The organism is Streptomyces sp. T39 (genome assembly GCF_008042045.1).
GTDB lineage: Bacteria > Actinomycetota > Actinomycetes > Streptomycetales > Streptomycetaceae > Streptomyces.
On the sequence record NZ_RDBP01000033.1, the window covers coordinates 1 to 42,818 of the forward strand.

The 42,818-nt window shown below is 74.5% G+C and carries 45 protein-coding genes and 1 pseudogene; 19 read left to right on the plus strand and 27 right to left on the minus strand.

The window, feature by feature from the left end; genetic code table 11:
- Nucleotides 1-151: 151 nt before the first annotated feature.
- Nucleotides 152-517: a winged helix-turn-helix transcriptional regulator gene (locus tag EAO77_RS21720; RefSeq protein ID WP_261994093.1), complete on the minus strand. Its 366-nt coding sequence runs from the start codon at nt 515-517 to the stop codon at nt 152-154.
- 179 nt (nt 518-696) lie between these two features.
- On the opposite strand from EAO77_RS21720, the gene EAO77_RS21725 reads away from it, so the two are divergent.
- From EAO77_RS21725 to EAO77_RS21740, 4 genes are all read left to right on the plus strand, one after another.
- Nucleotides 697-1,647: an NADP-dependent oxidoreductase gene (locus EAO77_RS21725; RefSeq protein ID WP_147990037.1), complete on the plus strand. Its 951-nt coding sequence runs from the start codon at nt 697-699 to the stop codon at nt 1,645-1,647.
- Between the two features lie 98 nt (nt 1,648-1,745).
- Nucleotides 1,746-2,414: a helix-turn-helix transcriptional regulator gene (locus EAO77_RS21730; RefSeq protein WP_147989973.1), complete on the plus strand. Its 669-nt coding sequence runs from the start codon at nt 1,746-1,748 to the stop codon at nt 2,412-2,414.
- 32 nt (nt 2,415-2,446) lie between these two features.
- Nucleotides 2,447-2,959, plus strand: coding sequence for a DUF3291 domain-containing protein (locus EAO77_RS21735; RefSeq protein WP_147989974.1), 513 nt, complete (start codon nt 2,447-2,449; stop codon nt 2,957-2,959).
- Nucleotides 2,960-3,036: 77 nt separating this feature from the next.
- A complete protein-coding gene (locus EAO77_RS21740; RefSeq protein WP_147989975.1) occupies nt 3,037-4,047 on the plus strand; it encodes a glutathione S-transferase family protein in 1,011 nt (336 codons plus the stop codon).
- A gap of 105 nt (nt 4,048-4,152) precedes the next feature.
- On the opposite strand, the gene EAO77_RS21745 is transcribed toward EAO77_RS21740, so the two are convergent.
- On the minus strand, nt 4,153-4,893 hold the full coding sequence (locus EAO77_RS21745) for a class I SAM-dependent DNA methyltransferase (RefSeq protein ID WP_147989976.1): 741 nt from the start codon (nt 4,891-4,893) through the stop codon (nt 4,153-4,155).
- A gap of 171 nt (nt 4,894-5,064) precedes the next feature.
- Here EAO77_RS21745 and EAO77_RS21750 point away from each other — a divergent pair, with 171 nt between their 5' ends.
- Nucleotides 5,065-5,667: a TetR/AcrR family transcriptional regulator gene (locus tag EAO77_RS21750; protein ID WP_147989977.1), complete on the plus strand. Its 603-nt coding sequence runs from the start codon at nt 5,065-5,067 to the stop codon at nt 5,665-5,667.
- Nucleotides 5,668-5,810: 143 nt separating this feature from the next.
- Here EAO77_RS21750 and EAO77_RS21755 read toward each other — a convergent pair whose 3' ends face one another.
- Nucleotides 5,811-6,836: an SMP-30/gluconolactonase/LRE family protein gene (locus tag EAO77_RS21755; RefSeq protein ID WP_147989978.1), complete on the minus strand. Its 1,026-nt coding sequence runs from the start codon at nt 6,834-6,836 to the stop codon at nt 5,811-5,813.
- Between the two features lie 171 nt (nt 6,837-7,007).
- Between EAO77_RS21755 and EAO77_RS21760 the strand changes: the two genes are divergently transcribed.
- Nucleotides 7,008-8,819: a flavin-containing monooxygenase gene (locus EAO77_RS21760; protein ID WP_147989979.1), complete on the plus strand. Its 1,812-nt coding sequence runs from the start codon at nt 7,008-7,010 to the stop codon at nt 8,817-8,819.
- Between the two features lie 361 nt (nt 8,820-9,180).
- On the opposite strand, the gene EAO77_RS21765 is transcribed toward EAO77_RS21760, so the two are convergent.
- The gene (locus EAO77_RS21765) at nt 9,181-9,942 is read right to left on the minus strand and encodes an SDR family NAD(P)-dependent oxidoreductase (RefSeq protein ID WP_147989980.1); all 762 of its coding nucleotides are present in this window, start codon (nt 9,940-9,942) and stop codon (nt 9,181-9,183) included.
- 139 nt (nt 9,943-10,081) lie between these two features.
- On the opposite strand from EAO77_RS21765, the gene EAO77_RS21770 reads away from it, so the two are divergent.
- Nucleotides 10,082-10,699: a TetR/AcrR family transcriptional regulator gene (locus tag EAO77_RS21770; RefSeq protein WP_147989981.1), complete on the plus strand. Its 618-nt coding sequence runs from the start codon at nt 10,082-10,084 to the stop codon at nt 10,697-10,699.
- Between the two features lie 271 nt (nt 10,700-10,970).
- Here the strand turns inward: EAO77_RS21770 and EAO77_RS21775 are convergent, their stop codons facing one another.
- From EAO77_RS21775 to EAO77_RS21820, 10 genes are all read right to left on the minus strand, one after another.
- Complete coding sequence (locus EAO77_RS21775) at nt 10,971-12,494, minus strand: ABC transporter ATP-binding protein (RefSeq protein WP_147989982.1); 1,524 nt, start codon at nt 12,492-12,494, stop codon at nt 10,971-10,973.
- Nucleotides 12,491-13,276 carry an ABC transporter permease gene (locus EAO77_RS21780; RefSeq protein ID WP_147989983.1) on the minus strand — a complete coding sequence of 262 codons (786 nt, stop codon included), beginning with the start codon at nt 13,274-13,276 and terminating at the stop codon, nt 12,491-12,493. Before EAO77_RS21780 ends, EAO77_RS21775 begins: the two co-directional genes overlap by 4 nt.
- Nucleotides 13,273-14,226 carry an ABC transporter permease gene (locus tag EAO77_RS21785; RefSeq protein WP_147989984.1) on the minus strand — a complete coding sequence of 318 codons (954 nt, stop codon included), beginning with the start codon at nt 14,224-14,226 and terminating at the stop codon, nt 13,273-13,275. Before EAO77_RS21785 ends, EAO77_RS21780 begins: the two co-directional genes overlap by 4 nt.
- Complete coding sequence (locus EAO77_RS21790) at nt 14,223-15,821, minus strand: ABC transporter substrate-binding protein (protein ID WP_147989985.1); 1,599 nt, start codon at nt 15,819-15,821, stop codon at nt 14,223-14,225. Before EAO77_RS21790 ends, EAO77_RS21785 begins: the two co-directional genes overlap by 4 nt.
- Nucleotides 15,822-15,996: 175 nt before the next feature.
- Nucleotides 15,997-16,800, minus strand: coding sequence for a class I SAM-dependent DNA methyltransferase (locus EAO77_RS21795; protein WP_147989986.1), 804 nt, complete (start codon nt 16,798-16,800; stop codon nt 15,997-15,999).
- A gap of 76 nt (nt 16,801-16,876) precedes the next feature.
- Nucleotides 16,877-18,133 (minus strand): MFS transporter, encoded by a 1,257-nt coding sequence (locus EAO77_RS21800; RefSeq protein WP_147989987.1) that lies wholly within the window; start codon nt 18,131-18,133, stop codon nt 16,877-16,879.
- Nucleotides 18,130-19,212: a mandelate racemase/muconate lactonizing enzyme family protein gene (locus EAO77_RS21805; RefSeq protein WP_147989988.1), complete on the minus strand. Its 1,083-nt coding sequence runs from the start codon at nt 19,210-19,212 to the stop codon at nt 18,130-18,132. The genes EAO77_RS21800 and EAO77_RS21805 overlap by 4 nt, the downstream gene beginning before the upstream one ends.
- Nucleotides 19,209-20,306, minus strand: a complete 1,098-nt coding sequence (locus EAO77_RS21810; RefSeq protein ID WP_147989989.1) for a PLP-dependent cysteine synthase family protein — start codon at nt 20,304-20,306, stop codon at nt 19,209-19,211. Before EAO77_RS21810 ends, EAO77_RS21805 begins: the two co-directional genes overlap by 4 nt.
- A complete protein-coding gene (locus EAO77_RS21815) occupies nt 20,303-21,142 on the minus strand; it encodes a Rossmann-like domain-containing protein (RefSeq protein ID WP_147989990.1) in 840 nt (279 codons plus the stop codon). The genes EAO77_RS21810 and EAO77_RS21815 overlap by 4 nt, the downstream gene beginning before the upstream one ends.
- Nucleotides 21,139-22,395 carry an ATP-grasp domain-containing protein gene (locus tag EAO77_RS21820; protein WP_147989991.1) on the minus strand — a complete coding sequence of 419 codons (1,257 nt, stop codon included), beginning with the start codon at nt 22,393-22,395 and terminating at the stop codon, nt 21,139-21,141. Before EAO77_RS21820 ends, EAO77_RS21815 begins: the two co-directional genes overlap by 4 nt.
- Before the next feature lie 192 nt (nt 22,396-22,587).
- Here EAO77_RS21820 and EAO77_RS21825 point away from each other — a divergent pair, with 192 nt between their 5' ends.
- On the plus strand, nt 22,588-23,142 hold the full coding sequence (locus EAO77_RS21825; RefSeq protein ID WP_147989992.1) for a GNAT family N-acetyltransferase: 555 nt from the start codon (nt 22,588-22,590) through the stop codon (nt 23,140-23,142).
- Between the two features lie 133 nt (nt 23,143-23,275).
- Here the strand turns inward: EAO77_RS21825 and EAO77_RS21830 are convergent, their stop codons facing one another.
- On the minus strand, nt 23,276-24,022 hold the full coding sequence (locus EAO77_RS21830; RefSeq protein WP_147989993.1) for a TioE family transcriptional regulator: 747 nt from the start codon (nt 24,020-24,022) through the stop codon (nt 23,276-23,278).
- A gap of 58 nt (nt 24,023-24,080) precedes the next feature.
- Here EAO77_RS21830 and EAO77_RS21835 point away from each other — a divergent pair, with 58 nt between their 5' ends.
- A complete protein-coding gene (locus tag EAO77_RS21835) occupies nt 24,081-25,283 on the plus strand; it encodes an erythromycin esterase family protein (RefSeq protein WP_147989994.1) in 1,203 nt (400 codons plus the stop codon).
- 119 nt (nt 25,284-25,402) lie between these two features.
- Here EAO77_RS21835 and EAO77_RS21840 read toward each other — a convergent pair whose 3' ends face one another.
- The 5 genes and pseudogenes from EAO77_RS21840 to EAO77_RS21860 all read right to left on the minus strand — a co-directional run bounded on the left by EAO77_RS21840 (nt 25,403) and on the right by EAO77_RS21860 (nt 28,066).
- Nucleotides 25,403-25,753, minus strand: coding sequence for a PRC-barrel domain containing protein (locus EAO77_RS21840; RefSeq protein ID WP_147989995.1), 351 nt, complete (start codon nt 25,751-25,753; stop codon nt 25,403-25,405).
- A gap of 124 nt (nt 25,754-25,877) precedes the next feature.
- Nucleotides 25,878-26,258 (minus strand): annotated as a pseudogene (locus EAO77_RS21845) (VOC family protein); the annotation flags it as partial.
- Between the two features lie 54 nt (nt 26,259-26,312).
- Entirely contained in the window at nt 26,313-26,531 is a 219-nt protein-coding gene (locus EAO77_RS21850) for a hypothetical protein (protein ID WP_147989996.1), read from the minus strand.
- Nucleotides 26,532-26,567: 36 nt separating this feature from the next.
- A complete protein-coding gene (locus EAO77_RS21855; protein WP_147989997.1) occupies nt 26,568-27,419 on the minus strand; it encodes a hypothetical protein in 852 nt (283 codons plus the stop codon).
- 137 nt (nt 27,420-27,556) lie between these two features.
- A complete protein-coding gene (locus EAO77_RS21860) occupies nt 27,557-28,066 on the minus strand; it encodes a GNAT family N-acetyltransferase (RefSeq protein WP_147989998.1) in 510 nt (169 codons plus the stop codon).
- A gap of 71 nt (nt 28,067-28,137) precedes the next feature.
- Between EAO77_RS21860 and EAO77_RS21865 the strand changes: the two genes are divergently transcribed.
- The gene (locus EAO77_RS21865; protein ID WP_147989999.1) at nt 28,138-28,734 is read left to right on the plus strand and encodes a TetR/AcrR family transcriptional regulator; all 597 of its coding nucleotides are present in this window, start codon (nt 28,138-28,140) and stop codon (nt 28,732-28,734) included.
- Between the two features lie 99 nt (nt 28,735-28,833).
- Here the strand turns inward: EAO77_RS21865 and EAO77_RS21870 are convergent, their stop codons facing one another.
- Entirely contained in the window at nt 28,834-30,141 is a 1,308-nt protein-coding gene (locus EAO77_RS21870) for an MFS transporter (RefSeq protein ID WP_261994094.1), read from the minus strand.
- Nucleotides 30,142-30,213: 72 nt separating this feature from the next.
- Between EAO77_RS21870 and EAO77_RS21875 the strand changes: the two genes are divergently transcribed.
- Nucleotides 30,214-31,293 carry a GlxA family transcriptional regulator gene (locus EAO77_RS21875; protein ID WP_147990001.1) on the plus strand — a complete coding sequence of 360 codons (1,080 nt, stop codon included), beginning with the start codon at nt 30,214-30,216 and terminating at the stop codon, nt 31,291-31,293.
- A gap of 107 nt (nt 31,294-31,400) precedes the next feature.
- Nucleotides 31,401-32,036, plus strand: a complete 636-nt coding sequence (locus EAO77_RS21880) for a hypothetical protein (RefSeq protein ID WP_147990002.1) — start codon at nt 31,401-31,403, stop codon at nt 32,034-32,036.
- Between the two features lie 12 nt (nt 32,037-32,048).
- On the opposite strand, the gene EAO77_RS21885 is transcribed toward EAO77_RS21880, so the two are convergent.
- The 3 genes from EAO77_RS21885 to EAO77_RS21895 form a co-directional block, all read right to left on the minus strand.
- Entirely contained in the window at nt 32,049-32,888 is an 840-nt protein-coding gene (locus EAO77_RS21885; RefSeq protein ID WP_147990038.1) for an endonuclease/exonuclease/phosphatase family protein, read from the minus strand.
- Between the two features lie 211 nt (nt 32,889-33,099).
- A complete protein-coding gene (locus EAO77_RS21890; RefSeq protein ID WP_147990003.1) occupies nt 33,100-33,375 on the minus strand; it encodes a GlsB/YeaQ/YmgE family stress response membrane protein in 276 nt (91 codons plus the stop codon).
- A 102-nt stretch (nt 33,376-33,477) separates the two neighbouring features.
- Nucleotides 33,478-34,266 (minus strand): GbsR/MarR family transcriptional regulator, encoded by a 789-nt coding sequence (locus tag EAO77_RS21895; RefSeq protein WP_147990004.1) that lies wholly within the window; start codon nt 34,264-34,266, stop codon nt 33,478-33,480.
- Between the two features lie 224 nt (nt 34,267-34,490).
- Between EAO77_RS21895 and EAO77_RS21900 the strand changes: the two genes are divergently transcribed.
- The gene (locus tag EAO77_RS21900) at nt 34,491-35,153 is read left to right on the plus strand and encodes a DUF4097 family beta strand repeat-containing protein (protein ID WP_147990005.1); all 663 of its coding nucleotides are present in this window, start codon (nt 34,491-34,493) and stop codon (nt 35,151-35,153) included.
- Nucleotides 35,154-35,274: 121 nt separating this feature from the next.
- Complete coding sequence (locus EAO77_RS21905; protein WP_147990006.1) at nt 35,275-35,568, plus strand: hypothetical protein; 294 nt, start codon at nt 35,275-35,277, stop codon at nt 35,566-35,568.
- A 204-nt stretch (nt 35,569-35,772) separates the two neighbouring features.
- On the opposite strand, the gene EAO77_RS21910 is transcribed toward EAO77_RS21905, so the two are convergent.
- The gene (locus EAO77_RS21910) at nt 35,773-36,702 is read right to left on the minus strand and encodes a MerR family transcriptional regulator (protein ID WP_147990007.1); all 930 of its coding nucleotides are present in this window, start codon (nt 36,700-36,702) and stop codon (nt 35,773-35,775) included.
- A gap of 102 nt (nt 36,703-36,804) precedes the next feature.
- Between EAO77_RS21910 and EAO77_RS21915 the strand changes: the two genes are divergently transcribed.
- Both EAO77_RS21915 and EAO77_RS21920 read left to right on the plus strand, forming a co-directional pair.
- Nucleotides 36,805-38,325: an alpha/beta hydrolase gene (locus EAO77_RS21915; protein WP_147990008.1), complete on the plus strand. Its 1,521-nt coding sequence runs from the start codon at nt 36,805-36,807 to the stop codon at nt 38,323-38,325.
- A 78-nt stretch (nt 38,326-38,403) separates the two neighbouring features.
- Nucleotides 38,404-38,583: a hypothetical protein gene (locus EAO77_RS21920; RefSeq protein WP_147990009.1), complete on the plus strand. Its 180-nt coding sequence runs from the start codon at nt 38,404-38,406 to the stop codon at nt 38,581-38,583.
- A 22-nt stretch (nt 38,584-38,605) separates the two neighbouring features.
- Here the strand turns inward: EAO77_RS21920 and EAO77_RS21925 are convergent, their stop codons facing one another.
- Nucleotides 38,606-39,952, minus strand: coding sequence for an aspartate aminotransferase family protein (locus EAO77_RS21925; protein WP_147990010.1), 1,347 nt, complete (start codon nt 39,950-39,952; stop codon nt 38,606-38,608).
- Between the two features lie 89 nt (nt 39,953-40,041).
- On the opposite strand from EAO77_RS21925, the gene EAO77_RS21930 reads away from it, so the two are divergent.
- From EAO77_RS21930 to EAO77_RS21940, 3 genes are all read left to right on the plus strand, one after another.
- The gene (locus EAO77_RS21930) at nt 40,042-40,947 is read left to right on the plus strand and encodes a LysR family transcriptional regulator (RefSeq protein WP_222723688.1); all 906 of its coding nucleotides are present in this window, start codon (nt 40,042-40,044) and stop codon (nt 40,945-40,947) included.
- Nucleotides 40,948-41,124: 177 nt separating this feature from the next.
- On the plus strand, nt 41,125-41,670 hold the full coding sequence (locus EAO77_RS21935; protein ID WP_147990012.1) for an EF-hand domain-containing protein: 546 nt from the start codon (nt 41,125-41,127) through the stop codon (nt 41,668-41,670).
- A gap of 69 nt (nt 41,671-41,739) precedes the next feature.
- The gene (locus tag EAO77_RS21940) at nt 41,740-42,390 is read left to right on the plus strand and encodes a LysE family translocator (RefSeq protein ID WP_410088635.1); all 651 of its coding nucleotides are present in this window, start codon (nt 41,740-41,742) and stop codon (nt 42,388-42,390) included.
- Nucleotides 42,391-42,614: 224 nt separating this feature from the next.
- On the opposite strand, the gene EAO77_RS38770 is transcribed toward EAO77_RS21940, so the two are convergent.
- Nucleotides 42,615-42,776 (minus strand): hypothetical protein, encoded by a 162-nt coding sequence (locus tag EAO77_RS38770; RefSeq protein WP_187283355.1) that lies wholly within the window; start codon nt 42,774-42,776, stop codon nt 42,615-42,617.
- Between the last annotated feature and the right edge of the window lie 42 nt (nt 42,777-42,818).

Below are 42,818 nucleotides of genomic sequence, written 5' to 3' on the forward strand. Positions count from 1 at the left end.
AGCCGGGGCGCCCGCCCACCCGCCGGCCGGGCGCCCCGGCTGCCCCGTGCCGCCCGTCGCGCGCCCGCGCCTCGGGCGGCACCCACCGTGGCGGACACGCCGTACCCCGTCGCGGGGTACCGGGCCCCCCGCTTCGGGCGGGCCCTCACGGTCAGGCGGTGGCGGGGGAGCGGTCGAGGTTCTCCTCGACCCACGCGCGGAGGGCGCCGAGCGGGACGGCCGCGCCGTGCCCGAGCGCGGTCAGCTCGTACTCGACGTGCAGCGGCACCGCCGGGTAGACCGTGCGCTCGACCAGACCCGCGTCCTCCAGCCGGCGCAGGGTCTGCGTCAGGACCTTGGGGCTGACCCCCTTCAGCCGGCGCTGGACCGCGCCGAAACGCTGCGGGCCGCCCTCCAGCGCGCCGATCGCCAGCGCGGCCCACTTGTTGGCGAGCAGGTCGAGCATCGCCCGGCAGGGGCACTGCGCCTCGTACACGTCGTGCGGGTCGTGCGCGCCGTTCGTGCACCGCGTGGTCACGGGACCACCCCCTTCGGAACTCTGCATACGTCACTCTTCATACTTCCCGAAAGATAGCAGTGTCCCTTGCGGGTAACTACACCCCGTTGGTTAGCGTGCGGGAGACGCGCCGGACAGCGGCAGCGTGACGGCGGGAGCCGTGCACCCACGATCAGGAGTCAGACGTGACCAGTCCCATGATGCGCGCCGTGCTGCAGGACACCTTCGGAGGTCCCGAGGTGCTGCGGGTCGCGGAGGTGCCGCGGCCCGCGCCCCTGCCCACGGAGGTCCTGGTGCGGGTGCACGCGGCGGGGGTCAACCCCGTCGACTGGAAGACCCGCGCCGGCGGCGGCATGGCCGGTGTCCTCGGCGACCCGCCGTTCGTCCTCGGCTGGGACGTCTCCGGAGTGGTGGAGGAGGTCGGGTTCGGCGTGACCACGCTCGCCCCGGGCGACGAGGTGTACGGGATGCCCTGGTTCCCGCGCCGGGCGGGCGCCTACGCGGAGTACGTCACCGCCCCCGCCCGCCAGTTCGCCCGCAAGCCCGCCTCGCTGAGCCACGCCGCGGCGGCGGCCGCACCGCTGGCCGCCCTCACCGCCTGGCAGATCCTCACCGACACGGCGCACGTCGCTCCGGGACAGCGGGTCCTCGTGCATGCCGCCGCGGGCGGGGTCGGGCACTTCGCCGTCCAGTTCGCGCGGCACCTGGGCGCCGAGGTCGTCGGCACGGCGCGCACGGCCCGGCACGAGTGGCTGGCCGGGCTCGGAGCGGCCCGTGCCGTGGACTACACCCGTGAGCGGTTCGAGGAGGCCGTCGACGGTGTCGACGTCGTGATCGACCTGATCGGCGACCACGACGACACGAGCCGCCGGTCGCTGCGGACGCTGAAGAAGGGCGGGCTGCTCGTCGCCGTGCCCGCCGGAGTGAGCGAGGAACTGCGCGGTGCGGCGGAGGAGGCGGGGGTGCGCACCAGCCCGTTCCTCGTCGAGCCGGACGGGCACGCCCTCGCCGAGATCGCGCGCCTGATCGACACGCAGGGCGTGGAGGTGGCCGTCGAGGAGACTTTCCCGCTCGCCGGCGCCGCCCGCGCCCACACCCAGGGCGAGCAGGGCCGCACCCGGGGCAAGCTGGTCCTGGACGTGCGGAGCTGACCCCCGTCCGCGGCCGTCCGCCGCGGCCCGATCCGGGCGGGAGCGGCGGCCCCGCGGCCCCTTCTCGCGCCGCCCCGCACCGTTCCTACTATGGCGGCGTGGACGACATCGACGCGATCGCGGTGCTGCAGGATCCGGTGCGGCGCAGGCTGTACGAGTACGTGGCGGCCCAGGGCCGTGAGGTGGGCCGCAACGAGGCGGCCGAGGCGGCGGGCGTGACCCGTACGCTCGCCGCCCATCATCTCGACAGGCTGACCGAGGCCGGACTGCTGGACAGCGGCAGCCGCCGCCTGACCGGCCGCACGGGCCCCGGAGCCGGGCGGCCCGCGAAGGTGTACACGCGGGCGCGCACCGAGCGGTCCGTGTCGCTGCCCGCCCGCGACTACCGCACCGCCGCCGAACTGCTGGCCGAGGCCGCCGAGCAGGCCGGCCTGGACGTCCCTCTGCGCGAGGCCGCGCGCCGCCGGGGGGAGAGCCTGCGCGGCTCGGCGGCGCCCTGCGGAAGCCTGGACGAGGCGAAGGAGATGCTGGCCGCCCGCGGCTACGAGCCCCATGAGGAGGAGGCCGAGGGTGCGCCGCGGGTCGTCCGGATGCGCAACTGCCCCTTCCACGACGTCGCCGAACGCTTCCCGCCGCTCGTCTGCGGCATGAACCTCGCGCTGCTGGAAGGGCTGTTCGGTGCGGACGGGCCTGTCGCGGCCCGGATGGACGCGCGGCCGGGGGAGTGCTGCGTCGTGGTCGAGGATTCTAAAAACAAAGATGATTGACATAGAAAAGCGGCCCGTGCTGGGATGAGGACATGACCGCAGCCGCGCACGGCGCCCACCTCGCCCAGCTCAACGTCGCCACCCTCCGTCACCCCCTCGACGACCCGCGCATCGCCCCCTTCGTCGACCTGCTCGACCCCATCAACGCCGCCGCCGACGGCACGCCCGGCTTCGTGTGGCGGCTCGTGGGCGAGGGGAGCGACGACGCCACCGCCCTCCGCCCCGCGGGCGAGAACGTCATCGTCAACCTCACGGTGTGGGAGTCCCAGGAGGCCCTGTGGGACTTCACCTACCGCAGCGGCCACCTGGAGGCCGTGCGCCGCCGTCGCGACTGGTTCGCACGGCATGTCGAGGCACACCTCGTCCTCTGGTGGATCCCGGTGGGACACATCCCGTCCGTCGCCGAGGCCCTGGAGCGCCTCGCCGGCCTCCGGACCCACGGCCCCACCCCGCACGCCTTCACCTTCACCTCCTCGTACACCCCCGCCGAGGCAGCCGCCCACGGGTCCGTCCCCCTGCCGGCCGGTGACACGGCGGCGCCGTAGCCGCGCCGGCGGGCGGCGGAGCCGGCCCGCCCGCTCCCCCGCGTTCCGGGGATCGGATTCCGGGTACTCGCGCGCACATGACGTACGTGACCGCAGGCCAGGAGTACACACGCGACAGCCGCTACCTCGCCACCCGGATCACCGCCGACGGGCGCGAGGGGTACCCGGTGGAAGCCGGCCGGTACCGCCTGGTCGTCAGCCGCGCGTGTCCATGGGCGAGCCGGGCGGTGATCGTACGGCGGCTGCTCGGACTGGAGAAGGCCCTGCCGATGGCGATCGCGGGACCCACCCACGACGAGCGCAGCTGGACGTTCGACCTCGATCCCGGCGGCCGCGATCCGGTGCTCGGCATCGAGCGGCTGCGCGACGCGTACCTGGCCAGGGACCCGGGTTACGACCGGGGCGTCACGGTGCCCGCCGTCGTCGACGTGCCCACCGGCGCGGTGGTGACCAACGACGTCTCGCGGATCACCCTCGACATGTCCCTGGAGTGGACCGCGCACTGGCGGGAAGGGGCGCCGCTGCTCTACCCGCCGGCGCTCCGTTCGGAGATCGACGCGGTGAACGACGTGGTCTACCGCGAGGTGAACAACGGCGTGTACCGGGCCGGATTCGCCGGGTCGCAGGAGAAGTACACCGAGGCGTACCAGCGGCTCTTCGCCCGGCTCGACCGGCTCTCGGAGCGGCTGGAACGCAGCCGTTACCTCGTCGGCGACACCCTCACCGAGGCCGACGTCCGGCTGTTCACCACCCTGGTGCGCTTCGACGCCGTCTACCACGGGCACTTCAAGTGCAACCGGCAGAAGCTGTCGGAGATGCCGGTGCTCTGGGCCTACGCCAGGGACCTGTTCCAGACGCCCGGTTTCGGTGACACCGTCGACTTCGACCACATCAAGCGGCACTACTACGTGGTCCACGACGACATCAACCCGACGGGGATCGTGCCCGAGGGCCCCGACCTGGCGGGCTGGCTCGCACCGCACGGACGCGAGGAGCTGGGCGGACGGCCGTTCGGCGACGGCACCCCGCCCGGGCCGCCGCCGCCCGCGGAGGTGGTCCCGGCCGAGCACGCTCCGCGCGCCTCCTGAGCCCGGCCCGCACCGGCGCCGCGCGCACCCCACGGTGTTCGTCATTCCTGACGAAGGGGGTTCCGGGGACGCGCGCGGCTCACGTCGGCAGCTCGTGGCCCGACCTCAGGTCGGCTTGCGCCACACGGAGATGTGCTTCGCCGAGTCCTGGGTGAACGGCGCCCCGTCCCAGTCCGCGACGCGACGTTCCAGCTCCAGCCCGGCGATCCGTGCCATCAGATCGAGCTCCGCCGGCCAGGCGTACCGGTGCCGGGAGGTGCCGCGACGGTAGCGGCCGTCGTTTCCGTCGCGGGTGAAGTGGTGCGATACGAGAATCTGCTCGACCAGGTCGAGGGTGTCGAAGCCGAGATGCAGCTCGGAGACGTCGAACGGCACCGCGACCTGGCCGGGCGGCAGGAACCGCAGCGGCGGCACGCCCAGCTCGACCACGAACCGGCCGCCGGGCTCCAGATGACGTGCGGCGTTGCGGAAGCACTCGACCTGCTCGTCCTGGGTGAGCAGGTTCGTGATGGTGTTGTAGACGAGATAGACCAGCGTGAACTCGCCGGCGACGACGGTGGTGGCCATGTCCCCGATGGTCACCGGGAGCGTGCCCTCGTCGATCTTGCGCCGCAGTACCGCTGCCATGTGCTCGGACAGTTCGATGCCCACCACCGGCACGCCGCGTTCCCGGAGCGGGACGCCCACGCGTCCGGTCCCGATGGCGAACTCCAGCGCCCGGCCGTCACCGGCGAGGTCGGTGAGGAAGGCGAGAGTCGGTCCGAGAACGGCAGCCGAGGACATGCCGGTCTCCTCGGCGTCGTAGCGGTCGGCGGTCGCACGGGTCCACAGCTCACTGCTCGTCACGGGCGGCCACTGTGCCGGGTGCCGAGGGGCGCTGTCGACGCATTTACCGTCCACCGGCCCCGGTCCCACGGTGCGGGGCGAGCCGGTACGGACCGTCCGGGGCATCCTCCGGCCCGGAAGCGCGCCGTGCCTGCGAGGGGGCCGGCGCCGGCGTCCCGTTACCCTCTCGGGGTGACCCAGCACCCCGTACGCGACGAGCGGCGTCCCGCCAACGAAGGACGCCGGGCCGCCGCCCGCAACCGGGCCGCCCTGGTCGCCGCCGCGCGGGAGATCTACGCCGAGGACGGCCTGGACGCTCCGCTGTCCGCCGTCGCACGCCGCGCCGGGGTGGGGCAGGGCGTCCTCTACCGGCATTTCCCCGACCGGGCGGCGATCGCCACGGCCGTGCTGGAGGAGAACGTCCGGCAGATCGAGCAGGCGGCGGCCTCGCACGGGACGGATCTCGCCGGGACCCTTGGTGTCCTGACGTGGCATCAGGCGGAATCGGCGGCGTTCGTCGGCATCCTGCACGCCGTGGGCGCGGCCGCCGGATCCGTCGTCCCCCCGTACGCCGCCGCGCTGTCCGTGCGGGTCGAGCGTGCGCTGCGGGCACTGCTGCCGCAAGGGCACCGGCTGGCGGCGGAGGAGGACGATCTCATGATCGCCGTAGCCATGGTCTCCGGCGCCGTCACCGGCCCCACCCGCGAGCAGCGCACGCGGCGTGCCCTGGCGGCGTGGCGGCTGCTCGGTGTCGAGGTGGGACCGGTGCGGCCCTTCGAGGACCGTGACGGCTGACGGCTCCTTCCTGCCGGCGGGCGACGGGCGACGGCCCTCCTCCGGCCGGTGGGGCACCGGCCGATGCCCCTTCCCGGCCTGCCGCGCGACAGCAGGCACCCGACGCCACGCATCGGCGGGCATCGGCGCGGATCGGGGCGGCGTCAGCCGCCGTTGGACTGGCGGACGCCCTTCCCCGGTGCGTCGAAGGCGTAGAGAAAGCCCCCGGCGGGTCCGCTGACGGTCAGGTAGGCCCTGGTCCCGCCGGGCGTGATGGCCACGTTGGTGGCCGATTCGAGCCCTTCGGCCTCGCGGCCCCGGACTTCGACGGTGGCCAGGCGGTCGCCGTGCTTGTCGTACACCGCCATCGCCGGCCGGCCGTGCAGGGCCTGGTACACGTTGCCGTCCGCGTCCACGGCGATCGAGTCGGTCCGGGCGATGCCGCCGTCGACCCGGATGGCGGTGTGCCGGGAGGCCACCGTGTCCTTCCCGTCGAGGAGCAGGTAGGAGACACGGTTCTCGGTCAGCTCGCCGACCCACAGACCGCGGTACCTCCCGTCGAACGAGATGCCGTTCGGCGCCGCCAGTCCACCGGCCAGGACGGTGGCGCTCCGCCCCTCGCGGTCGATCCGCACCACGCGTCCGATCGGCTTCCCCTCGGACATGCCGCGTGAGTCGCTGATGTACAGATCGCCGTCCCGGTCGAAGGCGAGGTCGTCGGGGTTCATCGGCGCCCCGTCGACCGGGCCCGAGAAGAAGGTGCGCCGGTCGGTGCCGTCGGGGGAGAGGCTCACGATGTCGCCGTGGACGAAGTCGGTCAGGTACAGACGCCCGTCGTACGGGCTGAACTGGGCCGAGGTGTAGGCGCCGCGATCGTCGGTGTGCACCGGGCGCGACGTCTTCCGGCCGACGTCGACACGCAGCACCTTCGGTGCGCCGGCGGGGGCCGTGACGTCGACGACGAGCAGGTCGCCGTTCTCGTCGAACACCGGTCCTTCGAGCAGCGTCATGCCGGTCCCTTCGTGCACCTCCGTCAGCTGCATGACCTTCTGCGCGCGGATGCTCCGGTCCCCGCCGTGGCCGGCCGGTGCGGAGGCGCCCGGTCCGGCCGTCTGCGTCCCGCACCCGGTGAGGGCCGCCAGGCAGACGGCCGTGAGGGCGGCGAGGGATCGGATCGGGAGTCGTTGCATGGGTCGCTCTTCCTGTCCGAGGGTGCGCGGAAGCGGTCTCCGCCTCAACCGGACAGTGTTGTCCGGTACTTGCTACGGTAGAGCATGCCCGCTCAAGTCCCCTGTCTGCGGGCCTACTTGCCGGACGGCGTGCCGTTCCGGCGCGACCCGGAAGGAACGAGGTCCCCCCACATGACCCATGCTGACGCACTGTCACCCGAGGCGCTCGCCGCTCTGCGGCGGCGCTACGGCCTGGAACGGGAGCGGCGCGTGCGGCCCGACGGCGTGCGGCAGTACCTCGCCGCCGACGCCGGCTTCGGCTACTACGCCGACGACCCTTGCGCGGCGGCGGACACCACCGGCCGCGAGCCGTTGCGCGACACGGTGGACGTCGCGGTCGTCGGAGGCGGCTTCGGCGGCATCCTCGCGGGCGCGCGGCTGCGTCAGCGGGGCGTCGCGCGCATCCGGGTCGTCGAGAAGGGCGGCGACTTCGGGGGGACCTGGTACTGGAACCGCTACCCGGGCGTCCACTGCGACGTCGAGTCGCACGTGTACCTGCCGATGCTCGACGAGACCGGGTACGTGCCGGAGTGGAAGTACGCCCCCGGCGAGGAGATCCGGCGGCACGCGGTGCGGATCGCGGAGATGTCCGGACTTCGCGAGGACGCCCTGTTCTCCACCTCCGTCACCTCCCTGAGCTGGGACGAGGCGACCGAGGAGTGGATCGTCGCCACGGACCGGGGCGACGAGTTCCGGGCCGCGTACGTGATCACGGCCACCGGCACCATGTCCGAGCTGAAACTCCCCGGCATCCCCGGCATCGAGGACTTCGAGGGCCACACCTTCCACACCTCCCGCTGGGACTACGCCTACACCGGGGGCGGCCCCGACGGCGGCCTGACCGGACTGGCGGGCAAGCGGGTGGGGGTCGTCGGCACCGGCGCCACCGGAGTCCAGGTCGTGCCCCTGCTGGCCGAGGACGCCGGACATCTCCATGTCTTCCAGCGCACCCCCTCCAGCGTGGACGTGCGCGCGAACCGCCGGACCGACGCCGCCCATGTCGGCGCCGGCCGCCACGGCTGGGCGCGCGAGCGCCGGGACAACTTCCTGCGCATCGTCTCCGGCGAGAGCGTCGAGACGGATCTCGTGGCCGACGGGTGGACCGCTTCGGCCGTCCTGCTGGAGAAACTTCTGCCCGGCTTCCGACGCCCCGGCGGGCGAGAGGGCTTCGAGGCGGCCTACGAGATGGCGGACGCGGTCAAGATGGAGGAGATCCGCGCCCGCGTCGACTCGATCGTCACCGACCCGGACACGGCGGAGAAGCTCAAGCCCTGGTACCGCTACGCCTGCAAGCGCCCCACGTTCTCCGACGCCTACCTCCAGGCGTTCAACCGGGACAACGTCACCCTGGTCGACACGGCGGACACGCACGGCATCGAGAGGATGACCCGGCGCGGTGTCGTGGTCGGCGGCACCGAGTACGCACTCGACTGCCTGATCTTCGCCACCGGCTTCTCCGTCGGCGTCTCCGGCGTGCACTCCGGCAGGCTGCCCGTGTACGGCCGCGACGGCGTCCGGCTCCAGCACGCCTGGCGGCAGCGGGGGCCGCGGACACTGCACGGATTCACCGGCCACGGCTTCCCGAACCTGATCCACCTGGGCGGTGTCCAGGGAGCGAGCAGCGTCAACTTCACCCATGTGCTCGACGAACAGGCCGAGCACGCCGCGGCGCTCGTCGCCGCCGCCGAAGCCGGGGGCGCCGTCGTCGAGCCGTCCCCCGAGGCCGAGGACGCCTGGCTCGCGGTGCTGGCGGCGGACGGTCCCGACCACGAGTGGTTCCATGCGGAGTGCACGCCCGGCTACTACAACGCCGAGGGCCGCGGCCGGCCGAACGGGCCGATCGCCTACCCCCATGGCGCGGTCGCCTTCCACGAACTGCTGCGGCGGTGGCGCGAGGAGTCCGTCGGCGAGGTCCTCCGGCCCCGCCGGTCCCCCCGGCGGTAGGGGGCGGCCGCGTCGGCGTGCGAGCCCGGCCGCCGCCCGGCCGGGCTCCGCCGCGAGCCGCGGCGAAGGCGTCCGGCCGCCCGTGCCGTCCGGTGGGGAAGCGTCCGGCGGTGCGGCGTCCGGCGGGGAAGCGTCCGGCTGTTCGTGCCGTACGGCGGTGCGGCGTCCGGCTGTTCGGGGGGAGGCGCTCGTCGTCCGCGCCCGTCCGTCGCGCCACCCGTGCCCGGCCGCCCGTGCTGCCCGGCCGCGAGGCCCTTGCCGTCCGGGGCGAGGTGCCCGGCCGCCCGCTCCGGCGCCCCCCGTCGCCGCCGGACGGCACGGACGGCCCGGCAGTCCCCCGCCGGCCGGGGACGATGCCTCGTCACACGGCGGACCAGCCGTCGTCCACGGGCAGGATCGCGCCGTTGACGTTGCTCGCGGCGTCCGAGGCGAGGAACACGATCGCCGCGGCCTGCTCCTCGGGCCGCGACACCCGTCCGAGGTTGACGAAGTGCGGGCCGAGCGTCGACGGTCCGTGGGCGGCCGGGTCCGCGGACACCGTGATGCCGGTCGCGGTGCCGCCCGGGCATATGGCGTTCGCGCGGATGCCGCTGCCGCGGTACATCACCGCCAGCGACTTCGTCAGGCCCACCACCCCGTGCTTCGACGCCGTGTACGCGGCACCCGCCGCGCTGCCCCGCAGGGCGGCCTCCGACGCGGTGTTCACGATGGCGCCGCGGCCCGCGGCCAGCATGTGCGGGAGGACGGCGCGGGCGAGGAGGAAGGGCGCGGTCAGGTTGACCCGGATGACCCGCTCCCATTCCGCGTCGCTCACATCGGCCGGTGCCGACATGCTGTCCATGATCCCGGCGTTGTTCACCAGGACGTCCACCCCGCCGTACCGCTCCACCGCGGTCCTCGTCACCCGGTCCACCACGGTCTGCTCGCTCAGGTCGCCCGGCACGGCCACGGCGACGCCCTGCGTCTCCCGGATCTCCGCGACGACCGCGGCGGCCCGCTCGGGATCGAGGTCCGCCACCACGACGCGGTCGCCCCGGGCCGCGAAGGCCAGGGCGGCCGCCCGCCCGATACCCGATCCCGCGCCGGTGACGATCACGCTGCGTCCGTCCACACCGCCGTCCATGGGGTGCTCCCTTCACGAAGGTGCCTGCCCGGTGCGCCGGTGCGCACCGCTGCGGCAGCCTAGCAACTTTATGTCTCTGTGTGACATAAAGTCCTGGTGGAGAATGCGGGGACACGGACCACCGGCGCCGGAGGGGAAGATGACCGCAGCTCACGGACGGACGGGGCGTCCTCCGCTGACCGAGGAACGCAAGGCCGCCATCCGGCTGGAGATCGCCCGTGCCGCGGTCGAGCTGTTCATCGCCCAGGGAGTCGGCGCCACCACCGGCGAACAGATCGGACAGGCCGTCGGCGTCTCGTCCCGCACCGTCTGGCGCTACTTCCCCACCAAGGAGTCCTGCGTGCGGCCGCTGCTCTCGACCGGCATCGACACGATCGCGACGGCTCTGCGCCGGTGGCCGCCCGGGCAGCCTCTCGACGAGGCGTTCGACGGGCTGTGGACCGCGGACGCCGCCCTGCCCGGTGCGGACGTCGGCGCCCTGGTGCGGCTCACCCGCACCGAACCGGGCCTGCGCGCGGTCTGGCTCCAGACCCACGACGAGGCGGAGCCCGCCTTCGCACGGGCCCTGGCCGAGCGGGGCGGGCTGCCCGACGACGACGTCCGGCCCGCCATCTGGGCCGCCATGCTCAACGCCGCCCTGCGCGCGGCGGTCGAACAGCACGCCTGCCGGACCGGCCCGGGCGCCGAGCGCGCCCGGGCCGATCTCATGGCGACCCTGCGCACGGCCCTGGCCGCCGCCGCGGCCGGAATCTCCTGAGGCCCGCGATACCGCACCCAGCGACACCGCACCCAGCGACACCGCACCCAGCGACACTGCACCCTGCGATACCGCACCCCGCGATACCGCACCCAGCGACACCGCACCCAGCGACACCGCACCCAGCGACACCGCACCCCGCGACGCCTCCCCGGTGCCCGCCGGGCCACCGTCTCCGCCGGGCGTGCACCTTGCCGGAGTGTCGTCCCCGCGCGCCCCGCCTGCCGGTCACCGGCGCCGCGGGCCCCACAGCCGGGTGCCCGACGGCGCTTCACGGACGCGGGCCGGTGCCCGGGCGGGCCGGGGCGGTGAGGGAGGCCGTGAGCGGGTGCCGCGGAGCGGTCAGCACCTCGTGGGCCGGCCCCTGTTCGACGAGCTCCCCGCCGTCCAGGACGGCGATGCGCGTCGCCACCGCGGCCACGTCCATGTCATGGGTGACCAGGACGAGGGACAGCTCCGGGCGCTCTCGCCGCACGGCGGAGAGCAGCTCCAGCAGGGCGCGCCGGGTGACGGTGTCGAGGCCGGAGGTGACCTCGTCGCAGACCAGCACCCTGGGGTGGGCCAGCAGGGCACGGGCGAGGGCGGCGCGTTGCAGCTCGCCGCCGGAGAGCCGGGCCGGCCGGCGCCCGGCCGTCTCGCCCGTCAGGCCGAGGCCCTCCAGGGTGTCCAGGGCCTCGGCCCGGGCGTCGTGCGGTGCGGCTCCCCGCAGCCGCACCGCCGTGCGGGCCACCTGCTCCAGGACCGGGCGGTGCTCGTCGAAGGCGGCCCGCGCGTCCTGGAAGACGTACTGCACGGCGGACAGATGGTCACGGCCGCGGGCCCGCACACTGCGCGGCAGCGGGACCCCGTCCAGCAGGATGTCGCCGTCGTGGTCGCGGTGGAGTCCGGCCAGGCAGCGGGCGAGCGTGGTCTTGCCGCTGCCGGAACGGCCGACGACGGCGAGGACCTCACCCGCGCCGAGCGACAGGGTCTCCGTGCGCAGCACCACGGTGCTGCCGTGCCGGGCCGTGAGGTCACGGGCCCGGAGGACGCCGGCGCCCCGCCCGTCCCCCGCGGTGTCCGCGGGCCCGGGCGCCGTGGTGAGCAGCGCCCGGGTCCACGGGTGCCGCGGCGCGCGCCAGAGCCGCTCCGGCGGCCCCGACTCCACCACCCGGCCCTCGTGCAGGACCAGGACCTCGTCGGCCAGGGCGCGCACGACGTCGAGGTCGTGGCTGAGCAGCACCACCGCGATGCCCTCCGCGGCGACGTTCGCCAGCTGTTCCACGATCCCGCGCTTCGTCAGCGGATCCTGGCCGGTGGTGGGTTCGTCCGCGACGATCACCCTGGCGCCCAGCAGCAGCGCCTGCGCGAGGACGATCCGCTGCTGCTGCCCGCCGGAGAGCTGGTGGGGGAAGCGCCCCAGCAGCTCCTCGCCCTCCGGGAGCCGAGCGAGCTTCAGGGCGCGCACGATGTGCTCGCGCGCGGCGGCCCGGCGTGCCGCACGGGGCAGCGTCCGGACCCGCGCGCGGGCGATGTCCCGCAGCAGGGCGCCGACCCGGCGTGCCGGGCCCAGCACCGAGCCGGGGTGCTGGGGGACGTACCCGACGAGGCCCTCCGGCACCCGGACATCGCCCCGCACCAGGGCCCCCGGCGGGAACTCGCCGAGCAGCGCGAGCCCCGTGGTGGTCTTGCCGCTGCCGGACGCGCCGACGAGCGCGGTGATCCTTCCGGGGACGACCCGCAGGTCCACCCCGTCGACGACGGCCCGGCCGCCCGCCTCGACGCGCAGGCCGGTGATCTCGGCGACCGCGGTCATGCCCGCCTCCTCTTCTGCAGCAGCGCGTCGACGAGCAGGTTGCTCCCCATGGTCAGCGCGACGATCAGCAGCGCGGGCACCACGACCGCCCAGGGCTGCACGAACAGGCCCGTGCGGTTGCGGTCGACCATCACCGCCCAGTCGGAGGCGTCCGGGCCGACGCCGACGCCCAGGAACGCGGCGGTCGCCACGAGGTACAGCACCCCGGTCAGGCGGACGCCCGCGTCGGCGGCGAGCGTCCGGCCCAGGGAGCGGCCCACGTACCCGACGGCCGTGCGCCACCAGCTCTCGCCCTGCATGCGCAGTGCCTCGACCGCCGGCCGGGAGGCGACCTCGGCCGCCGCGGCGCGCACGATCCGGGCCGCGTCGGGGATGTTCACCAGCGCGACCAGCAGCGTGAGGCCCGCCGGACCGGGGGTGAGCACCGAGGCCACGAGCAGGATCGTCAGCAGCGACGGGACGGCCAGCAGCACGTCCAGCGGCCGCATCAGCAGCTCCTCCAGCCAGGCGCGGCCGGTGAGCGCGCAGACCAGCCCGACCGGCAGCGCCACCAGGTAGGCGAGCACGGTCGCGGCCAGCGCCACGAGCACCACCGACCGGCCGCCGAGGAGCACCTGCCGCCACACGTCCCGCCCCGTGAAGTCCGTGCCGAGCCAGTGCCCGCCGCCGAGCGTGAAGGAGGCGGCGCGCGGCCCCGGCTCGCCCGCGAACAGCGGCCCCAGCAGGGCCAGGACGAGCGGTACCCCCAGAAGGAGGGCGCCCAGCGCGAAGCGCGGTTTCACGCCGCCACCCCCGCCCGGGGAGCGAACCGGCGCGTGACCAGGTCGGCGCCGAGGTTCAGCACCACGGTGGTGACCCCGAAGACCACCGCCAGGCCCTGCACCACGGGCACGTCCCGCTCGGCGACCGCGTTGATCAGCACCGTCCCGAGCCCGGGGATCACGTACAGCGCCTCCACGACGACGACCCCGCCCAGGAGCCAGTCGACCGTGCGGGCCAGCTGCTGGGCGGCGGGCGCCACCGCGCCCGGCAGGGCATGGGCGTACCGGACGCGTGCACCCGGGACCCCGTAGCGCCGGGCATGGGCGACGTACGGCGAGGCCAGGGCCTCGATCATGCCCGCCCGCACCAGACGTGCCAGGGAGCACACCGGCCGGGACAGCAGGACGACGACGGGCAGCACCAGCGCCGCCGGGTGGGCGAGCAGGTCCGTGCCGTAGCCGACGGCGGTCGGCGGCAGCCAGCCCAGCCGCAGCGCGAACACGGTGGTGAGCAGCACCCCGAACGCGAACTCCGGCACCGCGTAGACACCCAGCGTCGCGGAGCTGACGAGCCGGTCGGCGAACCGCCCCTCGTGACGGGCCGCCAGCACCCCCAGCCCCACCCCCGCCGGCACCAGCAGGGCCACCGTCAGCCCGGTGAGGAGCACGGTCGGACCGAAGCCGTCGGCGAGGTACGCGGTCACCGGCCGCCCCGAGACCAGGGACGTGCCGAGGTCGCCGCGGAGCAGACCGGCCGCCCAGTCCGCGAACCGTTCGTGCGCGGGCCGGTCCAGTCCCATGGCCTCGCGGGCGGCCGCGATCCGTTCCGGGTCCGGCTGGTCGCCGGCGAGCGCCACGGCCGCGTCTCCCGGCAGCGCCTCGGTCAGGGCGAAGACGAGGAGCACGACGGCCGCCGTCTGCCCGAGGCCGAGCAGCAGCCGCCGTGCGGCCCAGGGGACGGGTGCGCTCACGCCATCCACACCTTGTCGAACCGCGCCCAGTCGAGGGAGTTGGCGGGCGCCTCGGCCTCGACGCCGCGGACGCCGCGGGCGGTGCCGATGATCCAGTCGGCGAAGCCCCAGACCAGGAAGCCGCCCTCGGCGTGCAGCCGCCGCTGCATCCGCGTGTAGACGGCCGCGCGGTCCCCGGCGTCCCTGGTGGACTGCGCCTGCCGGTAGAGGGCGTCGAAGTCCTTGTGCCGCCACCGGGTGGCGTTGGTGGTGGAGTCGGTGAGCAGCCGCTGCGAGATGTGGGACTCGATGGGCATGGCGCCGGACCGGTAGGAGGCGAGCGTCCCGGAGTCGAGGATGTCCTTCCAGTAGCTGTCCTTGCTGCCGGTGCGCACGGTGACGGTGACGCCCGCCTTCGCCGCCTGGTCGCGGAAGATGGTCGCGGCCTCGGTGAACCCCGCGGCGACGGGCGAGGTGTCGAGGGTCACCCGCAGCCCCGCGGCGCCGGCCTCCCGGAGCAGGGCCCGGGCCCTGCCGATGTCCTGCTGCCGCTGGGGCAGGGCGGCGGCGTAGTACTCGCAGCCCTTGCCGAAGAGATCGTTGCCGATCTCGCCGGCCCCGGACAGGGCGCCGTTCACCAGTTCCTCGCGGTCGGCGATGAGGAAGAACGCCTCCCGCACGCGCCGGTCGTGGAACGGCGGCCGGTCCGTCTTCATGACGAAGGACTGCATGGCACTGTTGCGCAGCCGCACGATCGTGATCCGGTCCGATCGCTCGTGGGCGCGTGCGGTGGTGGGGTTCAGCTCGTGCGCGTACTCGACCTGGCCGCCGAGGAGGGCGTTGACCCGCGCGGACTCCTCGTTGGCGACGAGGAACTCCAGCTCGTCCAGGTACGGGGCGCCGTCCCAGTAGTCGTCGTTGCGGGCGACGACGGTGGAGCGGCCGGGTGCGAACGACACGAAGCGGAAGGGCCCGCTGCCCACGGGGGCCGTGTCGAAGTCCTGAGGGCGCTCGGGGACGATGTAGGCGCCGAACGCGGCGAGCACATTGGGGAATTCGGCGGTGGGGCGCTTGAGGACGAACTCCACGGTGCGTGCGTCCGGGGCGCGGCTGGCCCGCAGATCGACGGGCTCCAGCGACGCCTTGGCCCGGAACGCCTTCGCCGGGTCCGTGATGCGCCGGTAGCTGTACAGGACGTCCTGGGCGGTGACGGGCCTGCCGTCGTGGAAGACCGCCTCGCGCAGCGTGACCCTCCAGCGGGTCAGGCCGGAGTCGGGCTCCCACGAGGCGGCCAGACGCGGCCGGGCGGAGAGGTCCGGCCCGTAGTCGGCCAGCTTGTCGAAGAGGGCCTTGGAGCGCGCCACGTCGGCGAAGAGGTTGCCGAGATGCGGGTCGAGGGTCTCACCGGCGCCCCCGCCGGCGAAGGCGGCACGCAGCCGTCCGCCGCGGCGCGGGGTGCCGTCGCCCTTGCCCGGGGCGTCGGAGGGGGCGCCGGCGCAGCCGGTGAGCGCGAGGGCCCCGAGGCCGGCCGCCCCGCCGGCGGCGGCGAGGAAGCCGCGGCGGTGCAGCCCCGGGAAACGGTGCGCGCGGGCGGAGGGGGCGGGAGTTTCGTGCATGGCGGTGTCCTTGCGGTACGGGGGGACGACGGGGCGGTGTCCTTGCGGTACGGGGGGACGACGGGTGGGGGTGGCGGCGGGCTGCGGGAGCCGGGTCAGCCGCGGTTCCGGAGGCGGTGTCCTTGCGGTACGGGGGGACGACGGGTGGGGGTGGCGGCGGGCTGCGGGAGCCGGGTCAGCCGCGGTTCCGGAGACGGGCGACGAGATGGAGCCGGTCCGCGTCGGCGGTCCCGGCCGGGACGTCGCCCTCGCGCCACGGCGGATCGGTGCGGGGCCCCGGGCGGTCGTACAGGCCGAGCACGTCGAAGCCGTGCGCGGTGAGGAAGCGGCGCAGTTCCTGCGGGAACAGCAGCCGCCACGCGGAGCGCTGCTCGACCGGCGGGGCTCCGTCGTCGCGGGTCCACACCCGCGTGCGGCGCAGCAGTTGGGCCGCACGGTCCACGGACAGGGTGGTGACGGACCGGTGGACGACGCCCTCCCAGGTGAAGCTGTCGGCGCGGGGCGCGTCGAGGAGTTCCGTCCGGCCGAGGAAGAAGGCGCCGTTGCGCATCTCCGCGACGAGCAGACCGCCGGGGTTCAGGGACCGGCGGCAGGAGTCGAGGAAGCCGTCGAGCTCGTCGTTGGTGTGGCAGTACAGCAGTGCGCTGTCCAGGCACACGACGGCGTCGAAGGCGTCCTGTCCGAGATCGAAGCGGCGCAGGTCGGCCCGGACGTAGCGGGGGCCGGGGTGGTGGACGCGGGCGTGGCCGAGCATCGCGTCGGACAGGTCGGCGCCCGTGACGGTGCGCCCCGCCCGGTGCAGCTGCCCGGCATCGCGTCCGGTGCCGCAGCCGATGTCCAGGACCCGGGGGCCCGCCCCGTACCGCCGCAGACACGCCTCGGCCCAGCGCCCGGCGAGGCGGTGCGGGTCCGGGAAGCGGGCTTCGTAGAGGGCGGGGTGGTCGGTCAGCAGATTGGCGCCGGTACGGCGGCCGTTCATGGTTCGCTCCTTCTCGCAGAGGGGTCGCATCGCCTCCGGGACGCGCTCGGCTCACCCGGCACGGGCACGGGCACGATCACGCTGTCGCCACCGCCGCGGGGCGGCCGGGCAGGATCCGCAGGCGGTGCAGCCAGACGACGGCGGCCGCGGAGGCGAGTCCGACGGTGAGGCAGCACACCCACGGCAGCCAGGGCGCCCCGCTCCGTTCGCCGGTGTCCATGGCCCAGCCGACGACCGTGTTGCCGACGGCCGCGGCGACACCGGAGACCAGGTAGAACACGCCGAAGCGGGTGCCGGTCAGTTCGGGGCGGCCGAAACCGGGGATCAGCTCCATCACGAACGGCTGGGCGACCATGACGCCCACGTACAGCAGCAGGGCCCCGGCGAGCACGGGGAGCGCGCGGAGCACGGCCTCACCGGCGCCGTCCGGGGACGGCGCGCCGCCCGCGACCGCCATCGGCGGGACGAAGGAGAGCCCCATCAGCGCCAGGCCCGCCGCTATCCACCGGGCCCGGCTGCCCCGCTCCTTCAGCCGCCGGGTGAGGGGCAGTTGCAGCCACAGGCCGGCGAGCGTGCCGGTGAGGAAGACGACGGCCGCCGCCCCGTCCCAGCCGGTGGCCCGGCGTGCCCCGTCGGGAAGGAGCAGGTACAGCTGGCTCTCCAGGGTGAACAGTCCCGCCATGGCGAGGGCGAACGCCAGGAAGGCGCGGTTGCCCGCGACGTCGCGCCAGTCGGTGAGGACACCGTTCCCGCTCCGGACCGCCTCGCGGTGCGGCAGCACCACGGCCTGGGCGACGGTGAGCACGGCGAATATCCCGGCGGCGGTGAGCGCCGACGCCCGGAAGCCGACCAGCAGCAGCACGCTGCCGAGCAGCGGCCCGAGCAGGGAACCGGCCGTCGCGAACACGTTGAACAGGGCGAACGCCTCGGCCCTGCGTTCCCCCGCCTCCAGGGTGAGGAAGGTCCGCACGGCGGGGTTGAACAGGGCCCCGGCCAGACCGCTGAGCACGGAGGCGGCGAGCAGCACCACCAGTCCGTCGTCCAGGGCGAACAGCCCGAAGCCGACGGTGCGCAGAGCGCATCCGGCGATGATGACGCCACGCGCGCCGAGCCGGTCGGAGGCCGAGCCGCCGATGAGGAACAGGCCCTGCTGGCTGAGGTTGCGGACACCGAGCACGATGCCGACGGCGGCCGCGGACATGCCCGCGTTCTCCGTCAGGTGGACGGCCAGGTACGGGATCAGCAGGTAGAAGCCGGTGTTGACGCCCAGCTGGTTGACCAGGAGCAGGCGGATGGCGAGCGGGAAGGAGCGCAGCTCCCGCCAGGTCCTCATGTTCCCGTCCCCGTCCTCGACCCTGCCCCCGTGGGCTCGTCGGCGGCCGGCCGGACGCCGAGGCCCGGCGAGCGGCTCGCCCGTACGGTGCCGTCCGCGCCGCCGATGCCGGTCCACGGGTCGCGGGCGAGGAGGAGGTGGCCGTCGAGGTCGGCCCAGCGGGCCCGGTCGGCGATGTGGACGGCGGGGGAGATGCCCAGGGTGCTGGCGGTCAGACAGCCCAGCATCAGATCGGTGCCGCTGCCGGCCAGGAGCTCCGCGATGCGCAGGGCCGCGGTGACGCCACCGCACTTGGCCAGCTTCACATTGATGCCCTGGACGCGTCCGGCGAGCCTGCGGGCGTCCTCGGGCCCGGCCGCGTCCTCGTCCGCGACGACCGGCAGCGGTGAGCGTTCCGCCAGACGTGCCAGGGCCTCGGGATCACCGGGTGCCAGGGGCTGTTCGACGGCCTCGACGCCCAGGTCGGCGAAGAGCGGCAGCAGCCGCTCCGCGTCCCGGGGCGTCCAGCCTCCGTTGGGGTCCAGGAGCAGCCGCACGCGCGGAGCGGCGGCACGCACGGCCCGGACGCGTTCCACGTCGTCATGCGGATCGGGGGAGCCCGCCTTGACCTTGAGGATCGTGAAGCCGTCTCGGGCGAGGCGGTTCGCCTGGGCGGCCGCCCGCCCGGGCGAGGTGATGCCGATGGTGCGTGCGGTCCCGACGGACGGCGGCGCCCCGGTGCCGAGGAGCCGGTGGACGGGGACCCCGGCCCGCTTGCCGCAGAGGTCCAGCAGCGCCGACTCGACCGCCGCCGCCACCGCGGGCGGGACGTCCTGGTGCCACTCGCCGGAGCGCAGCGCGGCCAGCGAGGTCTCCGGATCGGGGAAGCGCGCGAGCTCAGGGGCGGCCTCCTCGCTCAGCAGCCGGCCGATGGTGCCCGCGTCGAGGCCGTAGTAGACGCTGCTGACGACCTCGCCCCACCCTCGCTCTCCCTCGTGCTCGACGCGGAGCCACACCGCGTCGCGCGCCGCCATGGTGGAGCGGGAGATGCGCAGGGGCTCGGTGAGTTCGAGGCGCACGGTGCGCCGGGTGACCTTCACGGGGTGCCCTCCGGTATCGGTGGCGCGGCGCGCTTCGCCAGCGGATCGGTGACCGCCCGGCACCGGACCCACCCGGTGGCCTCCACGGCGCGCGGGTGCGGGATCTCGACGGGCCGGACGGCCGCGGTGCCCGGGTCCAGGCCGTGGGCGGCGACGAAGTCGTCGTCGTAGACGCTGCCCAGGTAGCGGTGCGGTCCGTCGGGGAAGACGGTGGCGACCACGGCGCCGGGGTGGACACGGGCGGCCCAGGCGGAGACGAGCGCGACGGCGCCGGTGCTCCAGCCGCCACTCACGAAGGCGCTCCTGGCCAGCCGCCGGCACGCGCCCGCGGCCTCCGCCGGACCGACCCAGTGGACCTCGTCGAACGCCTCGTAGGCGACGTTGCGCGGGTGGATGCTGCTGCCCAGTCCGCGCATCAGCCGCGGCCTGGCCGGCTGGCCGAAGATCGTCGATCCGGTCGCGTCCACGCCGATCAGCCGCAGCGCGGGCCAGTACCGGCGCAGCGGGGCGACGACTCCGGCGCTGTGACCTCCCGTCCCCACACTGCACACCAGCACGTCCAGATGGTCGAGCTGGGCGGCGAGTTCGGCGGCCAGCGAGGCGTATCCGGCGTGGTTGTCCGGGTTGTTGTACTGGTCGGGCCAGTACGCGTCCGGGAGCCGCTCCAGCAGGTCGCGCAGTCGTGCCAGGCGGGCGGCCTGCCAGCCGCCCTCGGCCGCCGGGCGGTCCACCAGCTCCAGCCGGGCGCCGTGGGCGCGCAGCAACTGCCGCATCGAAGGCTCCAGTTCGGCGTCCCCGACCAGGACGACGGGATGTCCGAGGGCCTGGCCCGCGAAGGCGAGCCCGATGCCCAGGGTGCCGGAGGTGGACTCCACGACCGGGGCGCCGGGCAGCAGTTCGCCCCGCTCCTCGGCGCCGCGCAGCATGGAGACGGCGGCCCGCGCCTTCATGCCGCCGACGCCGAGCCCTTCGAGCTTCGCCCAGAAGCCCGGCTGGGGGCAGGGCAGATCGGCGGTGATGCGGGCGAGAGGCGTCCGGCCCATCAGGGCGAGCAGGTCCCGGTTGCCCGTGGGGGCGAGCACGGCGGCGGTCATGACGCCACTCCGCCGTACCGGTGCACGGTGCCGGGGCCGCCGTCGAGCCAGAAGAAGGGGTAGGGCTCCGCGCACACCGCGCTGACGCCCGCCCCGATGAGACGCGGCAGTACCGCGCTGCCCGTCTGCGCGAACATCACCAGCGGCTTGCCGTGCAGCAGCGCGTGCTCACGCAGCGGTTCGAAGGTGCTGTTGCCCAGGGTCATGCCGGACACCAGGAGGGTGTCGCACCGGTCGAGGTGGGCGAGGGCGTCGGTGCGCACCGGCTCGTCCCACTCCGTGGTGCCCCCCTTGAGATCGCAGGGGATGTAGGCCAGCCCCCGGTCCCGGAGCGCCTCCAGCAGCGAGTTCACCACGCCCACCACGAGCACGGTGCCGCCCGCGGGCGCGTCGAGAAGCGCGGCCACCGCGCGGGCCCTGGCCCGGGACTTCTCCAGGGACGTGCCGGCGGGCAGCGGGCAGGGCCGTGCCCCGTTGGCGGGGGTGTGGGGCAGGACGTGGGACAGGTAGGCGTCGAGCGCCGCCACGCGCACCGGCGCCAGGTCGTGCGCCAGCAGCCGCGCGACGTCCGCCCCGACGCAGCCCTCGACCGTGGCGTCGGGCAGTTCACCCGGCTCGACCGCACAGGACCCGACCGCCTCGGCGACGCGCAGGCTCAGGACCTCGTTGCGGTAGCCCCCGCCGCGCCCGTCGTGCCGTACGCACTGACGGGTCGTGAACGCCACGGAGACCCGCCGCGTCCGCGGATCGGGGCCGAAGTCGCCACGGAGCACGCGCTCGACGAGTTCGCCGTACGACGCGGCGCCGGCCGCCGGGGCAGTGGCCGCCGCCCTCATCGGGCCACGACCCGGGGCGAGAGCGAGGCGAGCAGGCTCTCGGCCCGGCCGCGGGCCCCGAGGCCGGCCGCGTCCCCGGCCATCACGTGCCCGAGGTACTCGTTGTTGCTCACGGCGGCCTCCACCGCCCTGCCCGGCTCGGCGAGCTGCAGTTCCAGCAGGCCGGGCGCGCCGCGCACCTCCTCCGCCCCGTCGATTGCCTTCAGTTCGCCTCCGGTGCGGGGGACGAGGAACGCGATGGCGGCGCTGCGCAGCCCGGTCCCCCGGGGACGCAGATCGGGCCGGTGGCCGAGGGCCACGTCGACGCAGGCGGCGGCGAGATCGATGCCGGTGACGTGACGGACGAGTTCGGTGATGCGGTTCCCTGCGGGCCGGGGGTTGACCTCCACGACGCGGGGGCCGCCGGCCGTCAGTTTGACCTCGGTGTGCGAGACGGCAGTGTCCAGGCCGAGCGCGTCGAGTGCGCGCAGGGCCGTCTCGCGGGCGGCCGCGGCGTCCGCCGGGGTGAGCGCGGCAGGGAACATGTGCCCCGTCTCGACGAAGGCCGGCGCCCCTCCCGTGCTCTTGTCCGTGACTCCGACGACATGGGAGGCGCCCTCGAACGTGACGGTCTCCACGCTCACCTCCGGGCCGTCGAGGAACTCCTCCAGAAGGACCGCGGGAGCGCGCCGCTGCCCCCGCGCGTTGACGGGGAACGCGGCGAGCGCCCGGAAGGCGGCGGCCAGTTGTTCCTCGTCGTCGATGCGCCGTACGTACATCCCGGCGCACAGGTCCACCGGCTTGAGCACCAGCGGGTAGCCGATCCGGTGCGCGGCCGCGGCGGTGTCGGCCCAGTCCGCGCAGACCGCGAAGCGGGGGCCCGGCACACCCGCGTCGGCCAGGATCCGCCGCGTCGCGTCCTTGCGGCACGCGGCCTCCACCGCCTCCGGAGGCGAACCGGGCAGCCCGAGCCGGGCGGCGATCCGGGCGGCCGCCGGCAGGTAGTAGTCGCAGGACGTGATCACACCGTCGAAGCCCAGCGCGCCGTGCGCCCGCTCCACGAACGGCAGCAGCGACGCACCGTCGTTGGTGTCCGCCGTCAGTATGTGGCGGGCCGCGAGCAGGGGGTGTGCCGTTCCCTCCGGGGCGGAGCGCAGGTAGTGGTGGACGTCCCGGGTGAGGAACGTGAATTCGTGCCCCGCTTCGCGGACGGCTCGCGGCAGCAGCCTGCTCATCGATCCGACCCAGCTTTCGAGCATCAGCAGATGCGCCACGGCTTCCCCTGTTCACAAGGCGGTTGAGGATTCACACGGTCCGGCGGCGCACCACGGGGGCGCGGCGCCTTGACCGACGCGCACACTATCGACAATGGTTGTCGTTGTCATCTGACACCCGGTCGGTTTCTCGTGATGCGAGACCCCGGCTCCCGCCCGGACGCACCACCTCCCAGCGAAACGGACGCCCTGATGCCCGACGCCCCGCACAGCCCCGCGTACACCGTGCGGCCCGCCTCACCCGCCGACGTGGAGGGCGCGCGTCGCCTGATGCTCGACACCTTCTACCGGGACTTCGGCTACGGCTACGTGCCCGCCTGGCACCGCGACGTCGTCGACATCACGGGCACCTATCTCGACGATCCCCGCCATCTGCTCCTGGTGGCCGTGCACGACGGGGAGGTCGTCGCCACCACGGGCGTGAGGGCGGGCGGACCGGTGCACCCGCCGCACCCCCGCTGGCTGGCGGACCGCTATCCGCCGGTGTCGACGGCCCAGCTCGTCCGGGTGTACGTCCGCCCGGAACACCGCCGCCACGGCCTGGCGCGGACGCTGGTGCGGCGGGCCTGCGACTTCGCGGCGTCGGTCCCCGGATACGACACCGTCTACCTGCACACCAACGTCGACGCGGAGGGCGCCGAGGGCTTCTGGCGGAGCACGGCCAAGGAGATCTTCGACGCCCGCACGACCGGTGAGCACGGCCCCGGAGTGGCCACGGTGCACTTCGAGATCCCCATGCCGCACTGACGGCACCCGGTGCGCGGTTGCGCGAGCGGCTCCCCCGGGGGGCCTCCCGGGGCGACGGCGGCCGGGTCGGTGCCTCCCGGGGGACGGCGGCCGCCGAAGCGCCGGCGGTGACGGACGCGCCCCGCCCGCCGTCTCAGCCGCGCAGGCGGAGATACGCCTCCAGCTCCGCGGCCCCCGTCAGCATCGCCCGTGCCCGGGCGGTCAGCCGGCCGCGCCAGTCCCGCAGCGCGGCCTCCAGCGGCGCCGGCCCGCCCGCCTCGCGGACCTGCCGCAGCAGCGGGCCGATCCGCTCCAGCGGATGACCGCCCCGCCGCAACTGGTGGGCCATCCGGGCGTCGAGCACATCGGCCTCGCCGTAGATCCGGTACCCGGTCCGCGGGTCGCGGCGCGGGCGCAGCACCCCCGCGCGCTCCCACTTGCGCAGCGTCGCGGGCCGGATCCCGAGCTGCGCCGCCAGCGGGCCGATGAACGTGGCTCGGGGTCCGGGCGGGCCGGCCGCCGGGGATGCGGCGGCCGTCGCGGCCGTTGCGGACTCCAGGTCGCCCAGGGCGCTCTCCACCGCCCCCAGGGTGCGCCGGTCGTCGAGGAGCTGGGCGTGGCTCCCGTCGACGAGCCGCAGCGCCTCGTCCACCGAGCCCTCGTTCACGGCCCGCATGATCGACGCCGCCACCGGGTGTCCGTGCCCCGGCACCAGGGCGAGGAACGCGCGCAGGGCGCCCGCGTGCAGCGGGGTGTAGGCGCGATAGCCGTTCGGCGTGCGAGCGGCGGCCGGCAGGATGCCGGCCTCCTCGTAGTTCCGCACCGCCTGGGTGGACAGACCGTGCCCGCGCGCGAGATCCACCGGTCTCAGCCGCTCACCGCTTTGAAGGTTTTGCCCCATGAGCCCGACGGTATCGCCGAAAAGTCTCCACCGACGGTTCAACGATACGGTTGAAGCCATGCCCACCGACATCAAGGAAACCGCCCACGCCGTCCGAGCAGCCGCCCTCATGGGGCTGTTCGCCACCCGGCCCCGGCTGCTGGCCCTGGGGGAGCCGACCCACGGCGAGGACGCTCTGCTCGCCCTGCGCAACGGGCTCTTCCGGCAGCTCGCCGAGGAGGAGGGCTACCGGACGATCGCGATGGAGAGCGACTGCCTGAAGGGCCTCCTCGTCGACGACTACGTCACCACCGGCACGGGGACCCTCGACGAGGTCATGGAGCACGGATTCAGCCACGGCTGGGGCGCCTCCGAGGCCAACCGCCAACTCGTGCGCTGGATGCGCGCCCACAACGACGGCCTGCCCCCGTCCGGCCGGCTCCGCTTCGCCGGGATCGACGGCCCGCTGGAGATGACCGGTGCCGCGAGCCCGCGGCAGGCGCTCACCGCACTCCACGGCTACCTGGCCGGCCGGGTGGACCCGGCCCTGCTGCCGTGCACCGCGCGGACGCTCGACCGACTGCTCGGCGCCGACGACCGGTGGACCGACCCCGCCGTGATGACGGACCCTTCGCGCTCCGTCGGGACTTCGTCCGAGGCCGGCCGGCTGCGCCTGCTCGCCGACGACCTGGTGGCGCTGCTCGACACCCATGCACCGCATCTGCTCACGGTGACCTCCCGGGACGCCTGGGACCGTGCGTGCCTGCACGGGCGCACCGCGGTCGGTCTGCTGCGCTACCACGCCGCCATGGCCGACCCCTCCGCCGCCCGCCTGACCCGGCTGATGAGCGTGCGCGACCAGATGATGGCCCACAATCTGCTCGCCGTCGCCGACCGGGCCCCGGCACTCGTCCACGCCCACAACTCCCATCTCCAGCGCGAGAGGAGCACGGTCCGGATGGGCGGGGAGCCGCTTCAGTGGTGGAGCGCCGGCGCCCTGGTGAACTCCCGGCTCGGCGCGGACTACGCCTTCGTGGCCACCGCCCTCGGCACCCTCCGGCACCGGGGCGTGGACGCACCGCCGCCGGACACCCTGGAAGGACTCCTCTACGCGCTTCCCGGCGACCGCTGCCTCGTCGACGCCCCGCGCCTCGCCGGTGTGCTCGGGCGGCAGTTGCCCGCGCCCCGCCCGTCCCCGTGGTTCGGCTACGCCCCGCTCGACCCGGCCCATCTGCCCGCGATCGACGGGATCGTGTTCGTCAAGAACGTCCCGCAGACCTGACGGGCCCCGCGGCCGGCACGGGCCGGGTGCGAGCGGTGCGCGCGGCGGGCGTGGTGCGAGCGGTGCGGGGCCGCGGGGGCCGTACGCGCGGTGCGGGCCGTGGGGGCCTCGCGCACCGCTCAGCCCTGCGGGCCGTAGTGGCCGCCGATCCGGTTGCGGTAGCCCAGGTCGTCGAGGTGCCGGTGCCGGTCGAACTCCGGTGCGTTCTCGATCTGTTCCCGGGTGCGGGCGACGTGGATCGTCTCGGCCTGCTTGTCGATGGTGGTGACGGTCCCGGCCGGCAGCAGGACCTCCTTGCCGAAGATCCACACTCCCGTGTCCACGACGAGATGCTGGGAGCCGATCTCCTTCGAGTGCTTGTCGACCTTCCCGACGGGACCGTCGGTGGCCTCCACCTTGTAGCCCGTCAGATCCACCTCCGGCGTGTAGCCGGCGGCGGTGGCGAAGGTCCACATGTCGTCACTGGTCATCGCTGTCTCCCTTCCCTGGACACCTGGCCACGGCCGCGGTCCGCGGCACCGCAGGCGCTCCACGTCCTGCACCGCTGCTGTCCCGGACGCCGCCGCCGAAACCCGGCGCACGCGCGGTGTCTCGGAGAGGCTCCACCCGTGCGCGCAGCAGACAGAACTCGTTGCCCTCGGGGTCGGCCAGGACGTGCCAGCTCTCGTCGCCGGTCTGGCCGACGTCGACGGGAACGGCCCCCAGCGCGAGCAGCCTCGCCAGCTCCGCCTCCTGGTCGCGGTCGGTGGCGTTGAGGTCGAAGTGCACCGGGAGTTTCCCGCGGCGGGGGTCGCGGCCCGCGTTGACGACCACGGTCGGCAGCATGCCGCCGGCTCCGGCGTCGGGAGGGCCGATCTGGATGCTGCCGTCCTCCTCGCGGTCCAGCTCGACGTAGCCGAGCACCTCGCACCAGAAGGCGGCCACCCGGCCGGGATCCGCTGCGTCGATGACGAGTTCGGTGATACGGCAGGCCATGCCGCGATGATAGGCGCCCCCGTCCGGTGGCGGACCGGTACGCCGGAGGCCCGGTCATCCGGCCGCGCCGCCTCCGGTCTCCTCGGCCGGCGGGGGAGCGGGGTCCCCGATCCAGCCCTCCAGCCGGTACGCCGCGTGCACGTCCCGGTGGACCGTGTCCGTCTCGACCGGCGCGGGCAGCCCGGCGCGGCTGCTCCGCGTCGCCGAACAGGGGGCGTCGACGGCGATGCGCGTGCGGGGGTGCTCACGGAAGCGCAGACGGGCCGCGCTCACCGCGGCGTCGATGCCGATCTCGGGCGGGCGCGGCCTTCAGGGCGGCTCGTCCCCCTCGGGGGGCCGCCGCTCGGGCCGCCGGGCCGGGCGGCGGGTGCGCTTCGACGGGGCGGCTTCCTCGTTTCCCCCGGAGCGGCGCGTCCGCGTCTTCTTGCTGCGCGGCGCGGGGCGGTCGCGGCGGCCCTCGCGGGCCGGCCGGCGTCCCGCCCGGTCCGGTGTCTCCTCCCGGTCGTCCCGGTCGTCCTCTTCCTCCCGGTCGTCCCGGTCGTCCGGGCTCTCGGGATCCTCAGGGGCGAGGGTCCTGCCGGCCGTCGAGAGCCCCTCGTCGACGACGGACCCGGCAGCCGAGTCCGCGGTGTCGGCGAGCTTTCCCGCGCCGCGGCCGACTTCACCGACGGCGGAGCGCGTGCCTTCGCCGACGTCCGCCACGGCCCGTCCCACACCGCGGCCGGCCTCGTCGACCGCGCGGCCCACGCCCGCTCCGGCCTCCTGGACCGCCGGTCCCACCGCCGAGGTGACGTCGCGCAGGATCCCGGGGTTGCGGTCGATGGTCGTCAGGACGCGCCCGATGATCTCGGTGACATTGTCCAGGCGCACCTTCAGCAGCGCCTGCGCCTCGACACCCTTGATGTCGAGATGCACCGAGCCGAGCTCCACCTCCGCCCCGACGTGGAGCTTCACCAGATCGAGCACGTCCGCCTGGAGCGACACCCGGGCCTTGAGGTTCTCCACGTCGAGGGTGATCTCCTCGACCTGGAGGTGGGGGACGTCCAGCAGGACGTCGGGCTCGGCGTTCCACTCCTCCGCCGCGTCCTCGTCGGCGTATGCGTCGGCGCCCGGCTCCTCGTCCTCGCCGGTCGCGTTCAGACCGTCACCGGTGTCGTCCATGCGGCTCCCCTGCGATCGGCGGCAGACTTCCTCCGATGCTCGCACCGGCGCCGCCGCGCCGCCTTCCCGCACCTCCAGGCGGAGCACACGGGCCCGTGTGCTCCGCCTGGAGGTGCGGGACACACGGGCCCGTGCCGTCAGCGCAGATCCAGGGCCCAGGTCTGACCGACGACGTCGTGGCCGAACGCGTGGCGGGGTTCCTCGTCGACGAGGCGGAAGCCGGCGTGTTCGTAGATCCTGCGCGCGGACAGCAGGTCGGCGGTCGTCCACAGCGTCACCTGCCGGTACCCGGCCCGGCGGGCGAAGGCCAGCGACTCCTCGACGAGGCGGCTGCCGAGACCGAGGCCCCGGGCCGCCGGGGTGACGAGCAGGACGCGCAGTCTGGCCACTCCGGGGCTGTCGTCGGCGACCAGGAGCACGGAGCCCGCGCGCTCGCCGTCCACCTCGGCGATCCAGGCCGCCTCCGTTGCCGGAGAGTGCCGTGCGGCGTAGGCGGCGACGACACCGGCGGCCAGGGCCTCGAACTCGGTGTTCCAGCCGAACTCCCGGGCGTACTCCTCGCCGTGGGCCATCACGATCCAGCCCAGGTCGCCCGGCCGGTCGGCCCGGCGGATCAGGACCTGCCGCCGCTCGACGCCTTCCACCATCACACACGCTCCGAAGTCATTGATCACTTCCCGTTACTGACACGACTGTGTCAGTCGCCTAGGCTAGGTCCATGCCCCCGCGCACCGCAAACCCGTCCGCCCGCCGCACCGAGCTGCTCGACGCCGCCTACGCGTACGCGCTCACCCACGGCCTTGCCGACCTGTCGCTGCGACCGCTGGCAGGAGCCATCGGCTCCAGCACCCGGGTGCTGATGTTCCTGTTCGGCAACAAGGACGGACTGGTACGGGCGCTGCTCGCCCGTGCCCGGACCGACGAACTGGCGCTGCTGGAACGGCTCCGCCGCCCCGAATGCCCCGTCGGCCTGATCCCGGCCGCCGAGCACGTATGGACCTGGCTCGCCGCCGAGGAGCACCGGCCGCTCCTGCGGCTCTGGGCCGAGGCGTACACCCGCTCGCTGATCGAGCCCGAGGGCCCCTGGGCCGGCTTCGCCGAGGACACCGTGACCGACTGGCTCGACGTCCTGGCCGCCTGCCAGCCGCAACCGGAACGGGACACCGAGGAGGGCGCCGTCCGCCGCACCCTGACGCTGGCGGTGCTCCGCGGCGCACTGCTCGACCTGCTCGCCACGGACGACGCGCCACGGCTCACCGCCGCCGTCCGCCGCCACCTGGCCCTCCTGCGAAGCGAGGACGGCCTCGGCGCCTGACGCCCCGCCGACAGGACGACGCTCCGGCCGGCGGGGGCGGGGGAGCGGGGCGGCGGAGGCGGGGGAGCGGGCGGTCCTGCCGGCCCGTGGCCGGTCCGCTCACTTCCCGTCCGGCCCGTCCGCCCTGCTGTCCCCGTCGTCCTCCGCGGGGACGGCGGCGCGGCGCAGTGTGCGGATCGCCGGGGTCGCGAACAGCGCCACGCAGCCCGCGAGACAGGCGCCTGCCGACACCAGCAGCAGGTGCTCAGGGGCGGCCAGCGCGGTGGCCGGACCCGCCAGCATCTGGCCGACGGCTATCCCGGACACCGAGCCGGCCAGCTCGTACGCCGTGACCCGGTTGAGCACCGCGGGCGGGGTGTGCGTCTGCACGCTGGTCGCCCACATCACCGACCAGAACGCCACGGCCGCTCCGCCGAGCACGTGTCCCGCCAGCAGCACCGGCAGCCCGGTCCCCAGGGCCACGGAGAGCGGCAGCAGGGTGTACACCGCGACGGCCACCGCGCCCGCGGCCAGCGGCCGGGCCGGGCGGACGCGCAGCGCCAGCAGGCCGCCGAGGACCGTTCCGGCGCCGAGGAAGGACACCGCCAGGCCGTACGCGTCCGGGCCGAGCCGCTCGCCGATGAGTGCCGCGCCGAGCGGGACCAGCGGACCGAAGACGAGGATGCCGCAGCCCATCCAGATGAGGATCACCGACCACATCCAGGTGCGCGCGCGGAACTCCTGCCAGCCCTGGCGCAGGTCGCGGCGGAGCGAACCGCCGGTGCCGCCGGACGCGCCGGTGGGGGCGAGCCGGATGAGCGCCAGGCACAGCGCGCTGAGCAGGAAGGTGCCTGCGTCGATCGCGTACACGGTCCCGGCGCTGGTCAGCGCGAGGAGGACCCCCGCCAGGGCCGGGCCGAGCAGATGGGCGAGCGCGTCGGCCACCTTGAGGGTGGCGTTGGCCCGCTGGGGCTCCCGGGCGACCAGCGGGACCATGCCGTTCGCCCCCGGCAGGAACATCGCGACGGCGGCACCCGCCAGCGCCGCCATGGCCACCAGCAGCCAGAACGGCGGCGGCCCGGCGAAGAACGCCACCGCCAGCACGGCCTGGGTGAGCACCCGCACGAGGTCCGCGACGACCATCATCCGGCGCGCGCCGAACCGGTCGGCGAGCACCCCGCCGAACAGCACCAGGAGGACGAAGGTGCCCGTCCAGGTGCCGAGGACGAAGCCGACGCCGGAGACCCCGTACAGCGCGCCGACGGCGAGCGCCGCCGCCACCGGCATCATCGCGTCGCCGAACAGCGAGACCGCGCGGGCGACGAAGTAGAGCGTGAAACTCCGGTCCCACAACGGGGGACGGGCGGGCGGCCCGGCGGTCGCCGGGGCGGGCGGAAGGGACGGTGCGTGCGTCTGAGAGGTCGTCACGGCACCGATACTGGTCTGGACCATTCGCCGTGTTCCAGTGTCTCGAACGACGTCATGGGGTACTTTCGCGCCATGACGCCACGTCCGCTGCCGACGACCCCGGCCCCGCACCGGGTGGTGGCCCTCCTGCGGCCCCCGCAGGCGACCTTCCCGCTGGCCTGCGCGGCCGAGGTGTTCGGGGACCACGGCCCGGCGGTCCCCGCCCGCTACACCTTCGAGATCTGCACCGAGCACCCCGGCCCGGTGCGCACCGGTCTCGGCCACGACCTGCTGGTCGCCGTGGGCCTGGACGCGGTGGAGCGCGCGGACACCCTCGTGGTCCCGGGCTGGAGCCAGGAGCCCGGCGCCGAGGTGCCCCCTGCGGTCGTGGACGCCGTCCGCGGGGCGCACCGGCGCGGCGCCCGGATCGTCGGCATCTGCACGGGCGCCTTCGTGCTCGCCGCCGCCGGGCTGCTCGACGGCCGGCGGGCCGCCACCCACTGGGCCCGCGCCGCCGAACTGGCCTCCCGATTCCCCCGGGTCCGGGTCGACCCCGCCGTGCTCTACGTGGACCACGGCGACGTCGCCACCAGCGGCGGATCGGCCGCCGGTGTGGACCTCTGCCTCCACCTGGTGAGCGCCGACCAGGGCTCCGCGTACGCCCTGCGGATCGCCCGGCAGCTGGTGATGCCGCCGCACCGCGAGGGCTGCCAGCTCCAGTACGCCGAACTGCCCGCGTCGGGACCGGTCGGCGACTCCCTCGCCCCGCTGCTCCAGTGGCTGTCCGAGCGTCTGGACCAGCCGGTCAGCGTGGCCGACATGGCCGCCCGCTCCCAGGTCTCGGCCCGCACCCTGACCCGCCGCTTCACCGAGCAGCTGGGCATCAGCCCCGGACGCTGGCTGCTGGACCGGCGCATCGCCGCGACCCGCGCGCTGCTCGAGGAGACCGACCTGTCCGTGGAGTCCATCGCCCGCCAGGTCGGGCTCTCCTCCGCCGTCAACCTGCGGCGCCGATTCCACGAAGCCCTCCGCACGACCCCCGCCGCCTACCGGCGCGCCTTCCGCGCCGGCACGGCCGGCCGTGCCGGCCGCCCCGCCCTGACCGGATCCCGTCCGGACGCTCCCGAGGACGCGGGCATCCACGACAACCTGGCCGGCAGGGTCGAGGGCTGACGCGCGGTCCCGTTCGCCCGGCTCCCGGCGGCTGAGTACGAGCGCCCATGCCCGCCTGGGGATCTGACCGGATGCCGGCCCGGTCCGCCCGTCCGTAGCGTCGCCGTGTGAGCGAAGACAAGAACGACGCCTCTCCGCAGGGCGTCTCGTGCACCCGGGCGCTCGGCGTCACCGTGGCCGTGGTCGTCGGCCTGCCCCTCCTGGCCGTCCTCGGGGTGCTGGTGACCTTCGCGGTGCAGCGCTCGGTGCCGGAGGACTATCCGACGGTCGCGCCGCGGGTGATGGCGGACCGGGTCGGCGCGCGCTCGCAGGAGGCGTACTCCGTGCTCGGGCTCGGCTCGGAGCTGGCGCCGGGGGCGGCCAACTCCTTCTCCTCCGACGTGTGTTACCCCGACGGCCTGGAGTCGGCCGCCGACGAGCCGGCCCCCGGCTCCTATGCGCTGTCGCACTCATGGGACCTCGGCGGAATCCCGCGGGAGGAAGCGGTCGAAGGGCTGGAGCGGCTGCGCGACCGGCTGGTGGCGGACGGCTGGCGGATCGTCGCCCACGACGTCGCGCCGGGCGATGCGGACCTGGTGCTGCGGGCGGAGCACGACGACGAAGGCCGACAGGTCTACACCTGGACGCCCGGCGACGGCCGCTTCCGGGGAGGGGTGCACGCCGCCTGCGCGTTCGATCCGTCGGGGGAGGAGAGCTGGGACGTCTCGGCGGGTCTGCTCCCGCCGGTGCTCGGCCGGTCCTGACCCCTCCGGGGCCTACGCGGCGCCCAGGTCGGCGTGGACGATGTGGTGGTCCGAGTACGCGCTGGGGCGGACGCGGTGGTCGAGCGGGACGATGCCGCGCAGGAAGATGTAGTCGAACTTGCTCTGCCAGTCCGTGGTCGGCGCACAGTCGCCGACGGGCGAGGGGTGGCACTGCGGGTCGGTGTCCTTGGCCAGGGCCCACACCCGGGCGAGTTCGGGGGAGTCCGGCACGGCGTTGAAGTCGCCGAGCACGATCGCCCGGTCGTGCCGGGCGACGGCCGCGGCGAGGACGCGGGTCTGGTCCGCGCGGACCGATTCCTGACGCCGCTGGGCGAGGTGCGTGTTGAACACCCGGACCCTCTCGCCGCCCACCGTGGTGGTGACGGCCAGGTACCCGCGGTCCTCGGAACCTCCGTCGGGGTACTCGACGTTGACCCGGTCCGTCATCGGCGCCGCCGACAGGATCGCCTGGCCGTAGCCGCCCGGATCCCACGGCAGCCCGCCGCAGCGGCCCCAGTTCTGCAGCACCGGGCCGTATTCGACGTGGTAGACCAGCCCGTGGATGCGCTCCAGGTGGTCCCGGATCTGCCGCACGTCGCTGACGCACGCCTCCTGAAGGCCGATGACCTCGGGCGCGTACGCGGCGATGTCCGCCGCGCGGTCGCCGTTGCCCGCGTCGCAGGGGTTGCAGATGTTCCACGTCATGACCCGGTTCGGCACGACGTCCCGGACGTCCTCCGGGGGCAGCGAACCCGCGGAGAGGGCACCGCTCGGCGCGCTGGGGCCCAGAAGCACCATGCCGGCCACGACCGCGGCGCCCGCGAGCAGCCGCGTGCCCCTTCCGAACACCATCGCCTCCCGGTGGTGACCCCACGCCTTGCGGCGTCCCACGCACGAGGTTATGCGATGGATCCGACGGCAACGCGCGCAGGTCCCGGTCCTCCGCGCCCCGGCGAACGGGTCGCCCGCCGCGCGCCGCGGACACACGGCGACGGCTCCCCTGCCGCCGTGGGGCGGGAGGGGAGCCGTCGGGATCCGCTCGGGCGCGTGCGCCGCCGACGGGTCACGCGTGGCGGCGCGACCGGTTGCCGGTGACCAGGCGGTAGAGGGCGAGCAGGATGAGGGAGCCGACGATCGCGGCGATCCAGGTGGAGAGTTCGAAGAAGCCGTCGACGGAGTCGACACCGAAGATCACCTTGCCGAGCCAGCCGCCGAGCAGACCGCCCGCGATGCCGATGAGCATGGTGATGATGACGCCGCCGGGGTCCTTGCCCGGCATGATGGCCTTGGCGATGGCGCCGGCGAGCAGGCCGATGATGATCCACGCGATGATGCCCATATCGCATCTCCGTCCCGTCGTACAAGAGCTGTCTCAGTCATCGTCTGCACCGTTTGCGTCCGGACAAACGTCCGGTTCCGCATCCGTTCCGACCCGCGGCCGTCAGGCCTCCCGGCGGTCCGCGTCCCGGGGCGCGGAGGTGTCCTCGGCGGGAGGTGCGGTGGCGGGACCGGCAGCGGCTCCCGTCCCGGAGCCGAGGAGGGCGCGGGCCTGTTCGGCGGCGCGGCCGAGGCTTTCGCCGACGAAGTCGAGGAAGCGGGCGACGTTCTCCAGCCGGTCGGCGGCGGGGGTGCCGCGGCCGAGGACGCCGACGCCCTGGCGTGCGATCTCGACCTGCTGGGCCAGGGCGCGGACGCTGGCCTCCGTGGACTGGTACCAGAGGTCCTCGTCGATGATGTAGCGCTCGCGGCGGCCCTCGTCGCGCTCCCTGCGGACGAGGGCCTGGCTCTCCAGGAAGGTGATCGACTTGGAGATCGTCGCCGGGCTGACCTCCAGGCGCCGGGCGAGCTCGGCGGCGGTCATGCTGCCGGTGTCGGTGAGGAGGAGGGCGACCATCACCCGGGCCATCATCCTGGGCAGGCCCGACTGCATCATGACGGTGGTGAACGCCTCCTCGTACGCGCGCACCGCCTCCGCGTCGCGCCCGTGCGGCAGAGGGGCCGGCCCCGAGCCCCGGGGCGCGGCGCTCCTGCGCCGGTGGGCGCGCTGTTCCGTGGCGCGGTGGGCGAGATCGGCGCGGTATCCGGTCGGGCCGCCGTTGCGCATCACTTCGCGGGTGATCGTCGAGGTCGGACGGTCGAGACTCCTGGCGATCTCCGCGTAGGCGAGCCCGTCGGCCAGCCCCAGGGCGATCTGCTGGCGGTCCTTCTGGGTGAGCCTGCCTCCCGGCACCGCGGCCTCCTTCTGTCGTCTGCGGCCGTCAGCATAGCGTTCACCGCATCTTCATTGCAACACGTCTCGGGATTCCGTGTTGCGTTACATGGCGGGTCGATGCAACGAATACGCGCCGTTCAGCTGCAATGATGCATGTTTTATGCAACGAAGGACTTGCCGTATCCGTGAACGCAACGTAGCCTTTCCATTGACAGAAACAACAACCAGCCGAGGAGAACACCATGCAGACGTTCGACACCCCCGCCCCGGTCTCCGCCGTCCTCGACGTCCCCGCGGGCCGCGTCCAGGTCATCGCCGCCGACCGGTCGGACACCGTGGTCGAGATCCGGCCCATGGACGCCTCGAAGAGCCGCGACGTGAAGGCGGCGGAGCGGACCGGGGTCGCGTACGCGGACGGCGCCCTGCGGATCGAGGTCCCGGTGAGGAACCGTCACCTCGGCCCTGCCGGGGCCGTCGAGGTGACGATCCAGCTGCCCGCCGGCTCCCGCGTCGAGGGGAAGGCGGCCGCGACCGAGTTCCGGGGCGTGGGACGCCTCGGAGACGTCGCCTTCGACGGCGCGTACCGGCGGATCAAGATCGACGAGGCGGCGAGCGTCCGCCTCACCGCCGTCGACGGACACGTCGAGGTCGGCCGGCTCGACGGTCCCGCGGAGATCAGCACCCAGTGCGGCGACATCCGGATCACCGAGGCCACGCGCGGCGCGGTCGTCCTCAGCACCCGGTCCGGTGACATCTCGGTCCAGGCCGCCCCCGGAGTGCCGGCCGCCCTGGACGCCGGCACCTCCTTCGGACGCGTCAGCAACGAGCTGAGGAACGACGGCGCCGCCGTGCTCAGCATCCGCGCGACCACCGACCACGGCGACATCACCGCCCGCAGCCTCTGAGGGCGGCGCGCACGCCGGAGCCCGCCCCGCGGCCGGCCGCCGGACTCGCGGGAAACACCCCTGTGCCGATTGCCGGCAACCGACACAGTTAGCCTGCCTCGCGAGGGGTACACGGGCCCGCATGAGGACCGATCACCGCAAGCCCGTGAAAGCCGTGCGCCAACTGCGCAGGATCCGCTCCTTCTACACCGGCGGCTTCCTCTTGTGGGCCGCCTCGGCCGCCTGGACAGGGTGGGACTCCCCGGGCGGCCGCCAGATGTGGGCGTCCCTTCTGCTCCTGGCACTCTTCGCCGCGCTGCTGCTCACCGCCTCCGTCCTGCTGCGGCGCATCGAGGCCGCCCCCTCCCGGCCGTCGCACGGTGCCGCACCGCGAACGCCCGCGGCAGGGACGGCCACCGCACTCGCTCCGAAGTGACGCCACCCGGCTCGTGCCCACGGGCCCGCTCCGACCGGGCGCACGCGCCGTGGCGGCCCGGTGCCCGCGACGGCGCGTAGGGAGGGAGCGGGCGCTGTCGGCGCGAGCCGGTGCGGCGCCCGTCGACCGGGCCGTGCCTGCGGAGGCGGTTCGGGACGGCGGGAGCGGGCACGGCGTGCCGCCGCTCCTCGGCCGGGAGGACCTTCAGGCGGCCACGCGCTCCGTCTGCGCGTCCAGTGCCGCGCACAGCCAGTCGTGCGCGGCCCCCGGCGTCGGGGCCGACGGTCCGAAGAGCACCGCGGCGTGCTGCCAGTACAGGTCGATCCGCGGATCGGCGGCGAGCTGACCCCCCAGCCGCCGCCGGAAGTCCGCGGTGTCCCGCTCACCGCTCGCCCCGGCGTAGACGGCGACGAAGCTGTCGAGCGCCTCGCCCGGGCCCGGGGGCCGCTGCGCCAGCAGCTCCGACGCCGCCAGCGCGTACGCCTCGGGCAACCCCTCGTACAGCACGGCAGGCCGGTAACCGCCACCGCTGCGGTGGGCGGCGGGCTGGCACGGAATCCCGCCCGTGCAGGGGCCCGACACCAGGGCGTGCAGCCGCGCGAAGGCCAGCACCTCGGCCGGTGTCGGATCGTCGGGCGGCTGCGGCACGGCGTGCTCGACGACGGCCGCGACCACACCGGCCGGGAGCCTCGGCGGCAGCCAGCGCCGCCAGAACCGGGCGAGCGAGGCGGTGCTCGGCGGGGTGGTCACCGCCCCCACCAGGCGCAGCCGCTCGGCCCGCTCCGCGGGCGGGCACTCGCCGACCAGCCGCAGTGCCGCCTCCCGCCAGCGCAGGGCAGCCAGTTGGGAGCCGACCTCGCGCAACTGCCCCGCGACGGCGTCCTCCAGGACCCTCCCCGGCACCTCCTCCTCGGTGTCGAGGACCCGTGCCACCTCGGACACCCCCAGGCCGAGCGCACGCAGCGAGCGGATCAGGCCGAGCCGTTCGAGCGCCTGCGGACCGTAGCGCCGGTGGCCGCCCGAGCTGCGGCCCGCCTCGGGCAGCAGCCCGCGGTCGGAGTAGAAGCGGACCGTCTTCACGGTCGCCCCCGCACGGGCCGCGAGTTCGCCGATGCTCCACCGGCCGTCGGGCATCACGTCTTGAACCTCCCTCAGGGGGAGTTCCTACCGTACCGGCGTCGGCGGCTGCACCTCCACGGTGGGGCCGCACCGCACGACGCACACGAGGAGGCGTTCATGACCGCGTTCGTCCTGGTATCCGAGGCGCACACCGGCGGCTGGATCTGGCGGGAAGTGGCGGTACGGCTGCGGGAGTCGGGGCACACCGCACACCCCGTGACCCTCACGGGCATGGGGGACCCGCAGCGTCCCGCCGGACCGGACACCGACCTGGAGACCCACATCGAGGACGTGGTGCGGGCCGTCGACGCCCTGCACTCCGCCGACGTGGTCGTCGTGGGGCACGGCTACGGCATCCACCCCGTGCTGGGGGCCGCCGACCGGCGCCCCGGACGGATCGCCAGAGTGGTCCACCTCGACGCCGGCCTCCCCAGGGACGGCGACCCGCCGCTCGTCCTCGTCCCCGACGAGCAGGTCCGCGAACGGCTCGCGGCGGACGCCGCGGACACCGGCGCGGCCGAGGGCGGCGCACGGCTCGTCCCGCCGCCCGAGCCCGGCGCCTGGCACCGCTGGGGCAGCACCGACGGGATCCCCGCCGAAGCGCTGGACCGCCTTGCCGAGCTCGCCGCACCGCAGCCCGCGGCCACGCTCACCCGGCCGCTCCACCGCTCCGGCACGGCGTCGGCCCCGCCCACGACGGGCGTCCTGTGCACCGGCAACGGGTCGAGCATCGCCCTCGTCGAACACGTGGTGAGCCTCGGAGACCCCCGCATGCAGGCCCTCACCGAGCCCGGCGTCACCTTCTTCGAACTCCCCACCGGCCACTGGCCGATGCTGTCCGTGCCCCGCGAACTGGCCCGCGTGCTGGAGGAGGCGGCCCGGGGAGAGGGCCACCGGATCACCAGGACCGCGGGAGAGGACCCCCCGCACCTGCAGCCCTTCATCCTCGACGTCCCCCCGTGCCCGCGCGAACGCTCCGGCACCCTCGACCGCTACCTGCCCGAGGCGGACGGACCGGCGCCCGCCGTGATCCTCGTCCACGGCGGCCCCGTCCCCGCCGGCGCCCGGCCCACTCCCCGCGACTGGCCCGCCTTCGTCGGCTACGCCCGGTGCATCGCGGGCAGCGGCGCGATCGCGGTGACGCTCGACCACGGACTGCACGACGTCGCGGACTACGGGCGCGCCGCGGACGACGTCGCCGAGGCGGTCGCGCTCGTGCGCGCCGATCCGCGCGTCGACCCGGACCGGATCGCGCTGTGGTTCTTCTCCGGCGGCGGACTGCTCTGCGCCGACTGGCTCGCCGCGCCCCCGCCGTGGCTGCGGTGCGTGGCGGCGAGCTATCCCGTCCTCGCGGCGCTGCCGGGCTGGGGATCCACCGGGCGGCCGTTTTGCCCCGCAGAAGCACTGCCCGCATCGGGCGGCCTGCCCTTCGTCCTCACCCGCGTCGGGCGGGAGCATCCCCCGATCGCCGCCACGGTCGCCGCGTTCACGGCGGCGGCGGACGCGTGCGGGGCCGCGCTCGACGTGATCGACGTCCCGCACGCCCACCACGGCTTCGAGACGATCGACCACACCGAGGAGGCACGGGAGGCGGTGCGGACCGCGGTGGCCGCCGTGCGGGGCCACCTGGGCGGCTGACGCGCGTCCGACCCGGCCATTGCGGTGACATCGGGTCCGTGCGGGGAACCGTGCGGGCCCGGTGTCGTTGGTCCCGGCATGCGAAAGATCACCCGCGCGGCCACGACCCTGGCGACCACCGCCGTCCTGCTGACCTGCACGACCGGCGGCCCCGCCGTCGCCGCCCCCGTCACGGACGGCGGCGCGGGCCAGGGCCTTGCCGCCCTGCAGCCGGCCCTCGTGGCGCTCCTCGCCTTCGTCCGCCGGATCCTCCTCTGACCGCAGCCGCCCGCGGGCGCGGTCAGAGGCCGCCGACGACGTCGTCGACGGCCTGGTCGAGGAGGGCGAGGCCGAGGGAGAGCTCGTCCTCCGTGATGGTCAGCGGCGGGGCGATGCGGAAGACACCGCCCATGCCGGGCAGCTGGACGATGTTCATGTGCAGACCCAGCTCCAGGCAGCGGCGGGTGATGCGCGCGCCCAGCAGATCCGTGCTCGCGCCGGTGTCGTACGACGCGTCGAGCTCGATCCCGGCCAGCAGGCCCCGGCCGCGCACGTCACCGACGACCGGGTGCCGCCGCTGGATGTCGAGCAGGCCGTCGCGGAGCAACCCGCCCAGCGCGGCGGCACGTTCGTCGAGCCGTTCGGCGATCAGGACGTCGAGCACGGTGTTGCCGACCGCGGCGACCAGCGGGTCGGCGACATGGGTGGTGAAGAAGAGGTAGCCGCGCTCGTGCGCGGCCTGCTCGATCTCGGAGCTGGTGACCACGGCCGCGAGCGGCAGACCGGCGCCGAGGGTCTTGGAGAGCGTGAGGATGTCGGGGACGACCCCGTCGCGTTCGAACGCGTACCAGGTCCCGGTCCGGCACAGCCCGGTCTGCGCCTCGTCCAGGATGAGGAGCATGCCGCGTTCACGGCACTTGGCGCGCAGGGCCGCGAAGTAGCCCGGCGGGGGCTCGATGACACCTCCGGAGCTGAGGATCGGCTCCACGATGCACGCGGCCAGGCTGCCGGTGGACTGGGCGTCGATCAGGTCGAACGCGAAGTCCAGCTGGCGGCGCCAGTCGTGCGAGCCGTCGGGCAGGGTGAAGTCGGGGCGGTAGGCGTGCGGGGCCGGGATGGCGAAGTTCCCCGGGGCGCCCGGACCGTAGCCCTTGCGGCCCGCGCTGTAGGTGGCGGACGCGGCCGCCTGCGTCATGCCGTGCCAGGACCGCGCGAACGAGACGATCTCGTGGCGGCCGGTGACCAGCTTGGCCATCCGGATCGCCGCCTCGTTCGACTCCGCCCCGGTCGTCAGCAGCAGGGCCTTCTCCAGCGGCGCGGGCAGTGTGCCGGCCAGCCGCCGCGCGAGGTCCACGACGGGCCGGCTGAGCATGCCGCTGTAGAGATGGCTGACGGTGGTGATCTGCCGCTGCACGGTCTCCACGATCGCCGGGTGCCCGTGCCCGAGGATCGCGCTCATCTGGCCGGAGGTGAAGTCGAGGATCCTCCGGCCGTCCGCGGTGAAGACGAAACTGCCGGACGCGTGGTCGATCACCTCGCGGCAGAACTCGCCGCCGTAACGGACCAGATGCCGGTCGGCGTCCGCCCAGAAGGCGTCGTCGTCCGACAGGGGGGAGGGGGAGGCGGCCGTGCCCGTCGAAGAGGTCATGCCGCGACGGTAGGCGCCGTCCGAAGCACACGTCCATCGAGTCTTTCCGGCTTTCCTGTTCGGAGGATCCGCACAACAATGGCGGCGTGATGAACCCGTGGAGGCTGCGGCTGCTGAGCCAGCTGGACGCGCTGGGCACCGTCCGCGCCGTCGCCCAGGCCGCCGGACTGAGCCCGTCGAGCGTCTCCCAGCAGCTCGCCGTGCTGGAGACCGAGATGCGCACCCGGCTGATCGAGCGCACCGGACGCCGGGTCCGGCTGACCTCGGCCGGGCTGGTCCTCGCGCGGCGGGCGCGGGACATCCTCGACCACATGGACAGCGTCGAGGCGGAGCTGCGCGGATTCGGGCGGGAACCCGCCGGGCGGGTGCGCCTCGGCGCGTTCCAGAGCGCGATCCACACCCTCGCCGTCCCGGCGGTCACCCGCCTCGCGTCACTCCACCCCCATCTGGAGGTGGAACTCCTCGAACTGGAGCCGCACGACAGCCTGCTGGCGCTGCGCGGCGGAGGTGCCGACATCGTCATCACCACCACCGACTTCGACGAGCAGCCGCTCGGCCCGGACATCGACCTCCTGCCGCTGGCCACCGACCCGGTCCTGCTCGTCCTCCCGCCCGGACACCCCACCGCCGCACGCGGCCCCGCCGACCTCGCGGCGTACGCGGACGAGCCGTGGGCCTTCGACGTGCCGCAGTCGTACATGGCGAACCTCGCGATGCGGCTCTGCCGCCAGGCCCGCTTCGAACCGCGGGTGGTGAGCAGGTTCGGCAACTACATGCTGACGCTGCAACACGTCGAGGCGGGCCTCGCGATCGCCCTGCTCCCCGGCATGGCGGTCGACGCCGGCCGCCACCGCGTCGCCACCCGCGAACTCGCCGCCCCGCTGACCCGCTCCATCACCGCGGCGACCCGCCGCACCTCCCCGCCGCGCACAGCGGTCCAGGCCGTCCTCGACACGCTGCGCCGCGTCTCGGGGCCCGCCGCCGACGAGGGCTGAGGGCCCGCGAGGGCCGGTTCGCGGGCCCGGGCGGCGCGAGCAGGTTCAAACCGGCGCTCGGTGCATGCGGCCGGGGCGTGGTGTCCCGCGCGCCGGACGCGGTGATCCCGTGCGCCGTTGGGCGGAGGGCGCAGACGGGCAGGTACTTCCCCAGCACAGTGAGCGAGGAGGCTTGCGATGGCCAGTGGTTTCCAGTGGACGAAGGTGCAGGCGATGTTCGACGCCTTCGACGCGGACGGCAGCGGATACCTGGAGCAGCGCGACTTCGAGGCTCTGGCCGCCCGGTGGCGCCGGCTGCCGCGGGTCGCCGGGGGACCGGAGCTGACGTCGAGGGTCGAGGCCGTGATCATGGGGTGGTGGCGGCAACTCGCGGCGGCCGCGGACACGGACAAGGACGGACGGATCGACATGGGCGAGCTGATGGCCATGGTCGACCGGCTGCCGTCGATGCGGGAGGACGTCGCGGCGACCGCGGACACCATCTTCGACGCCGTGGACGAGAACGGCGACGGCCGGATCTCCCGCGCCGAGCACCAGCGCCTGATCGACACCTGGCACGGCCGCCCCATGCCGACGGGCGACGCCTTCGACCGCCTCGACGCGGACGGCGACGGCTACCTCAGCCGCCCCGAGTTCGCCGTGCTGTGGACCCAGTTCTGGATCAGCGACGATCCGGACGAGCCCGGCAACGTGATGTGCGGGCCGCTCGCCCCGACCGCCTGACGCACCGGCCGGGGGCCGGCGACCGGGCGCGGGAAAAAGGGGCTGAGGAGCGGAGCGGCTCGTGCTTCGATGGGCCCCATGGTGTCTGCCGAGCGGTTGCTCGCCTTCGCGGCGATGTCGTTCCTGCTGATCGTGATCCCCGGACCGAGTGTGCTCTTCGTCATCGGACGGGCCCTCGCCCAGGGCCGCCGTGCCGCGCTCACCACGGTGGTGGGGAACACGCTGGGCGCCTGTGTGCTCGTCGTGGCGGTGGCCCTGGGCGTCGGGTCGGTCGTCGAGCGGTCCGTCCTCGTCTTCACGCTGCTGAAACTGGCCGGCGCCGCCTACCTGGTGTACCTGGGCGTCAGGACGTGGCGTCGGCGCCGCTCGCCGCAGACCGCGTTCACCGGTGACCGGGCGGCGCAGGACAGCCTGCGGCGCACGCTGTGGGAGGGGTTCGCCGTAGGGGTGGCCAACCCCAAGACCATCGTGTTCTTCGCCGCCGTGCTCCCGCAGTTCGTGGACCGCTCCCAGGGGCACGTCGTCGTCCAGATGCTCGTCCTCGGCCTGGTCTTCAATGTCATCGCGGTGGCCTCCGACAGCCTGTGGGGACTGCTCGCGGCCACCGGACGGGACTGGTTCGCCCGCTCGCCCCGGCGGCTCTCCCTGGTCGGCGGAGCAGGCGGCCTCACCATGATCGGCCTCGGTGTCACCGTCGCCGCCACGGGACGCAAGGACTGACCCGGCGCGCCGCGGCCGCGGACCCTCCGACCGGCGGGCGCCCGCGCTCGGGGCCGTGCGCGGACAGGCTCAACCGGACGGCGTGGCAGGCCGGACGGCGTGGCAGGGGAGCGCACTTCGGACCACTGCCCGGCGCCGTACTCCTCCGACCGTTGCGCCTCGGCGGAGCCCGGCTTCTCCGCCCGGTGGCGTGCGCCCCTCGCGGGCCGGCGACCGTGCCCGTATCAGGCGCTGTCCTGGTCCGCCGCGGGCAGCCGGGAGGCYGGGGGAGCGGGGGCGGGGAGGGTCGCGGCGACGACGATCACCTCGTCGGCGTCGTCCCATTGTCTGGCGTACGCCTTCGGGGGGTTGATGCGCACGCCGTGGTGCGGGGGCTCCCCTGCCACGCCGTCCGGCCTGCCACGCCGTCCGGTTGAGCCTGTCCGCGC

Coding starts and splice junctions, on each gene's coding strand:
- EAO77_RS21725 (WP_147990037.1), top strand. CDS start 697: ATGCGCGCCGTGCTGCAGGACACCTTCGGAGGTCCCGAGGTGCTGCGG.
- EAO77_RS21735 (WP_147989974.1), top strand. CDS start 2,447: ATGACCGCAGCCGCGCACGGCGCCCACCTCGCCCAGCTCAACGTCGCC.
- EAO77_RS21740 (WP_147989975.1), top strand. CDS start 3,037: ATGACGTACGTGACCGCAGGCCAGGAGTACACACGCGACAGCCGCTAC.
- EAO77_RS21755 (WP_147989978.1), bottom strand. CDS start 6,836: ATGCAACGACTCCCGATCCGATCCCTCGCCGCCCTCACGGCCGTCTGC.
- EAO77_RS21760 (WP_147989979.1), top strand. CDS start 7,008: ATGACCCATGCTGACGCACTGTCACCCGAGGCGCTCGCCGCTCTGCGG.
- EAO77_RS21765 (WP_147989980.1), bottom strand. CDS start 9,942: ATGGACGGCGGTGTGGACGGACGCAGCGTGATCGTCACCGGCGCGGGA.
- EAO77_RS21770 (WP_147989981.1), top strand. CDS start 10,082: ATGACCGCAGCTCACGGACGGACGGGGCGTCCTCCGCTGACCGAGGAA.
- EAO77_RS21775 (WP_147989982.1), bottom strand. CDS start 12,494: ATGACCGCGGTCGCCGAGATCACCGGCCTGCGCGTCGAGGCGGGCGGC.
- EAO77_RS21790 (WP_147989985.1), bottom strand. CDS start 15,821: ATGCACGAAACTCCCGCCCCCTCCGCCCGCGCGCACCGTTTCCCGGGG.
- EAO77_RS21795 (WP_147989986.1), bottom strand. CDS start 16,800: ATGAACGGCCGCCGTACCGGCGCCAATCTGCTGACCGACCACCCCGCC.
- EAO77_RS21800 (WP_147989987.1), bottom strand. CDS start 18,133: ATGAGGACCTGGCGGGAGCTGCGCTCCTTCCCGCTCGCCATCCGCCTG.
- EAO77_RS21810 (WP_147989989.1), bottom strand. CDS start 20,306: ATGACCGCCGCCGTGCTCGCCCCCACGGGCAACCGGGACCTGCTCGCC.
- EAO77_RS21815 (WP_147989990.1), bottom strand. CDS start 21,142: ATGAGGGCGGCGGCCACTGCCCCGGCGGCCGGCGCCGCGTCGTACGGC.
- EAO77_RS21825 (WP_147989992.1), top strand. CDS start 22,588: ATGCCCGACGCCCCGCACAGCCCCGCGTACACCGTGCGGCCCGCCTCA.
- EAO77_RS21830 (WP_147989993.1), bottom strand. CDS start 24,022: ATGGGGCAAAACCTTCAAAGCGGTGAGCGGCTGAGACCGGTGGATCTC.
- EAO77_RS21835 (WP_147989994.1), top strand. CDS start 24,081: ATGCCCACCGACATCAAGGAAACCGCCCACGCCGTCCGAGCAGCCGCC.
- EAO77_RS21840 (WP_147989995.1), bottom strand. CDS start 25,753: ATGACCAGTGACGACATGTGGACCTTCGCCACCGCCGCCGGCTACACG.
- EAO77_RS21855 (WP_147989997.1), bottom strand. CDS start 27,419: ATGGACGACACCGGTGACGGTCTGAACGCGACCGGCGAGGACGAGGAG.
- EAO77_RS21860 (WP_147989998.1), bottom strand. CDS start 28,066: ATGGTGGAAGGCGTCGAGCGGCGGCAGGTCCTGATCCGCCGGGCCGAC.
- EAO77_RS21865 (WP_147989999.1), top strand. CDS start 28,138: ATGCCCCCGCGCACCGCAAACCCGTCCGCCCGCCGCACCGAGCTGCTC.
- EAO77_RS21875 (WP_147990001.1), top strand. CDS start 30,214: ATGACGCCACGTCCGCTGCCGACGACCCCGGCCCCGCACCGGGTGGTG.
- EAO77_RS21885 (WP_147990038.1), bottom strand. CDS start 32,888: ATGGTGTTCGGAAGGGGCACGCGGCTGCTCGCGGGCGCCGCGGTCGTG.
- EAO77_RS21890 (WP_147990003.1), bottom strand. CDS start 33,375: ATGGGCATCATCGCGTGGATCATCATCGGCCTGCTCGCCGGCGCCATC.
- EAO77_RS21900 (WP_147990005.1), top strand. CDS start 34,491: ATGCAGACGTTCGACACCCCCGCCCCGGTCTCCGCCGTCCTCGACGTC.
- EAO77_RS21905 (WP_147990006.1), top strand. CDS start 35,275: ATGAGGACCGATCACCGCAAGCCCGTGAAAGCCGTGCGCCAACTGCGC.
- EAO77_RS21910 (WP_147990007.1), bottom strand. CDS start 36,702: ATGCCCGACGGCCGGTGGAGCATCGGCGAACTCGCGGCCCGTGCGGGG.
- EAO77_RS21915 (WP_147990008.1), top strand. CDS start 36,805: ATGACCGCGTTCGTCCTGGTATCCGAGGCGCACACCGGCGGCTGGATC.
- EAO77_RS21920 (WP_147990009.1), top strand. CDS start 38,404: ATGCGAAAGATCACCCGCGCGGCCACGACCCTGGCGACCACCGCCGTC.
- EAO77_RS21925 (WP_147990010.1), bottom strand. CDS start 39,952: ATGACCTCTTCGACGGGCACGGCCGCCTCCCCCTCCCCCCTGTCGGAC.
- EAO77_RS21930 (WP_222723688.1), top strand. CDS start 40,042: ATGAACCCGTGGAGGCTGCGGCTGCTGAGCCAGCTGGACGCGCTGGGC.
- EAO77_RS21935 (WP_147990012.1), top strand. CDS start 41,125: ATGGCCAGTGGTTTCCAGTGGACGAAGGTGCAGGCGATGTTCGACGCC.
- EAO77_RS21940 (WP_410088635.1), top strand. CDS start 41,740: ATGGGCCCCATGGTGTCTGCCGAGCGGTTGCTCGCCTTCGCGGCGATG.